The following is a 52,172-nucleotide window of genomic DNA, read 5'->3' as shown; positions in this document are numbered from 1 at the left end:
AGGGTATAACTAAGAATTGACGCACCGAAATACGCACTTTTTTGTTGCTAATTGGTGCATAAAATGGGGGTTTGGCACCAAAACAAAAGCCTGCAATCATTTGATTTGCAGGCTTTTAGCTGTTTTTAACATGGTTATTCGCGGAGAAGGAGAGATTCGAACTCTCGATACACTTTTGGCGTATACACACTTTCCAGGCGTGCTCTTTCGACCACTCAGACACTTCTCCGTGTTTTTGAGGACTGCAAAAATAGGATATTCTACCGTTATATCGCACCAAAAAGCAATTCATTTTTAGGCTTTAAACTATTGCGCGTTTTTTGACGTATTAAAAATGCAATATTGTGCCCTGCAGCTATAGGGTTATTGATTTTTAACTTATGTTTGCTACGTATTCCAGTTGGGATAACGTCCATTTTTTAAAGAACTGTTGCGTTTTTAAATGCTGAGCATCGACGAGATCAAGAGACCTATTGCCGCAGAGATTGATGTTTTTGAACAAAAATTCAAAAAATCAATGCATAGTACCGTTCCCCTGCTTGATCGTATCACCCATTATATTGTAAAGCGTAAGGGGAAGCAAATACGGCCCATGTTCGTTTTTTTGTCGGCAAGTTTATGTGGTGGTATTAATGAGTCTACCCATCGTGGGGCCGCATTGGTTGAGTTATTGCATACTGCTACTTTGGTACACGATGACGTGGTTGATAACTCATATCAACGCCGCGGTTTTTTCTCTATCAATGCTTTATGGAAAAATAAGATTGCCGTTTTAGTCGGCGATTTTCTGTTGAGTAAAGGTTTATTGCTTTCTATCGAAAACAATGATTTTAATTTATTAAAGATCGTATCCGAAGCCGTGAGGCAAATGAGCGAGGGCGAGCTGTTACAGATAGAAAAGGTACGCCGGATGGATATTGACGAGCCGATTTATTATGATGTGATCCGCCAGAAAACGGCTTCGTTAATTGCATCGTGTTGCGCCTGTGGTGCGGCATCGTCGGGCGCAGATGATGTTACTGTAGAGAAAATGAGGTTGTTTGGTGAGAAAATAGGCATCGCTTTCCAGATAAAGGATGACATGTTTGATTTTGGCACGGATGATGTTGGTAAACCATTAGGTATCGACATTAAAGAGAAAAAGATAACGCTGCCTTTAATTTATGCTTTGGCTAATACCACGTCTGCAGAAAAAAAGCGCATCATTAATCTGGTAAAAAATCATAATGACGATGCCATTAAAATTGCCGAGATCATCCGGTTTGTAAAAGATGCTGGTGGTTTACAATATGCAGAAAGTCAGATGAAAGTTTATCAGGACGAGGCGTTCGAAATACTATATACTTTCCCGGATGGGGAGTCGCGACGGTCATTAGAACAATTGGTTCGTTATACCACTGAGAGAAATAAATAGTAATGACCCACGAAGTTGAATTTATTATAGGCTTTATTGTATTTGTGATAGCGATGCTGGCTATCGACCTGGGCTTATTCTCAAAAAAGGACGAGGCTGTATCCGTAAAGCGCGCTGCAATCATGAGCTTGATCTGGATCAGCTTTGCATTAATATTTTACGGCATACTGTTAAAGTTTGGTGATACCTTGCATGCCATAAAAACCTTTGATGATTTAAAAGCGGTTAACATTGCCCATTTCCATCATCTCAATTTAAACCCTGCCGATTTTGCCGGGGGCCTTGATCTGTATCGTAGCAACATCGCGTTGGAGTTTATTACCGGGTATGTGGTAGAGTATGCTCTTTCGGTAGATAATATATTTGTTATTGTATTGGTATTTACCGCTTTTAAGGTTAGCCCAAAACATTATCACAAAGTTTTATTTTGGGGAATCATCGGCGCTGTTTTGATGCGCTTTGCGTTCATTTTTGTGGGAGCCGCGCTTATTACCAGGTTTGAATGGATACTTTATATATTTGGCGCGTTCCTGGTTTATACAGGGATCATGATGTTTGTTAACCGCAATAAGGAAGATGAGATCGATACCGAAAACCACCCTGTAGTTAAATTAGCCTCAAAATATTTTGCCGTTCACCCTAAATTTGAGGGCGATAAATTTTTCGTAAAAAAGGGCAAAAAAAGCTTGATAACACCTTTGTTTTTAGTGCTGTTGATCATCGAATTTACCGATCTGATATTTGCTGTAGATTCAATCCCGGCCGTATTCTCGATTACTAAAGATCCTTATTTGGTGTTTTTCTCAAACATATTCGCCATACTGGGTTTACGTTCCATGTTCTTTTTGCTGATCAATATTTTAGATAGATTCCATTATCTGAAGATTGGATTGGCTGCGCTGCTGGCATTTATTGGCGCCAAAATGCTGGCCAGCCATTATGCAGAAGAGATTGGTTTAACCACAACAAAATCGTTGATCTTATATTATTGATATTGGGAGTGAGTGTGGTGGCATCGCTGATATTCCCTAAAGAAGAGACAAAACCAGCACATTAAGGATTTTATTAGGTTGGCTGTTACCAAATACCGCTAAACTTATTAACTTCGTTCAATGCAATTGCACGATCTCAGCTCATTTAATTTTACTTTTTTTGATGTGCTTGATATAGTGATAGTGGCTATCATTATATACCAGCTTTATAATCTGATCAGGGGTACTATAGCGGCTAATATTTTTATTGGTTTGGCTATTATATACTTGATGTATTTCACAGTGCAAAAGCTGCACATGTCTTTGCTCACTAAAATACTGGAGAATTTTATGAATGTGGGCCTATTGGCACTCATTGTAGTTTTTCAGCAAGAGATACGTCGTTTTTTATTGCTGGTTGGAAAAAACGCGTCGCTGCAACGAAATAAGGCATGGTGGCGGTATTTTTTTGGTAAAAACGAAGTTGAAAAGAATAACCTTGCCCGTATAAAACCTATTATTGATGCATGTAAAAGCTTAAAGCAAACCCATACGGGCGCTCTTATTGTTTTTGCAAAATATTACGATGAACAGTTTTTTCAGAACAGTTGCGAGGTTGTTGATGCCAAAATATCCAAACGATTGCTCGAAAGTATCTTCCAAAAAACAAGCCCCTTGCATGATGGCGCCGTTGTTATTGCCGAAAATAAAATTAAAGCCGCCAGTTGTATTTTGCCCCTTACAGATAATACAGATTTACCGCCCCAATTTGGCTTGCGTCATAGAGCTGGTATAGGCGTATCAGAGGCTAATGATGCAACAGCGATCATCATCTCGGAAGAAACCGGTGAACTCTCGTACGCCAAACATGGCCGGGTAAAAATGAACATCGGCTTTGCAGAATTGGAAAAATTGCTGAATAAAGATTTTTAGTCGGATAGCCATCATTTAATTTCTGTTCACCATGCGAAAACGAACGTTCGCGTAATAGTTGCCTGTGTAAGCTGATAGTTGTACAATTATAGGCTACTAATAGCTATTTTGCATCACCTAAACCTTAATTCAGTCAAAATGCAGGTCAGCATGAAATATAGCCAATGTTTCTGTTGATCTGCTTTGTTTAGTTCGTTTTTAGTATTGTGTATTAACAAAAAAGCTCCCGTAAAATACGAGAGCTTTTTTTTGAAAGGGTATGGGATAATTAAGCCTTTTTTAACTCATCAATTACAGCTGCTACATATTGGGCTTGTTCTGTTTGCTTTGTAGCTTCTTTTTGAGTTTTAAGCTCTTCCAGTTGTTTAGTGATAATGGAAATACCAAATTGTTTAAAGCGTTTACCAACTGCTTTAATATCATCTACTGAAGCTTTAAACGCGTTGATATTGTTAACACGGCTCAGTATTTTTATATAGTCAGCCAGCATACCAAATTTAGCTTGTGCCGTAGCATTTTTAAAAGCATTGCTAATAAATGCCAATTCGGCATCACCACCGTTTGTACCATAAACTTTAATTATAGCATCCGTTAACGGGCCTGATGTATCGTGCTCCAGGTTCTTAGCTATTTTTAGCGCATCAGCAGGGGCAAGGCCAGCTATACCGTTTAATGATGCAGCCTGCATTGCGTATGATTGGCTGTTAATGTTCTGTTTAAATAAAGACAAATTACCGGCATCGTTCAATTTAGCTAGCGAATTCAAAGCAGCCGCTCTGGCTAAAGTTTTTTCATCGTTTTTGGCAATATTTAACAATATGGGAACTGAGGTGGCTCTTATATCGGCATTACTTAAGTCAAGTGTTTTAATGGCCTTGATACGCAGGTTAAAGTATTTATCTTTTAAAGCGGCAAGTAATAGTTTTTGAGCTGCCTTATTATCTTGTTGTTTGGCAGCAGCGTCAATAGCTTCAAACCTGTCTAAGTATAAGGGCGCGTTAAAATATTGAAATACCAATTGATCAAATGTTTTGTTATCGGTTTTACGCGCCAGTAATATTTTATCGCCATCCACATTTACCAGATCTGGGGCCGATGCTACTTTAAAGGTCAAGGTATCGGCCATGCTCCTCATCCAAACTTTATGGCGTTCTTTTTTCCCGCCGGCATAAATATCTATCGCCATAGGTAAAATGAAATTATCGCCTTTTTGAGTTTGGGTTAAGTAAACTGTTTCGGTTTTATTGGCTTCATCCCATTTATAATCTATTTTTAATTCGGGGTGACCGGGCGAGTAATACCATTGGTTAAAATACCAGTTCAGGTCTTGTCCGCTTGCTTCTTCAAATGCTAAACGTAGTTGCTGAGCCTCGCCGTTTTTGAAAGCGTTTTGAGTTAGGTAAATATGTAAACCTTTAAAAAAGGAGTCCTCGCCTAAATAGTTACGGAGCATGTTCAATACGCGGCCACCTTTTTGGTAGCTTACATCATCAAACATATCTTCTTTATCGGCATAGTGAAACCTTACCAGTGTTTTGGCGGCATTCCTTGGCCTGTTTAAATATCTTAACATGGCCTGGTAATTCTGCTCGTCGCCGGCATCTTTACCGTGTTTATGTTCAAACCACAGGGTTTCGCTAAAATCGGCGAAGGATTCGTTTACGGTTAAATTACTCCAGCTTTCGGCGGTAACGTAATCGCCAAACCATTGGTGAAATAGTTCGTGAACAATATCAATTTCGCTTTCTGGTTTACCATCAACCAGTTCGCGGCGGGTAGCTTGTACTTGAGAACCGTGTAAAGTTGCAGTAGTATTCTCCATTGCACCACTTACATAATCGCGAACTACAATTTGTGAATACTTATTCCAGGGATAATCAACGCCCAATTTTTTAGAATAGAACTCCATTACCTCGGGTGTAAAACCGAAGATATCTTTAGCGTATGGTGCATATTTGGGTTCAAGGTAATAGCTTACCTCTTTGTTGCGCCACTTATCTTTATAGATCTTAAAATTGCCAACAGCCATCATAAACAAATAAGGGGAGTGTGGTAATTCCATTTTCCAGGTATCGGTACGGGTGCCATCGGTATTTACCTTTTGGGATGCCAGGCGACCGTTACTTAACGTGACATATTTAGCCGGAACAGTCATGGCTATTTCTTCGGTAGTTTTTTGGTTGGTACGGTCGATGGTAGGGAACCAGGCCGATGAACTTTCGGTTTCGCCCTGTGTCCATATCTGGGTAGGTTTATCTTTAACTGCACCATCAGCATTGATAAAATATAAACCTTTGGCTCCGGTGATGGCCGCGCTACCTTTCAATTTTAATTCATCGGGTTTTGATGTGTAATTGATGAACACGGTATAGCTTTCGGTATTAAGGTATTTTTTATCCAGGGTAATAGCCAGCGTCAAACTATCATAAGTGAATTTTAATGGAACCAGTTTGCCGGCTTTAACCATAGCTATGGTTTTGATATCCATACCCTTGGCATCTAACCTTAACGAATCGGTAGGGTACATGTGTGGTTTAATGGTAACCCATTCTTTACCATATAGGTAATGCTTTTTATAATCAAAGCGTACATCGAGCTTGGTGTGGATCAGATCATTGATCTTGGTGGCGCTTGCGCGATATATTTTTAAAGCAGGATCATCAGGTTGAGGTTGTTGCCGTTGGGCTAAGAGTGTAGCTGTTGCGCATAGGGCAATAGCCGGAGTAAAAAGCAGGGTGAGTAGCCTGGTTTTGTTCATTGAGGTCAGTTTAAATAAAATATAGGCTGCGAAGGTAAAGTTAACCTGCATAAAAACAAATGCATAAAAAAAGTATGGCACATATGTACCATACTTTTTACAAAACTTGTTAAGCTTTTAGCAATATTGTTCAAACGCGCCGATCAGGTTATCAGCTATCATTTGTGCAGGGCGGCCCTCAATTTGGTGACGCTCAATAATATGAACCAATTTACCATCTTTAAACAAAGCCATTGATGGTGATGACGGAGGGTAAGGCAACATATAGTTACGTGCCGCGTCAACAGCATCTTTTTCCATGCCGGCAAATACGGTAACAAATTTATCGGGGTGCTTTTCGCTTTGGGTGGCCATTTTAGCCGCCGGGCGGGCATTAGCTGCCGCGCAACCGCAAACAGAGTTTACCATTACAAATACAGTACCTTCTGATTCAATAGCTTGCTTTACTGCATCAGCATCTTTTAATTCCTGGAAACCAACTTTGGTTAAATCTTCCCGCATAGGGGCTACTAAATATTCCGGAGACATAATTTCTTTTTTCTAACTATACAAAAGTAACAATGATTACGGTTAAAAATGTTATCATTTTGAATAATAACATTTTGCTGACTATCTCCGTATAAGCCTTCCGAACGAAAACTACAAGTCAACACAATTTGGATAAATAGTTGTCGTTTAGTATTTTTACCATTCGCCTAAATTTATTTTGGCGTGTGTACCCTTAATTTTTGAACTAAAATATGAATTTGAAAGCAGCAGATTTTAGCCCAAGCGCTATTGAACACACCAGTAAACAACTACTCCACCTATTAGAAAAACGAACCAAACGTTTAAAAAGAGTTAAACACTACGCCGCCACAACAACTTGTATCATTATATTTTTAGGATTTTCGGTTTATCAGCTCCGTATCCAAAATAAAAGCAGTGAAATGGAAAAGCAGCAACTGCAAAACCAGATAGCTCAACTAAAAGATCAAATACCCCCGCCACCTAAAACCGCCGAACTGAGCAAAGCTCAAACTTATGTACAGGCCATACAAACCAAACTTCAAAAAATTAATGATTATTTGGGCAAGCGCGGCTTGAAAACCTATTCGATGAAAAGTATTTTGGGTGATAAAAAAACAGCCGCGCCTAAACTATCTGATACCGAAGTTTACTCGTTATATGATGATTTTTTAACGCATTTGGTTGCTAATATGGCCATTATGCCAATGGGCTATCCGCGTGTTGATGTACAAACTTCGAGCTTTGGAGGTCGTAGTAATCCGTTTGATCAATCGGCAGGTGGTGAATTTCATCCCGGTATTGATTTTCGCGGCAAGCAAGGCGATCCGGTAAAGTGTACCGCTCAGGGTGAGATAGTTTTTGCAGGCCGGGCAGGTGGTTATGGCAATTGTATCCGCATTAAGCATGTTAATGGTTTAGAAACCGTATTTGGGCACCTATCCCGTATATTGGTTAGGGTTGGGCAAAAAGTAAGCGTTGGCGATAAGATAGGTTTGGTAGGTTCAACGGGCCGCTCAACCGGTACGCATTTGCATTACGAGATCCGTAAAAATGGTAAGGCCATCAATCCGGTTAAGTATCTTACTTTAAACTCTTAATAGAATCAAGAGGCAAGAATCAGGAATCAAGACTTTTTAAGAATAAATTAAAGCTCCCTTGGGAGCTTTTTATCTTCTGTCTTGATTCTTGCCTCTTGTCTCTTGATTCTATAATGTCTATTTTTGCACCATAAATTAAAAAAACACTATGTCATCAGTAGAGACCGAATTTGTTAAATTCAAAGTAAAAGATATCGCGTTAGCCGAATGGGGACGTAAAGAAATTGGACTTGCAGAAGCCGAAATGCCTGGCCTTATGGCATTACGTGCCGAGTTTGGTGCAGCAAAACCTTTAGCAGGCGCGCGCATTGCAGGTTGCTTGCACATGACCATCCAAACCGCAGTTTTGATTGAAACGTTGATAGAATTGGGTGCCGAAGTTACCTGGTCGTCATGTAATATCTTCTCAACACAAGATCATGCGGCTGCCGCTATTGCTGCCGCTGGTATTTCTGTTTATGCCTGGAAAGGTATGAACGCCGAAGAATTTGACTGGTGTATTGAGCAAACTTTGCATTTTGGCGAAGACCGCAAACCACTGAACATGATATTGGATGATGGTGGTGATTTAACCAACATGGTGTTAGATCAATTCCCGGAATTGGTTGCTGCTATTAAAGGTTTATCAGAAGAAACTACTACTGGTGTACACCGTTTATACGAGCGTGTTAAAAATGGCACTTTATTAATGCCTGCTATTAACATTAACGACTCGGTTACTAAATCGAAATTTGATAATAAATACGGTTGTCGTGAATCTTTAGTTGACGCTATCCGTCGTGCTACTGATGTGATGATGGCCGGTAAAGTAGGTGTTGTTTGTGGTTATGGTGATGTGGGTAAAGGTTCTGCCGATAGTTTACGTAACGCGGGCGTTCGTGTTATCGTTACCGAGATAGATCCTATTTGTGCGCTGCAAGCTGCAATGGAAGGTTTTGAAGTTAAGAAATTAGATACCGCCATTAAGGAAGCTGATATTTTGGTAACAGCTACTGGTAACTGCAATATTGTTAAAGAAAAACATTTCCGCGCGTTAAAGGATAAGGCTATCGTTTGTAACATTGGTCACTTTGATAATGAGATTGATATGGCCTGGTTGAACGGCGCTTACGGTAACACCAAAATTGAAATTAAACCACAGGTTGATAAATATACAATTGATGGTAAGGATGTAATTGTATTGGCCGAAGGTCGTTTGGTAAATTTGGGTTGTGCAACAGGCCACCCATCGTTTGTGATGAGCAACTCATTCACCAACCAAACCTTAGCACAATTGGAGCTTTGGACAAACAATGGCGCTTACGAAAACAAGGTTTACGTTTTACCTAAACACCTCGACGAGAAAGTAGCCCGTTTACACTTAGCCAAAATTGGCGTTGAGTTAGAGGTATTAGACCAGGAACAAGCTGATTACATTGGTGTACCTGTGGCTGGTCCGTTTAAATCGGATGCTTACAGGTATTAAGATAGATTTGAGATATTAGAGGATGTAGTTTTAGGACTACATCCCTTTTTTTGTTGGAGTGTATTCTGAAGTGCTTATTTATATAATGGTGCGAATTTCGCCAACAAATGTTTCTGTCCGTAATTAGAAAAATTTATAAATAATTGTAATTTATCGGTGTTAGCATATTCAGTATTCACGATGACACCTTCACCGAATATTTTATGAATGACAACATCGCCAATCTTTAATTTGTTTAATTCATCTAAAGCAATAATTTTTAAGCCATCTAAATTTACTGGTTCAAAATGTGATCGCCTTGTTTTTTCACGAGTGTCGTTTAAGGATGTCTTAGTCAATTCTAATTTGGCTATTCTGCTGTCAATCAGTTGTAATGTTGATAAAATTAATTCCGTTTCATAAGTTATTTTGGTCGTGGATATTTTTGCTGGTTCAATGCCTAATAAACCGATTAAGGAATTAATCTCATGTTTGTTTTGAAATGTATTTTGCATTGTTTCAGACAATTCAATTATCTCTTGTTCAACAGTATCGATTCGAAGTGTTTCATCATAAGCCACATCTCGAAAGCCTTGGATATCAAATATGCGCTCAGTTCTATAATCCTTTATAAATGTAACAGGTAGATTAAAAGCCTGCCTAATACCAACTTCATATAAAACATTTGGATTTCTTGAACTTAAATCACAGATAGCCATATCGCATTCGATTATTTGCTTCACTATATCTAAAGCAATTAGATTAGTGCTTTTTACATCGTCGGCCCTAATAGGTTCAAAACCAGACAATTCGCAGGCTGGTTTGATGATGTGTTCATAAACTCTTAAGAAATGACCTACGGGATAATCTTTGTGGTCACTAATTGGCATAATAATGAAACATTTTCTATTATAGGTGCCTTTCTCAGTGTGATTCTGTTGTTGATCTTTTTTATTTATTTTGCTCATGTTTTTAGGTTCATAAAAATACTTAAATATAGTTGATATCAATAAAGTTTATATATGCACATTTCAGGTTTCTATTTCAGGAAAATTTATTTCGATAAATCCGTTATTGCTTAAATATCCACCCCAAAGTCATATCTTAAAACAACATATCCAAGCAAAGCTCCTTTTTTGTTGCTTTGTGTTTGATATGTGTAAAAGACTATTTTTGTTGTGTTTATTATTGCAAGCTACTGTAAGCTTTGCGCAGGATGGTTGGAAACTGAGTACAACCAAAAACGATATCCGGGTTTATACCCGCCCGGTTGCTAATTCTAAGATCAAAGCTATTAAGGTTGAATGTAGTTTACCTGTTCGGCCATCGCAGCTGGTATATGTAATTATGGATATTGACCACGGTAGCGAGTGGGTTTATCATGGTAAGGATGCCCGCATTTTAAAAAGAGTATCACCATCTGAGCTATATTATTATTCGGAAGTTATTGTGCCCTGGCCTTGCGAGAACCGTGAATATGTGGCCCATATTATGGTAAACCAAAATCCTAAAACCAAAGTTGTAACTGTTGATGCGCCTTGTATTTTGGGTATGGTGCCTGCGAGGAAGAATATTGTGCGGATCACACATTCCGTTGGTAAATGGATAATTAATCCGACGGAGAATGGAGCTATTAAAGTAAGCTATGAACTGGAGGTTGATCCGGCAGGCTCGGTGCCGGCATGGTTGGTTAACCTATTTGCCACACAAGGGCCAATGGAAACCTTTGAAGGCCTTAAAGTGCAATTGAAGAAGAAGGATTATAAGGATGTGAAGTTGCCTTTTATTGTTGATTAATTGGTTCCGGTTTTATTGATAGCAGGCTCATTTAACTTATAGTTTATCCCCTTAGCGTTTTTCAAACTATCCTGTACTATTGTGGGCGCATAGCGCAATTGCTTTAGCGCTATGCTGGCTTTCTTCCAATCCGAAGGATATTTTTTGGCGAGGGCGAGGGTATCCGCTTTAGCGTAAAAATTGAGGATGTTATTTTGCAGGTTATCGGTAAGGTTGTTAAATTTCACTTTTTGCAGGTTGATCAATAAATCGCAGTAGGTTTTATCGGCAAGGCCGTATTCACCAGAGGTGGTTGGTTGCCCGGTGTCGTAATCTACATCTTGTAGTTCAACACGTTCGTAATGCAGCCTATCTAATGCGGCATCATAATGTACCAGTACGGTATCAAAACTGCGGATAAATATTTTTTCGCCTTCGGGGCCAATGGTTTTAAAGGATAAGGCTTTAAGCGGGCCAACTTTAGGTAGTATTTGAATTAAAAATGCTACCATGCGTGCGCTAAAGCCCGGTTTTTGGCGTTTGGTGCCAAACTCTTTATAATAGGATTTCCGGCTCAGTTTATAATGGAACTTACGGCTGGTAATGCTTGGGTTCATTTTTTTGATATCGTCTTTTTTTAAGATCCAGGCGGCCCTGGTTACGGTTGGCATCAAACTTTTAACCGTCCACCTGAAGGTTGACACCGCTAAACCCATATCGCCGAATATATCGCTAATATCGTTACCGTAGGTTCTTAAAAAGGCACGCTCTAAAACTGGCTGTGCAATTTCAAACCCTATAAAACTATGATATTCTTCGGTGGCGTAGTTGCCGCGGGCCAGTTGTAAAACATCAAAAGATATTTCGACCTTGCTATGGCTGGCGTGGTTCTCTTCGTAAGTAACTACGTTGCCATATTTTTTTTTCATTTCGGGATATACCAGGGGTACAATTTGGTTTGTACCGAGCGAGTGCCCGTATTTATCGGCCATATAGTGGCATAGGCTTCCCAGGGCAAAAGCATATTCGTTCAAATTTTGGGCTTCGGCTATCATGTTCTCAACAAAATCGCCACTACGTACGTAATGGGCCAAATCGGTAAAATATGTGCTGCCGAAAGGGGCATAACCAATGTCGGGCATCAGGCATCCGCCATAGGCATAAGCTTGTGCTTTGCGTAAATCGTCGGCTGTTGCTTTAGGGTATTTGGCTTGTAGTAAAGGTTTTAGATGCTTATCCCAACTGGCATCAACAAGGGCCTCATGGCTTAAAATGGAATAAGCCTTTGTTGAATAAGGAAGTATCAGCAAAAAAAGGAATAGTATAGTTCGCTTATAAGCTATTATGAGCTTCATTTAAATCGGGTTGAAAGTACTTAATAAAAGTAATTAAAGATATAATTGTTTTGCCTGCTTAATTATGTTACAAAGAAATATTGGTGAGAGCATGTTTCCATGCGTTTAATTTAGTTTGGTAGGCCATGGTATGGGCCGGACTGGTTGATGGCATCATCAGGTATGGGATTTTGCCTAAAATATGGATCTGCTTTTTTAATGATGAATGGCTGGTTGCGCCGTTGAACAATATCAGTTTAATATTGGGGTGAGTTTTAAACAGCTCTTCAAAATTGTTTAAAACCCCATTTTTTATATTAGAATCTAAACTGCCCTCGCGCTCGCAACTTTCAAACACATCCCAAAGTCCAATTTTATTTTGTTGGAGCAGGGCGATCTTATCGGAATAGTTAATTAAGGATTCCCCGGAATTGAATACATCGAATATGATTTTCCAGAAAGCGTTCTGGGCATTGGCATAGTATTGCTGATGGGTTAGGGATAACTCGCCGGGCATTGAGCCCAAGATCAGGATCTCGGTTTGTTTATCGATAATTGGTTTGAAGGCTGTTTTTGGCATTAAGATAAAAGTATGAATTGTATAGCTTAAAACCATTGCCATGATAATTATGTTTAGCAATGGTAAATATTTTATCTTTACCGCCATGACTCACTTATCTGTCAATATCAATAAAATTGCCACTTTGCGTAATTCGCGCGGGGGTAATAATCCCGACCTGATCAAAGTTGCTTTGGATTGCGAACGCTTTGGTGCCGAAGGTATCACGGTGCACCCGCGCCCCGATGAAAGGCATATCCGTTATCAGGATGTTGATGATTTGAAAAAGGTGATCAAAACGGAATTTAACATTGAGGGCAACCCGGTTGAGGATTCGTTTATGAAACTGGTATTGAATAACCGCCCGGCACAGGTTACTTTGGTACCCGATGCTTTAGGGCAGCTCACATCAAACCATGGCTGGGATACCATTGCCAATCAATCGTATTTAAAAGAAGTGATATCCGAGTTTCAGCTGGCCGGTATCCGGGTTTCCATATTTGTTGACCCCGTAGCCGAAATGGTTGAAGCCGCCGCTACAACCGGGACTAACCGCATTGAGTTATATACAGAAGCATATGCCAGCGGTTACCATGCCGATAAAGAAAGCGCTATTGCACCTTATGTGGAAGCAGCTAAAATTGCGCAGCAATTAGGGTTGGGGCTGAATGCCGGGCACGATCTGGATCTGCACAATTTGAAATATTTTGCTCAAAACATTCCCGGTTTGCTTGAGGTAAGCATTGGACACGCTTTGGTTAGTGATGCCTTATATTACGGATTGGAAAATACTATTCAAATGTATTTGAGGCAATTAGCTAAATAGGTATATCAAGGCAGAACATCTATAGAAAAAGTAGTGTTTTAGCTTCATTCTGAATTACTTAATAAAGGGTAAAAGCATTGTCAGTATTTGGTTAAGGGTTGGTATAGAATAGGGAATTTTATACCTTTGCGGTGAAAATACTCTCACCTCATTTCATGAAATTAAATATCGATTACCAGGAAAAATTTCAGCAACGCCACATCGCTCCGAACGAGGCCGACACAACCGAGATGCTGCAAACTGTTGGTGTAAAAACGGTTGACGAATTAATAAGCCAGACCGTTCCGGAAAAGATACGTTTAAAGGCTCCTTTAAACTTGCCGGTTGCCAAAAGTGAGTTTGATTATCTGAATGATCTGAAACAAACGGCATCAAAAAATAAGGTGTTTAAAAGTTACATTGGTCAGGGTTATTATGATGTGATCGTCCCCGGAGTAATTCAGCGGAATATTTTAGAGAACCCCGGATGGTATACTCAATATACTCCATACCAGGCAGAGATAGCACAAGGCCGTTTACAGGCGTTGTTGAACTTCCAGACGATGGTTTTGGATTTGACGGGGATGGAGATTGCCAATGCATCGTTATTAGATGAAGGCACCGCCGCTGCCGAAGCGATGTTTATGCAATATAGCTTGCGTAAAAATACCGGAGCTAAAATCTTCTTTGTTTCCGAAGAGGTTTTCCCTCAAACCATTGATATTTTAAAAACACGCTCTGAGCCTTATGGCATTGAATTGCTAATTGGAGATCACCGCAATGTTGAACTAAGCGAGCAAATGTTTGGCGCTATTATACAATACCCTGCCGGTAGCGGAGCGGTTTATAACTATACAGATTTCGCCGCTAAGGCTCACGAAAAAAACATCAAATTAACCGTAGTGGCCGATTTGATGAGCCTGGTATTGCTAACGCCACCGGGTGAATGGGGTGCCGATATTGTGGTGGGTACATCACAACGTTTTGGTGTGCCGATGGGTTTTGGTGGTCCGCATGCGGCTTTCTTCGCGACCAAGGATGAATATAAACGCTCGATGCCGGGCCGTATCATTGGTGTGACTATTGACAGCGCCGGTAACTATGCTTTGCGTATGGCTTTGCAAACCAGGGAGCAGCATATTCGCAGGGATAAGGCTACTTCTAATATATGTACCGCGCAAGCCTTGCTGGCTATTATGGCCGGGATGTATGCCGCATACCATGGCCCGCAAGGGTTAAAGCTGATTGCCGAAAGGATACATGGATTATCTGTTTTATTGGCTAAAGGCTTAGGGGCTTTGGGTTACGAGCAATTGAACAGCGCATACTTTGATACGCTGAAATTTGAATTGGGTGGGCAGGCTTCGCCGATACAGGGGCAGGCTATTAATAATGAAATGAACCTGCATTATACAGGTACAGCGGTTACGATTAGTCTGGACGAAACAACATCGGTTGAGGATGTGAAAACTATCATCAAGTTCTTCGCGAAAGTAAAAGGACTTAACTTCAGTGATGTTGGTTTTGATGATCTGAAAGCGAATGTTGAAACCGTTATCCCTACAGAATTACAACGTACATCGGCTTATTTAACGCATTCGGTATTTAACTCGCACCACTCAGAGCACGAGATGCTGCGTTATATTAAATCGTTAGAGGCTAAAGATCTTTCGCTTTGCCACTCGATGATCGCTTTGGGATCATGTACGATGAAACTGAACGCTACTACAGAAATGATTCCGGTTACATGGGCCGAGTTTAGCAAGATGCATCCATTTGCACCAGCTGACCAGATTGGTGGTTATATGGAAATATTTGATGAATTGAACAAATGGTTAAGCGAGATAACAGGTTTCGCGGCTATGAGCTTGCAGCCTAATGCTGGCGCACAGGGCGAGTATGCCGGTTTGATGGTTATTCGTGCTTATCATCAGGATAGGGGAGATCATCACCGTAATATCGCTTTGATACCTTCGTCTGCACATGGTACTAACCCGGCATCTGCGGCTATGGCTGGTATGAAAATAGTGGTTGTGAAGTGTGATGATAACGGTAATATTGATGTTGCCGATATGCGAGCTAAAGCCGAACAATATAAAAATGAGTTATCGTGTTTGATGGTTACTTATCCATCTACACATGGTGTATTTGAGGAATCGATCATCGAGATATGCCAGATCATCCATGACAATGGTGGTCAGGTTTATATGGATGGCGCTAATATGAACGCCCAGGTTGGGCTGACCAGTCCGGCTAATATTGGTGCCGATGTTTGCCATTTGAACTTGCATAAAACCTTTTGTATACCACACGGTGGTGGCGGCCCGGGTATGGGGCCTATTGGTGTGGCAAAACACTTGGTGCCTTATCTTCCGGGACACGCGGTTGTTGATATTGAGCAGGGAAAATCTATCCCGGCGGTTTCGGCAGCGCCTTGGGGATCGGCTTCTATTTTGTTGATATCACATGCTTACATCGCGATGATGGGGCCGGATGGATTGACCAATGCTACCAAATATGCCATTCTGAACGCTAACTATATCAAAGCACGTTTAGAGAAACATTACCCGGTGTTGTACTCTGGTGCTAATGGCCGTTGCGCTCATGAGATGATTTTGGATTGCCGCTCGTTTAAAACAGCAGGTATTGAGGTTACGGATATTGCCAAACGTTTGATGGATTATGGTTTCCACGCGCCAACGGTATCTTTCCCGGTGGCGGGAACGGTTATGGTTGAGCCTACGGAATCGGAACCTAAACATGAGCTGGATAGGTTCTGCAATGCGATGATAGCTATCCGCCACGAGATACAGGATGTGGCCGATGGTAAGATTGATAAGATTGATAACCCTTTGAAGAATGCCCCGCATACTGCTGCTGTAATTACAGCGAATGAGTGGGAGCACCCTTACACACGCCAAAAAGCGGCATTCCCGCTGGCTTATGTGGCGGCTCATAAATTCTGGCCGTCTGTTGGCCGGGTGAATGATACTTATGGTGATAGAACGCTGATTTGTACCTGCCCGCCGATTGAGGAGTATGAGTTTGAGGAAAGCGCTATTGAGTAAGGCTCAAGAAAAAAGAATCAAGAAATAAATAGAACGCCATTGCTCAATTATGAAGCAATGGCGTTTTATTATTATAAGCTATTGCTATTAAACATTCACTTCGCTCATCAGCTTTAAAACCGAATCCACATATTCGCGGTTGTTGGCCAGTCTTGGCACTTTATGCTGTCCGCCTAATTTCCCCCGGTCTTTCATCCACATAAAAAAAGTACCGCTTGGTGCTGCATGTACAAGAGGTCTTCTCAACGCAATATCCCTGAATCGTTTGGCATCGTAATCAGAATTAATTTGCCTCAAAGTTTCATCCAGCAGATCAATAAAGCGTTCAAACTCGGCAGGTTTTTTTTCAAACTCTATGATCCATTCGTGTCCGCCACCGTTATCATCCGAAAAGTAAATAGGCGCGGCCGTATATTCTTTAATAATAGCCCCCGTTTGCCGGCAGGCTTCGCTTAAAGCGCGTTCCGCGTTATCAATAATAACTTCTTCGCCAAAAGCATTCATAAAATGTTTAGTGCGGCCAGTTATCTGTATGCGGTAAGGCGAAAGGCAGGTAAATTTAATTGTATCTCCAATTTGGTAACGCCATAACCCGGCATTGGTACTGATGATGAGCGCGTAGTTTTTATCCAGTTCAACTTCGTCTAAACTTAAAGTATTGGGTTGCTCATCAAACAAGTTTTCCATTGGCAAAAACTCGTAGTAGATGCCATAATCGAGCATCAGTAACATATCGCCGGGTTCTTCTGTGTCCTGTATGCCAAAAAAGCCCTCACTTGCGTTGTAGGTTTCAAGGTAATACATGTCATCCTTTGGTATCAGTTTTTTAAACTGTTCCCGGTAAGGGGTAAAATTTACCGCGCCATGAAAGTAGAGTTCGAGGTTAGGCCAAACTTCCAACAGGTTTTTCTTTCCTGTTATTTCTAAGATGCGTTTACACAAAATAATGTTCCAGGTTGGCACTCCACTCAAACAGGTTACGTTTTCGTTAATGGTAGCCAGGGCTATCTTTTCTATCTTCTCCTCAAAATCTTCCATTAAGGCAATGGATATTTCGGGAGTGCGATGAAATTGCGCCCACATGGGCAAATTATTGATAATTACTGCGGATAAGTCGCCAAAAGATGTAGCAGCATTTAGCGGACTGATTTGACTGCTCCCACCCAAAGTAAGCGCTTTCCCATTAAATATCTGCCCATCGGGCCGGTTTTGGTAAAACAAGGTGAGCATATCCTTGCCGCCCTTAAAGTGGCATTCTTCCAGCGATTCCTCGCTTACCGGGATAAATTTGCTTCTGTCGTTAGTAGTACCCGACGATTTGGCGAACCATTTAATTTCTGATGGCCAAAGCACATTGGCTTCGCCCTGTATCATCCGCTCAATATAAGGGCGTAGCGTATCATAGGTTTGTATAGGAACCTGATTTTTAAACTGCCTTAAATTCTCAATTTCGCGGTAATGGTGTTGCTTGCCCCATTCGGTGTTTTCGGCGCTGGCTATCAATTGCTCAAACCATTCCTCCTGCACCTCGTTCGGGAACTTCTGAAAAAGCTCTATCTGGTGGATACGCTTTTTCATAAACCAGGCTACTACGGAGTTAACGAGGGTCATAATTTATATTTAGAGTCAAGAATCAAGATGCAAGAATCAAGATAAAAGTCTAAAGCTGATATTTTCACTCTTGATTCTTGCATCTTGATTCTTGACTCTTCTTTATTGTGCGAATGTTTTACGTTTCAGAACAAAGTTAGGCCCCAAATAAACCTTACGTACCATTTCATTCTCGGCCAATACCTCCGGTACGCCCGATTCCAGTATCCGGCCTTCAAACAGTAAATAGGCCCTGTCGGTGATGGATAATGTTTCTTGTACGTTGTGATCGGTTATCAAAATACCAATATTACGGTGGCGCAGGCGGGCTACAATGGCTTGAATTTCTTCTACGGCTATTGGGTCAACCCCGGCAAAGGGTTCATCTAACAAAATAAATTTAGGGTCGGCGGCAAGTGCACGGGCAATTTCGGTACGGCGGCGTTCACCACCTGATAATAAGTCGCCGCGGTTTTTGCGCACTTTATGTAAGCTAAACTCATCAATTAACTCTTCAAGCTTATCTTTTTGGTCGGCTTTGGTGAGTTTGCTCATTTCTAAAATAGCCTTAATGTTATCTTCAACCGTCAGCTTCCTGAATACGGATGCTTCCTGAGCTAAATAACCTATGCCTTTTTGTGCCCTGCGGTACATGGCATCGCCGGTAATTTCTTCATCATCTAAAAAAATACGGCCCTCGTTAGGTTTGATCAAACCTACGATCATGTAAAAGGATGTAGTTTTACCTGCGCCATTTGGCCCCAGCAAACCCACGATCTCGCCCTGGGCAACATTAAACGAAACATCGTTAACAACGGTGCGTTTTTTATAGCGCTTTATTAAATTATCGGCACGTAAAATCATTAATTCTATTTCGGTTTATATTACTCAACAATCATGGCATCATATGTTTTGATGCCTTTTATATTTAATTGGATGCTGCGTTTTTCGCGCCAAACATTTTCTTCAATGGTATAACAAATATCAAACGGGATGCCTTTAGCCATCTTAGCTAAATGCTCGCCCATGTTAAAAGCAATGCAATCAAAACTTGCGGAGCCTTCTTGTATCACGGTCATTTTGATGTGGTTAGCGCCAACTAAACTGGCGCTACCGCTAACATACACATTTTTTGTGATGAATACCGGCGACATATTCTCGGGCCCGAACGGCGCAAATTGGTTTAATATCCTGAAAAATTTGGCGTCGATCTGCTTGAGCTTCAACTCGGCATCAATGCGGATCTCCTGCACCAGCATTTCATCGGTAATGGTAGCATTTACCACCTCCTCAAACCGGGCGCTAAAAGCCTCTACATTCTCAGGCGGCATGGTTAAGCCCGCGGCATATTTATGCCCGCCAAATTGGGTTAACAGGTCGCTGCACCCACATAAAGCCTCATACAAATCAAAACCATAAACAGAGCGTGCCGAACCTGCCACGTGCCCATTACTGCGCGTTAACACGATAGTTGGCCTGTAATATTTTTCCGTTAAACGGGATGCCACAATGCCGATCACCCCTTTATGCCAATCGGCGTTAAAAACTACGGTTGATTTACGGGCTATCATTGCCGGGTCGCGGTCTATCATATCCAGGGCTGCATCGGTAATATTCAGATCGTGCTCCTTGCGTTCAATATTTTTGAGGTTGATGATAGAGCCTTTCTCGTTAGCCGCTTCTTCGGTACAGGCTATCAAAAGCTGTACCGCGTGTTTGGCATCATCAATCCTGCCAGCCGCGTTTATGCGCGGGCCAATACTAAACACAATATCACTAATACTGTAGTGTTCTGTACGGCCCGCCGCCAGCATTAAGGTTTTCACACCAATACATGGGTCGCTGTTTATTTTGAGTAAGCCAAAGTAGGCCATTACCCGGTTCTCGCCTGTAATGTGTACAATATCGCAGGCAATGCTAATGGCTACCAGTTCAAGATAGCTTAATATACTTTCGAACGGAATGTCATTTTTTTGCGCGTAAGCCTGTATCAGTTTAAAACCAATGCCACAGCCCGAAAGCTCTTTGTATGGATACTCGCAATCTTTCTGTTTAGGATCTAAAACAGCAACAGCATCGGGTACTTCGTCGCCCGGCATATGGTGATCGCAGATGATGAAATCGACACCTAAAGTATTGGCGTATTCAATTTTATCGACGGATTTAATACCACAATCCAGCGCGATAATTAAAGTAAAACCATGTTCTTTTGCGAAGTCAATTCCTTGTGTGGATATGCCGTAGCCTTCTTTATAGCGGTCGGGTATGTAATAGTCTAAGTCGGGATAATATCTTTTGAAGAAACTGTAAACCAGCGCTACCGATGTAGTTCCATCCACATCGTAATCACCATATATCATGATCTTTTCACCAGCTTCAAAAGCCGCTTCTATCCGAAGAATGGCTTTTTCCATGCCCTTCATCAAAAATGGATCGTGCAGGTGATTAATGTCTGGCCGAAAGAAATATTTGGCCTCATCCAGCGTAGTAATGCCCCTGTGTAGCAGTAAACTGCTTAAAATATCATCAATATTTAATTCAGTCGATAGTTTTTTGACATCCTCATCACCGGGCTTCCCCTTTATCGACCACCTTTTTTGCATATCTTAGCTGTTGAAACAGTAAATATAGTTATTGAGTTATTAATTGGATAGTATAGTTCGTTTAATTACTCACAATCCGTTGTTATACAATGCATATTTTTCCACTCGAAGAAGGCTCGTACTCGGTTGATGCCACCAAAAAGTTCATTCCTTTCGATCCGCTTATCAATAAAACATCCGAAAGGCCGGGTTCATTATTTATCCACGTTAATCCATTCCTCATTCAAACGGATAAAGACCTCATTTTATTTGATGCCGGCTTAGGTTTTAAAAATAACCAGGACGAATTGGTATTGCATCAGAATATCCGTAATGCCGGTTTTGATCCCGAGGATGTAACTTTGGTATTGATGTCGCACCTGCATTATGATCATAGTGGTGGTTTGGTTGTAGAGCGTGGTGGTAAATGGGAACCCGCTTTTCCGGGTGCAGAGCATGTGGTTCAGCGTGGTGAATGGGAGTTTGCGTTCCAAGGGAAATCATCATCATACCATACCGATATATTCAACATATTACAACGCTCGGCCAATTTCACTTTCGTGGAAGGGGATGGCGAGTTTAAACCCGGCATAAGTTACCAGCTATCCGGCGGGCACTGCCCATATCACCATGTTTGGTTATTGGAAGAAAACGGCGAAAAGATATTCTTCGGTGGTGACGAACTTCCAGAACCAGAACAACTGCTCCGCAAATTTATGGCTAAGTATGATTATGATGCCCGTAAGGCGATGGAACTGCGTGAGATATATGGTAAAAAGGCAGCAGAAGAAAACTGGGCTTGCCTGTTTTATCACGCAAAGAAAAACCCGGTTGGCCGGGTTGAGTATCAAAACGAAAGCTTTAAGGTGATACCGGTTTAACCTGCATTAACCTGCATTAACCAGGTTAAGCACTTCTTTTATTTTATCAACGCTTAGTGGTTTTGAGATAAAATCTTTAACCAGTGTGTATGATTTTGCTTTGTTAATATCGTTATTAAAAACTGATGATGAGATAATGAAGATCTTAGTTTTGCCATTAGGATCAATACCCAGCCGTTTATATTCTTCTAAAAACTCCCAGCCGTTCATTATCGGCATGTTGATATCCAGTAAAATATAGTCGGGTAGTTTATCAGGATTGGTATCTTGTATGGCAACCAATTGTTCAATGGCATATTTCCCATTCAGACAAGTGCTGATCTCGGTATTGAGCAATGTTTTCTTAATTAGTTTAACCGAGATGAAGTTGTTTATCTCGTCATCGTCAACCAAAAGAATGCTTACGGCTTTGGCATTTATTGTCATATCAGCAGTATACGGAATCCGTATTTAAAAGGTTATAATCTAAGTTACTATTATTTACGCAATAATTTAGTGTTGAGGTGTGTTTTTAAAATCAATTGTGAGCCTTAAAAACACCGGTTCAAACACCGTGTTCATTTTCTTTAAAAAGTGGCTAAATGTAATCAAATTAAACTATGGTAAGTTATTAGTGCAAAAATTGTATGGCCAAGTTTTAAAAGTATTGCTTATTGCGCTATTCATCGCATACAGTATTCACTGCAATATCAGTAGCCGCGCCAGTTAATCAGGGACTGTTTGAGCAGGGCCAAATATCACAAATATTTACATAAGGCAAAACTTTTGTTGATGCCATACATGCAATAGGCAATTAGTGAGTTTTTTGAGTAAAAGCACAAAAATAATCTTACTTTATCCCCCCTTAAGTTATTGTGGTTATCGAGATCGTTATCCCTGATCTATTGCTGGCACATTTGCCAGATCTTTACTGCTTCAACCGCTTCTTTTACATCGTGAACGCGTAGGATGTTGGCTCCTTTGGTTAGGGCTATGGTATTGAGTACTGTTGTGCCGTTGAGGGCATCGGTGGCTGTGCCACCGGTTAAGTGGTAAACCATGCGTTTACGGGATATTCCGGCTAATATGGGTAGGCCAAGGCGGTTGAACTCTTGTAAGCGCGACATGAGGGTGTAGCTGTGTTCGTTGGTTTTGGCGAAACCGAAGCCGGGATCGATAACAACATCATGAATACCGAGGGTTTTGAGTTGGTGGTATTTGTTGACAAAGTAGTTGAATACTTCGCTGAATACATCCTGATAATTGGCTTGTTGTACCATATTTTGTGGCGAGCCTTTCATGTGCATAAGGATGTATGGGACCTGCAGTTTGGCTACTGTGGAAAACATATCATGATCTAAACTTCCGCCGGAGATATCGTTGATGATGTGCGCACCCGTTTTGATAGCGGCTTCGGCAACTTGTGAACGGAAGGTGTCGATAGATAGGATGGCTTCCGGATGGTTGGTTACAATGGCCTGGATGATGGGGAGCAGGCGGTCGGTTTCTTCCTGTGCGGAGATATCGGTTGCGCCGGGGCGTGACGAGTAAGCGCCTATGTCGAGGATATCGGCACCGTCGGCCAGCATTGTTGAGGCCCGGCTTAAGGCGCTTTCTACGGTTGTTTTACGGCTATCGGCAAAAAAGGAATCGGGGGTGATGTTGATGATGCCCATTACTTTTGGCTGTTGCAGATCGACCAATTTGCCGCCTATATTAAGGGTTGTCTTTTTATGGAAAAATGTATCTTTAGCCATTAAGAGGAAGTTGAGGGGTTGAAATGTTTTAAGGTTGTAATGTTGTTTTTACGCAAGAAAGATTGAGGTTGTAATGTTTGTTTTATGCAATACTTCAAAGATAAAACAGTTTAACTCCAAAAGTAACCTAAATTAGCTTTAACATTTTAACTTTGAAACTTTACAACTTTCAACATAATAGAATAATATAGTTTTGGCAAATACAGCAGAAGAATACGAAGCGGTTATTAAAGTTTGCAGGGAGCTTTTTTTGAAGAAGACCCGTGATTATGGTACGGCATGGCGCGTGCTACGCCCCGAATCGGTTACCGACCAGATATTTATCAAGGCCCAACGCATCCGCACGCTTGAAGAGAAGAAGGTGGCTATGGTTGATGATGATGTGCTTGGCGAATATATAGGCATTATCAATTATTGCATCATAGCGATGATGCAGATAGAGTTGAGGCCTGATGCACCAATGGAACTTTCTGTTGAAGAGGTTAGCCAGTTGTATGATTTGAAAGCCACTGAAACGGAGGAGCTGATGTTTGCCAAAAACCATGATTATGGCGAGGCCTGGAGAGATATGCGTATCAGTTCGCTAACAGACCTGATACTAATGAAATTGCTTCGCGTTAAGCAAATAGAAGATAATAAAGGTTTAACCGTAGCATCAGAAGGTGTGAAGGCCAACTATCAGGATATGCTGAATTACGCGGTTTTCGCATTGATCAAAGCCCCCCAGTCCCCTAAAGGGGGAGTTTAAAATTTCCAAATGAAAGATTATAATAAAGATTCCGTTAAAAGGCTTCCCCTTCAAGGGGCGGGTGGGGCTCTCTGGGTATGCCGCATACTGGTTGGCCTTTTGTTCATTTTTTCGGGATTGATCAAGGCGAATGATCCGTTGGGGTTTTCGTATAAGCTGGAAGAATACTTTGAGGTTTTTCATATTAGCTTCCTGGGTAATTTCGCGGTAAGCATAGCTATATTTTTATGCGCGCTCGAGATGTTTTTTGGCTTTGCTTTGCTGATAGGCGCTTATGGTAAGCGGATAGCCTGGGGATTGCTGCTGCTGATCATCTTTTTTACGTTTTTGACCTTTTATTCGGCCGCGTTCCATGTGGTACAAACTTGCGGTTGTTTTGGCGATGCCATTGTATTAACGCCGTGGCAATCTTTCAGTAAGGATGTGGCTTTGTTTGTGCTCATCATCTGGATATTTATTAACCGGGATAAAATACAGCCGTTGTTTAAGAGTGAATCTGTTGAGCGGGGCATAGTATTGGTAGCTGTTGTGCTTTCCTTTGGTATCGGTATTTATACTTATAACTTTTTACCGGTGATTGATTTCCTGGCTTATAAAGTTGGAGCCAATATCCCGGAAGAAATGAAAACGCCGCCGGGTGCGATACCTGATGAGTACCAGTTAACCTATCATCTTAAAAATAAAAAGACTGGCGAAGCTAAGGTAATGAGCAGTACTGATTATTTGAAGAACAACATTTGGAAGGATGTTAACTGGCAAATAGTTGGTGAGCCAGAAAGTAAGCTGATCAAAAAAGGCTTTTCGCCAAAGATAATTGACCTGCGGATCAACGATGCACAGGGAAGTGATTATACCAATGAGTTGTTATCAAACCCGTTTTATAATGTGATCATTGTGGCCTATAATCTGGATAAAACCAATGCGGATGCTATTGGGAAGTTGAATGCGATGGCACTTGATCTGGCTAAGAATTTTAATATCCGCACGGTGTTGTTAACCTCTAACTCGGCTAAGGATGCTGAGGCTTTTAGTAAGGCCAATCATTTGTTTAGCGAGGTGTTTTATGCTGATGAGGTACCATTGAAGAGTATGGTAAGGGCTAACCCCGGTGTGCTTTTGATGAAGAATGGTACCATCATCAACAAATGGCATTTTCATTCGGTGCCAAGTTATGATCAATTGGTTAATCAATACATAGCCCCACGTTAATTATGATAAGCTACGCACTGCGCAAATTAGGTTATGGATTGGCAGTAATGCTGGGCGTGGTTGGCGTGGTGTTCTTTTTGTTCAATGTGCTGCCGGTAGATCCCGCAAGGATGACACAGGGGCAACGTGCCGATGTTCAATCGTTACAGGCGGTGCGGAAAGAGTTTGGTTTGGATAAATCCATCCCGGTTCAATTCGCTTATTATTTGAATGATCTTTCGCCGATAGGTTTGCATGCTGATAATGTGGAGGAGCAAACCCGGTATCATTATGTAAAACTATTTGGGGTTTCGGTTGAAAAGGTTATCGCATTGAAATGGCCATATTTAAGACGATCATACCAAACCCGTAAAGATGTTTCGGCCACATTAATGGACGTGATACCCAATACCTTGATACTGGCTACTACGGCTATGATATTTGCTACCATTATCGGGATATTTTTGGGGGTGGTTTGCGCGGTGAACAAGAATACCTGGATAGATAAACTATCGGTGGGGTTTTCTATTATCGGGGTTTCGGCACCATCGTTTTTCGCTGGCATATTGATAGCCTGGGTATTTGGTTTTGTACTAAGTAAGTTTACGGGGTTAAACATGTCGGGCAGTTTATACAGTTATGACCCCTTTAAAGGCGAGGTATTGACTTTGAAAAATTTGATACTACCGATGATCACTTTAGGGTTACGTCCGCTGGCTATTATTGTACAGCTAACCCGTAGTGCTATGCTGGATGTTTTAGGTCAGGATTATATCCGTACCGCCAAAGCGAAAGGTTTGGATGACCGGACGATTGTTTACAAACACGCCTTGAAGAATGCCTTGAATCCCGTAGTAACAGCCATAGCATCGTGGTTTGCATCATTGCTGGCAGGTTCGTTTTTTGTGGAGTACATTTTTGGGTATAATGGTTTAGGCAAGGCTACGGTTAATGCTTTGGATACTTCGGATTTCCCTGTGGTGATGGGGTCAATATTGTTCATTGCTTTGATATTTGTAGTGATCAATATTTTGGTTGATTTGCTTTATGCGGTGATAGACCCGAGGGTGAAACTGGCTTGATTTTATAAACGCGAATTATATTCTATTTTTGGCGAATGTTACCTGATACTTCTTCAACCGCTCAAACAGAACAAAATATTGGCCTGATATTTTTAGTTGGCTTTATGGGGTGTGGTAAAACCACGCTTGGCAAAAAGCTGGCTAACCGTTTAGGATACCCATTTATTGATCTGGATCATGTTTTTGAAGCACAAGAGGGAATGACCATTGCCGAGTACTTTACTCAAAACGGTGAAGCTAAATTTCGTGAAGAAGAGTCTGATCTTTTAAAGCGAACCGATTATCCGGCCAACGCTATCATATCAACAGGCGGAGGTTTACCATGCTTTTTCGACAATATGGATTGGATGAATACTCATGGCAAAACATTTTATGTAAAGCTATCTCCCAAAACATTGGCCGATAGATTGGATAATGGTAAAACTACCAGGCCTGTTTTGCAAGGTAAACATGGCGATGAGTTAGTTGCTTTTATTGAAGAACGTTTAGCCCAACGCGAACCTTTTTATGGTAAGGCTACTTTTGTTGTGGAAGGCTTGAATCTGAATTCAGAAAAGGCGGAGCAAATTATAGTGGATTATCTTAAATAAACCGCGTCTTCTTCGCCGGTTTCATTCAATACTACATCTACATGTTCTTTTAATACGGTTGACAGGGCTATGCCTGTAAAATCGGTTGCTATGGGGAAGCTTTTGTGGTTGCGATCAACTAATACCAAAGTCCGCATTTTTTTTAGTGGTACGTCTAAGAAGACGCCTAAACCGTAGGCTAATGTTTTGCCGCTGGCTAATACATCATCAATCAAAATGATCACTTTGTTGGCGCATTCATTCACATCTACGTTAAGTGAAGCATGCAGGGCAGAGCTGTTTTTATCCAGATCGATAATGATCAATTTAGTTTTAAATGGGGCTATGCCATCTAAAACCGCCTTTAACCTTTGGGCCACCAAGTTGCCTCGGGGTAGGATGCCGGCTATGATGATCTCGGTTTCGGCCAGGTTATCTTCTAAAACCTGGTAAGCCATACGGTCAATCTTTTGCTGTATTTGCTGGGCGTTTAAAACGATGATCTTCTTGTCGGACATGGTGCTGTAGCTCTTGCGTACTAAGGTAGTAAAGGTGTGTTAATTTATAAAGATAAATTTAGCGCCTGTTGTAAGGGTAATACACAAAATTGGCACCCTCGGGCACTACCACAAATACACACATTACGTCTTCTGGTTTTTTGTAAGTACGCAAAAAGCGGTCTTTAAGTTCGGCTTTAATTACACCTGCCTCGATGAATTCTTCGAGGGTTGACGCGTTGATGGTCCAGTCGGTATTTAATTCATTTCTATCAAGGATCACCTCACCCAATTTCACCTCGTGCTGATGGGCGACGAAGATGGGGTATGACGACATACCTTCCATCATAATGGTGATAGCCACATCTTTGATTGATTCGTTATAGATCTTCAAATCGCGCTCCAGGCTTTTAAGCGGACTTTCTTTTTGCGGCTCGCTGCCTTCTTTTTCGTTTAATAGTTCTTCGGGATCCATGTTATTTTCTCAAAGTCAATAAAACAACGTTCTCAACATGTTGTGTATGCGGGAACATATCTACCGGTTGTATTTTAGTTACTTCGTATTTTTCTTTTAATACCAGTAAGTCGCGGGCTTGTGTAGCGGCATTGCAGCTTACGTAAACTATTTTTTCGGCTTCAATGTCCATCAGGCAGTTCACTACATCGGCGTGCATACCGGCGCGTGGCGGGTCGGTAATGATCACATCCGGTTTACCATGTTCGGCAACAAAACCGGCAACCAAAACATCTTTCATATCACCGGCGTAGAATTTGGTGTTGGTAATGTTATTGATCTGCGAATTGATCTTAGCATCTTCAATGGCCTGTGGCACGTATTCCACACCAACAACCTCTCTCACTTGTGATGCGATGAAGTTGGCAATGGTACCCGCCCCGGTGTATAAGTCGTACACCAGTTCATCGCCTTTAAAACCGGCAAAATCACGGGTTATTTCGTACAAACGAATAGCTTGTAGCGAGTTGGTTTGATAGAATGATTTGGCCCCGATACGGAAGCGGATCATTTTACCGTTAGACGGCATCTCTTCGTGAATATATTCCGGTCCGCGGTAGGCTATAACATCCTGATCAAAAATAGTATCGTTCAGTTTATGGTTGATGATATAAAGTAGCGAAGTGATTTGCGGAAACTCAGTATCAATAAAAGCCATCAGTCCATCAATTTCTTCCTGCGCCGCATAAGCGAATACTACGATCACCATCAGCTCACCGGTTGTTGCCGAGGTGCGGATGATGAGGTTACGCAATGCACCTTCGTGCGAGCGCAGATCGTAAAAACTCAGAAAGTTTTCGCGGGCATAATCGCCAACGCGATTTCGGATCTGGTTAGAGGGATCAGCTTGCAGATAGCAATGGTTGATCTCCAATATCTTATCAAAACGGCCGGGAACATGGAAGCCTAAAGCGTTCATATCCAGTTGCTCATCTTCCCGGCTTTCTCCATCGTACAACCAACGTTTGTTGCTGAAGGTGTATTCCAGTTTGTTACGATAGTAAACGCTTTGGTTTGATGGCAAGATAGGGATCATACCATGCAGTTCAACCTTGGCTAAGCGCTGCAAGGCATCGGTGACAGATTTTTGTTTGTAGAGCAGTTGTGCATCGTACTCCATGTGCTGCCATTTACAGCCGCCGCATACGCCAAAGTGCTCACAAAAGGCATCGGTACGGTATTCGGATGGGGTAATTAGTTTCTCGATCCTGCCTTCGGCGAAGTTCTTTTTCTTTTTGTAGATGTTTACATCCACAATATCACCAGGGATGGCTTTCTCGACAAATAATACCAACTCCTCGGATTTGCCTATTCCTTTACCTTCATCGGCAATATCAATGATGGTAACGTTTTCTATAACTTGTTTTGTAAATGCAGTTCTTTTGCCCATTGGACGGCAAAGTTAAGCCGAAAAATTGAATATGCTAAGTTAAGGCGCAAAAATGCTCAGGCCCGGCTGTGGGGCTTATGCATAGATGAGATGAACTGCATCAGATAAAAAGAACAAGGATTTGGTCTAAAAGACTTTCTTCCTGCTCAATTTGCTCTGCCGGTTCAAAAAATGCATCAATCATTACAGAAAAATCTTGCAATTCGCGGCTCATTGTAAACTTGTTTTATTATGCTAACATAGCAATTTTTATACTAAAAACCAAATTGGTTTTAATAATTAATACTAAATTGATTTATGTCATTTGCATTATTAACGAACTGGTTATAGTATGCAGCGTTTTTTTATATTTTAAATCCATCCTACGCATATATAAACTGAAGCTGTTGCCACCGGCTTTAACAAGCGGCGGTGGGCTAACCATACCAGGCACGATGTTGCATAGAAGAAAGCTGTGCCAGGCTTGTAATGAGGGTAAAATGTTGGCCAGTTCGTGGGCTGTGAGTTTAGGTTCAGTATTCCAGTTGATCCTTAGTTTTTTGGCATTTTCTTTGAAATGGCCAATCCAGTAACTACTTGTGTGCATGGGTTTATGTTTTAAGGTTTTTAAATGAGGTATAAAAAAGCGATAATGCATGAAATGAGTGCGACAATGGCAAAGCCGTATCCTATTAAGAACAGCCTTTCCCTAAAGGATTGGCTCTTCTTGTTGTTAAAAATCAGGTCGATCACACAGCCTGCGGTAAAGGCTATATTGGCTAATATTAAAAAGGCAATGAGCGCTGCTCCGGCCACCCGCATCTCGGGCATTAATCCGTTGCTTATTTGCCGCGCATTTTGGTTGAAAGATTGTTGTACCGCCTGGGCAACAAACCCCATCAGTCCGGTAAAAAATAGCGCCCTGTTATATTGAATACGCTTTTTGAACCACCATTTTAATATGAGTGAAGTAATGCCAGTCATATTAGTGTTTTTCCCAGTTTATTTTGCGGGAGAAGTACATCAATAAGGCGATAATGATGAATAACAGTATGCTGCCTATCATTAATGACAACTGTTCCAACTGTATCAATATGTAAGTAAACCCGTAGAAGGTGCTCAAGACAAAGGCAAACAGCAGGGCCATTTGCTTGTTTTTGAGTAAAGAGGCAATGAAAATGGATATGAGTGTAATAGTGGCGAGCGAGGCGATAAGATAAGCGATATTAAAGCCCAATTGCTCGGAGAAGGATAGGAGCAGGGTATAATAAACTATCATGGCCACACCAATTAAAATATAATTAAAAACATGTACATACTGCTTGCGTATCAATTCGGTAAAAAAAAGAGATACGAAGGTGAGCAGGATAACAAGTGTGGAATATTTAGTGGTGCGCATGGTTTTTTGATACTGATCTACCGGTAATCGCAGTTTAACTCCAAATGTTGCGCCTTCGCTGGCTTTTTTGGTAAGCATGGTATCATCATTTATCCACTGTTGTGGGAAAGGACGGTTGTAATAAAGCATACGCCATTTGGCATTAAAGCCGTTTTGATCAATGTTGCGGGTATCGGGCAAGTAACGGCCGCTGAAGCTTGGTGTGGTCCAATTGCTGGTAACTTCTATATCTGTGGTTTTACCGGTGTGGAGGAAGCTCAATTCATCGCTGCCTTTTAAATCTAAGCTGAAACTGAAAGGTAGTTCTTCGTCTTTAGGTAACGTAAAGTTAATTTGTAACCCTTTATCAAACGGACCTTTATCAAATGCAGGTTCAACGTTTAACTTTTGATCTTTAAGCTGTACTACTGGATTACTTTTTAAGCCTTTCAGATCAGATACGCTGAAAACCATCCGTACCTTATCGTACTGAATAGATGCCAGATCGATGCCTAATTTGCTTAGGTCCAACTTACTAAAATTGCCTTTTACTACCACTTTAGAGTTATATACCACGCCTTTAAATAAGCCGCGGTGCAATGTATCGGTTGTGATATTGGCTTTGATCTGGAGATCTTGCGGAAGCACGTATAGGGTTTGGTTTTCTAATTTAACCACCTCTTTTTTATTGCTATCTAATATTCTAACTTCTTTTTTGTAAGGAATAACCAATACCGGACCTTGTATGAGTTGACTTCCAGACCACTTATCCGATACATCGTTCATCACTTCTTCCTGCGTGCCCTCACGTTCATTGATAATGCTTTGCACCCATGATGATGGGATAAGCAACAGTAGTATCAATACCGCGATAACTGATAGTTTTACAATTACTGAGTCTTTAAGCCAGTTTTTGGGTTGTTCGGGATTTTCTGATTCTTGTATCATTGTTTTTTAGTTTGATTTATATATTTAAAAGTACTTTGTATTTCAGAGTAATTAGGCAAAAAAATTATTTGAGCTTTTGCTGTTTAATTAATTTTTCGAGCGCATCCAGGTGATCCATAAAAGCTTTGCGGCCTTTTTCGGTTGCCTGGTAGGTGGTGTTAGGTTTGCGGCCCAAGAAAGATTTATTGACTAAGATGTATTCTTCCTTCTCCAAACCTTTAAGGTGCGAGGCAAGGTTACCGTCGGTAATATCAAGCAAATCTTTAAGCGAATTAAAGTCGTAACGTTCGTTGGCAACTAATACGCTCATAATTTGCAGGCGGAGCCTGTTTTCGAAGGCTTTATCTAATTTATCAAATGGTATCTTCACCGGTCGTATTTAAAGTACATAATGCTGCCATATATAATGTGCAGAACGCCAAAACCCAATGCCCAAAATATTAAACCGTAACCCGGATAAAGCGCGGCAATTAAACCCAGAATGATCTGGAGGATGCCCAGGTATTTAACATCCGTAAAGGTATAATGACTTCCGGATATTACAGCAAGGCCGTAAAAAATTAATGAGGCGGGTGCTACAACGCCATAATAACCACGGCTCAGCATAATGAGCATAAATAAACCTCCTGTGGCTAAGGGTATTGCGGAATTAAATAAAAGAGAGCGCGTAGTACTACTCCAGATAGATTGGCTTTTGCGTTTCGCTTTTTTCACACTTAAAAATATGCCGGTTGCCATTGCCGCAATTAAAACGGCTATTGCTACCAAAAGCAGATGAACAATGGTTTCCATATGCGCGGTAATATTATCCACAACCACATCACGGCTTGTAAACCAGCCTGTGCTACTATAAACAATATGATACGCTATTGCTGCGCCAATCAAAGCGTAAACACCCGCCATAATACCGCTTAACCCGCTAAGCGAGATAAATTTTGAAGAGCGCTCCATGAGGCTACGTATGGATACTAATTCATCTTCGATGTTTTGATCTTTCATTGATAAAAGTACTTTGATATACAAAGTAACTTTTAATTATTTGAATTTGCAATAGGAGAGAGATAATATTTTTTCAAGGTATAAATGAAAAGAACTAACTTTAATTAATGAAGAAATCAGTAATAGCTTTTATGTGTTTTGTATTGTTTTCTGGATGTAAGCAGACCCGGCAAAGGATAACTGATTTTGAGGAGTTGAAAAAGGATATCTATAAGCGTTTCCCTAACATTGAAGCTTCCGAACCCGATTCTTATATTAGAGAGTGCACAAAAGAAAATCGTAAGGGCACAACTTTCCCTATGGTTAAAGCATCTTACGCGTTGTTGTATAAAAATAACATTCTTACCGATCCTGTACGGTTCAGTAATAAGCAAATGGATAATTTGCTGGTTATGTTAAATGATAGCGCGAGTTACAAATGGGGTGAAATTGGAACGCCAGCGTTTGACAGACATGTTGTTTTTTACGATAAGACCGATAAATGTATTGGTTTGGCCCATGTAAGTTTTGATGGTATGGTTTATATGGACCCTTATCTTAAAAAGATGAAATGGGGTATGGTTAAAGAACCGGTTTTGGATCTGATCAAAAATATTGGCAAGTAATTTTTTAGGCCTGTTTTACCGGGTATCGTATCTCGCTTGTTTTTTGCAGTATTTCGATAACGATACGGTCTAACGATTCGACACTGGTTTTCAGCATGCCCAAAATTTCCGCGTTAATAGGAGCGGCAGGATTATCAAACTCAAACAGATCAAACAAACCTAATATATGTGCAACAGGCACTCTAACCTGGTGCGATTGCAGGAAGGCGATCTCAAGTAGTTTTTCGTGTTGCTTTTTTAATTCATCGTCGGCAGTTTTTTTCTTTTTTCGCTCTCCGGCCTCTTTTAGCGCACGGTTGATTTTTGGTGTTAGCGAGAATAATTTGTCTTTCAATACATAATCGGTAATGCCATATTTGATCAAATCAACAGCGCGCTCATCGCCCAACGTCCCCGAAACAATAATAAATGGAACATCTGGCGAAATACCTTGTGTGATATTGAAAGCCGTAAATCCATCAAAAGATGGTAAAGAATAATCGGATAATATGATATCGGGTTTAAAGCTTTTAAGTTGATCTTCAAATGTTTCGCGTGTTTGAACAAGGCTTGAGATAAAGTTCAAACCGTTCTTTTTTAGCTCACGCAGTAGCAGGTCGGCATCGCTTTGATTATCTTCTATAATCAGTATTTTTAATTCAGGTTTCATAATAGGGGTTTCGGCTATTTAATGATATTGTATTATTCGGGCAATTGGCTCAGTACCATCCAGTACATGCCAATATCTTTTATCACCTGGAAAAAATTTTCGCTTTCTACTGGTTTAACAATATAGCTGTTAGCGCCAAGAGCGTAGCATTGTTGTATATCCGGATCTTCTTTAGAGGACGTGAGTATTACGATAGGTATAGATTTAAATTCCGGATCGGATTTAATTCTCTCCAATACTTCCATGCCCGACATTTTTGGCATCTTCAGATCCAGTAATATCAGTTTAGGATGATTGTTTATGTTTCGGGTAACGTATTGTTCGCGGGCATAAATAAAGTCGAGCGCTTCGGCTCCGTCTTTAACGTGGTGAACTGTGTTTACAAACCCACTTTTTTTAAAGGCACGTAAGGTTAGCATAGCATCATCCAGGCTGTCTTCAACAAATAAAATTTCAATGTTCTCGTGACTCATTTATGGGGATTTAAGAATTGATATTGGGTAAACTGAAATAAAAGGTGGTTTCTTTATTTAGTTTTGATTCAGCCCAAACGGTGCCGTTATGGCGATTTACAATTTTTTGTACTATGGCCAGGCCTATGCCTGTGCCTTCAAATTCTTCTTGCGAATGGAGACGTTGGAAAACGCCGAACAGTTTATCATAATACTGCATATCAAAGCCGGCACCATTGTCTTTTACATAATAAACTACCTGTGCACCTTCCTGATACGCCCCTATTGCAATGGGAGAGTTTGATTTGTTTTTTGAATACTTGATAGCGTTAGAGATCAAATTTATCCAAACCTGCTTTATCAGCGATTGATCGCCTTTGGCCGGGGGTAAAACTTCGATATTAAACTCTATTTTTTGCTCTTTATCTTCTACCAGAAAATCTTCTTTTAAAGTATTTACCAGCATGTTCATGTTGATATCGGCGAGGGTAACCTGTTTCCGGCCCAATTTTGAAAATGCCAGCAAATCGTCAATGAGTTGCCCCATTTTTTTTGAGTTTTTGCGAATGGAGTGTAAAACGGCCACACCATCGCTATCTAATTTGTCGGAATAATCTTCTTCCAAAATCTGGGCATAGCCATTGATACCCCTAATGGGAGCCCGTAAATCGTGCGAAACCGAATAGGAAAAAGCTTCTAATTCTTTGTTCACCGCTTCTAACTGGGCAGTACGTTCAATTACTTTTTGCTCCAGTTCTTCGTTAAATTTGCGGATATCATCTTCGGCCTTTTTTAGTTCTGTGTTGGCAGTTAATAATTCGATGGCCCGCTTTTCTTTTTCTTCATTTTGAAAGGCAAGTTCTTTATTCGCTATAATTAGTTCGGCTGCACGTTTCTCTTTTTCATCGTTTTGGAAAGCAAGCTCTTTGTTGGCAATGATTAACTCAGCAGCCCGTTTTTCTTTTTCGTCGTTCTGAAAGGCTAATTCTTTATTGGCTATAATTAACTCAGCAGCCCGTTTTTCTTTTTCATCGTTTTGAAAGGCTAATTCTTTGTTGGCTATAATTAATTCGGCCGCGCGGTGTTCTTTTTCATCATTTTGGAAAGCCAATTCTTTGTTGGCAATAATTAATTCGGCCGCACGTTTTTCCTTTTCGTCATTTTGAAAAGCGAGTTCCTTATTGGCTATTAATAATTCGGCCGCACGGTGTTCTTTTTCATTGTTTTGGAAAGCCAGTTCTTTATTTGCAATAATGAGTTCGGCAGCGCGGTCTTCCTTTTCATCATTCTGAAAAGCCAGTTCTTTATTAGCTATGAGCAATTCGGCCGCACGGTTTTTCTTCTCCTGGTTTTGAAAAGCCAGTTCTTTGTTAGCGATATTTAGTTCGGCTGCACGGTTCTCTTTTTCAATATTTTGAAAGGCGAGTTCCCTGTTCGCGATCAGCAGCTCATTAGAGCTTTCTTTTTCACTCATATCATATGATGAATCAGTGTTGTATTTAAATGCTAGTAATAAATTGAAGGCCTCCTGGTCATAAAAACGATCAAAACGTGGTATTGAAGATGTTAAACCTGGATCAGGGACTGAGATGCAGAAGCAGCCATTTGTCTAAAAAAGGTTAGTAAAGGTAGCGAATAAGAATGTAAACAATATAAACTTAATGAGTTATAATATCCGGAAGTGGTAAGGTTATAAAAATAACATTACCCTGGTATCATCCATCTGAATTATGAAAGTAATATATGAAGTTTCGACTTTAATACAAAGGAGCAGAAGGAGAAATAAGAAAAATTACTCTTTTATTGCCGCCTTAACCAAATAGGGCAAGATTTCTTTCTGGAAAGAAACAAAGTTTTTGCGCACATCCGAATCGCTTACCGAAGTAAATGCAAAGCTGAAAACAATGCTTTTGCTTGATTTGATCAAAAAGCGGAGGCGTTGCGGATAAGTTTCATCCTTACGGAAATCGCTTACTTTGGTGAATGAGCTTATTAATAGTTCTTCGAGCTCGTTGGAGAGGCTCTTTAAAAAATCCTGTGAGTTGGTGCTTTCGCGGATAAAATCCCAGCCGATAAACTCGTTGCAAACAGTGTAGGATAGGCGCGATGTTTTCATGATGAGGTTAGTTAAATGGGTTTCCTCATCCATGTCGTTATTATAGTTGTGTATGATCTCGTCAACACTAACTTTAAGATAATCCATCAGCAAGGCATGCAAAACATCTTCCTTGCTTTCAAAATATTTGTAAATAGTGGCCTTGGCAATTTTGGCGCGTTTGGCAATTTCGTTCACGCTGGTTTTGTGGTACCCGAATTTACGGAACAGATCTTGCGCGGCACGTTTTATGCTCTCTTTTATTTTATCAACTTCCATTTTTAACTGGATACAAATATCTCATTATTACTCACATTTACCACATCTGATTTTAACGACCTTGTTGCGGGCTTATTTACCAGCAAATATTAGTTGCTAATGTACAATTGATTAAATTGTACGCTGGCAGAATATTGCTTTAACGAACGTGTAGCCGGCGCTTTTACCGGTGAGCCATCAGCCAGCGAAAATTTTGAGCCGCTGCATGGGTCGGTTACGGTTAATGTTGGATCGTCCAGCGTTACGGCGCACCGTTTTTCGGGTTCGTAGGCGCTACATCTATCATAAGCCAGGTATCCTCCGGTTGGGCTCCGGTAAATAATAATGCCCAAAACGCCGCCGCTTATTACCACCGCGCCGCCAAACGCGGTTAGCTTGCTTAAGCGCGGGTCTGTTAGCGGCGCGTTAAAGTTTACCGATACATTTGGTATATAGCTCGAATCGGTTTTACCGCAACTTAAGCACATTAAAGTTAGTATTATCGCACCAAATCGTTTCATCACCTGTCCCACTTACGTTTAATTTATGCCTTCCAGATTTATTTTAGATCACCTCGGTTTGAAACTGGTTTAAAAAGCGAACATCGTTCTCTGAGAATAAGCGCAGATCGCGGATCACATATTTTAAGTTGGTGATACGCTCAATACCCATCCCGAAAGCGAAACCACTATATTTTTTAGAATCGATACCGCAGTTTTCTAAAACGTTAGGATCAACCATACCGCAGCCTAAAATTTCTACCCAACCACTGTATTTGCACATGTTACAGCCCGCGCCTTTGCATATGGTGCATGATACATCCATTTCGGCAGATGGCTCGGTGAAGGGGAAGTATGACGGGCGGAAGCGCACCTGTGTGCCTTCGCCGTAAAGTTCTTGAACGAAGTGATATAGGGTTTGTTTCAGATCGGAGAAGGATACATTCTCGTCGATATACAAACCTTCAACCTGATGAAAAAAGCAGTGCGCACGGGCCGATATAGCCTCGTTACGATAAACACGACCGGGCATAATAGCGCGGAAGGGTGGTTTACCCATCTCCATCATGCGTACTTGTACCGATGAGGTATGGGTGCGCAATGCGATATCATCTTTACCCGCGTTCTTTTTGATGAAGAAGGTATCCTGCATATCCCGGGCCGGGTGCTCTTCGGGAAAATTCAATGCCGAGAAGTTATGCCAATCGTCTTCTATCTCCGGTCCTTCGGCAACTACGAAGCCTAAACGTTTGAAGATGTCGATAATCTCGTTACGGATCAGTGACAGCGGATGGCGTGAGCCCACAGCAAAGCCTTCTCCCGGAAGGGTAAGATCAGATTTTAAGTCCTGAGTCTTGGGTCCTGAGTCCTGAGTCTCTTTAAGCTCATTGTATCTGGCTTCGGCTAATTGCTTGAACTCGTTCAATACCTTACCGAAGGTGCGTTTTTCTTCGGGACTAACATTTTTGAAATCTTCGAACAGATCTTTAACCAAACCTTTGGTCCCTAAATATTTTATACGGAATGCTTCCAGCTCTTCGGCTTTTGCGGTAGCGAAGGCTTTGATCTCGGCAGTGTATTGGTTTATTTTATCTTGCATTATTTGGTGTTGTTGTATCGTAAAACGATGTCGTCAATGTTATAGTAATTCAGTTTTTCCTGTTCTATGTCCAAAACTAACTGTGGGTTATCTTTTAAATATTGTGCGGCAAATTTTTTGAATGGCTTTTTGCGTTGCGGTACCAGAGTATATTGGTTTTCGTTTTTTCGTTTTAAATAGAAACTATTTTTTAAGTAGGGTTTGTCTTGAATTATTAGGTCATGCATTACATTCCCGTTTACCACATTGCCCTTCATCATTGCATAATTCACCATTGTGCCATCTATTCTATGGCCACCGGTTGTGTATTTTTCAGTGATTTTATAGAGGCAGACATTTGAACCATAAATTTCTTGCCTGATAAATTTATGGTTGTGAACTAATCTATCGCTAGGAGCCGCATGTCCGCCCGCATATTTTACCATAAAACTATCGGCCAAAACTTTAAAGGTATCAACCCTGATTTGCAAACCATTTATGCTATTTTCAAGCATAGGCTTTCTATTACTGATGCGAGTAAATCCAGTTAATAGGCTATTCTTGATATGCGGTTTCAGATTTTTATCTGATGTGTCTGCCTGTGCAGTAAAACCGTTTAACTCCTGGGCATCATAGCGTTTATTTTTTTTAGTAAGGGTATCCTTAAAAACTACAACGTTACCGTTAAATTTTATCAACCCGTATTGAATAATGTTTGTTGGAAGGATGATATAGCCTTTTACAAAATTATCAATATCAAACTCTGTATCGTTAATAAAAAAATATTTATTGTTATCTACTTTTTGCTCGTTGGTATTATATACATCATCGCCAGTATCCTTTTTTTGCGAAAACGAGGTTTCGGTTAAAGAGAATAATAGGATGAAAACCAGGAAAGCGCTTAAGTGTAGCTTCAACTATGTAACGACTAAAAATATAACATCAAAAATACACCAATTATTTTATTACCCCTAACTCTTTACCCACCTTAGTAAAAGCTGCAATAGCCTTATCTAAATGATGCTGATCGTGCCCGGCAGATATTTGTACACGGATACGGGCCTTGCCTTGCGGTACTACCGGGTAATAGAAACCGATAACGTAGATGCCTTCTTCGAGCATTTTGGAGGCAAAATCCTGGGATAGTTTGGCGTCGTAGAGCATTACGGGTACTATGGGATGCACACCAGGCTTGATATCAAAGCCGGCTTCCGTCATGGCTTTGCGGAAATATTGGGTGTTGTTTTCCAGCTTATCACGGAGGCCTGTGCTTTCGCTTAACATATCAATTACGGTTATTGATGCGCCGGTGATTGATGGGGCCAACGTGTTAGAGAATAAGTATGGGCGTGATCGCTGGCGCAGCATATCAATAATTTCTTTTTTGCCGGATGTGAAACCGCCGGACGCGCCACCTAACGCTTTACCCAATGTGCCAGTGATGATATCTATTTTATCCATTACACCGCAATGTTCGTGTGTGCCACGGCCCGTTTTACCCATGAAGCCGGAGCAATGGCTTTCGTCTATCATCACTAAAGCATTGTATTTTTCGGCTAAAGCGCAGATCAGATCTAAGCGGGCAACGGTGCCGTCCATTGAGAACGCGCCGTCGGTAACGATAATGCGGTGACGGAGATCTTTGCTGGCTTGCAGTTTTTCTTCCAGATCGGCCATGTCGTCATGTTTGTAACGGTAGCGTTGGGCCTTACATAGGCGAACCCCATCGATGATGGATGCGTGGTTCAATTCGTCGGATATGATGGCATCCTGCTCGTTAAATAATGGTTCAAATACACCGCCGTTGGCATCAAATGCGGCGGCATACAGAATGGTATCTTCGGTGCCCAAAAAATCGGAGAGCTTTTTTTCGAGTTGTTTGTGGATATCCTGCGTTCCGCAAATGAAACGTACAGACGACATACCATAACCATGCGAATCGATAGCGGCTTTGGCTGCTGCTATAACTTTGGGGTGCGATGATAGGCCAAGATAGTTGTTAGCGCAAAAATTGATCACTTCCTGTCCGCCGGCAACGGTAATATCGGCGCCTTGCGGCGATGTGATAACGCGTTCCTTTTTGTATAGACCTGCTTTTTCTATCTCCGCGAGTTCTTGCTGTAATACCGGTTGCAAAGTTTTGTACATTGGTATGGTGATTATATCAGAGGGCAAATTTACAGAATAGCTGTGATTTAGTTTAATGGTTTGTTAGCCTGAGGTAATTTATCATATTTAAAACAAACTTTTTTTGCCCAAACTGCTTTATGGTTTAACAAATAGCTTATGATCAGAAGTCTAATTATATTTTTTGCGCTGTTGATATCTGTTCCGGTGTTAGGGCAGCAAAGCATTTTATCCGGTAAAATAACGGATAGTCAGGGTGCTCCTATCCCGTTCACATCGGTTTATATAAACGGTACCGCACAAGGTACAAGCGCAAACCAAAGCGGCTATTATCAGCTTAGGCTAAAACCAGGCAGGTATGTTGTTAATTACCGCTTGGTTGGCTTTAAACAAGTAACAGATGAAGTTGAGATCAGCGGAAGCACCAGCCATAATGTACAACTGACTTATGAAGATTACCAGTTAAAGCAAAGCGGTACCAACGATGAAGATCCGGCAAACGCGATCATCCGTAATGCTATTGCTAAACGTGAGTTTTATTTGAATGAGGTAAAGGCCTATTCAAATAATGTTTATATACGTGGCGTACAACGATTGATAAGTGCGCCCAAGGGGATGTTATCAAGAGGGGTAGCGCGCGAGCTGCAATTAAACTTGCAAAGCAACAGTATACTCTACATGGCCGAATTTCAGTCGCAATTAAATTATGAACAGCCAGACAAGTATAAAGAGGTAATGATATCATCAAAAGCAACGGGTAATTACAATGCTTTTAATTTTAACAGGGCTGCTGATCTCCGGATCAATTTTTACGAAAATATATTTAACATTGAAGGGCTTAGTCCGCGCGGTTTTGTATCGCCAATTGCCGATCATGCTTTTAAGTTTTACAATTACAAACTGCTTGGAACAAGCACCGAGAATGGCAGGACTATAGATAAGATCCAGGTTATTCCGATTAAAGAACGTGGGCCGGTTTTTAGAGGTAACATTTATATTATAGAAAACGAATGGCGTATTTATGGCGCTCACTTATATGTAACTAAACAACAAAACCTCAATTTTGTAGATACCTTAAACATTAACCAGCAATACATCCCTGTTAAGGATAATGTTTGGCAGCCATCTTCGGTTTCACTTACTTATAGTGGTGATGTATTAGGGTTTAGGTACAACGGTTACATATTGGGTACGTTTAGCGATTATAACCTTGACCCTAAATTTCCGCCGCATTTTTTTAACGGTGAAATAGTACGGGTAACCGGCGAAAGCGCAGAAAGGGATTCGGTTTACTGGAGGCAAAACCGGCCTGTGCCATTAATGCCGGATGAGCAGCGTAATTACAACATTAAAGATAGTATTGCTACCAAGCATGATACTCCACAGTTTAGAGATTCGTTAGAAAAAGCGAACAATCACTTTAATCCTGTAAGCTATATATTCTTTGGCGATACCATCAGGCATAGCGAAAAAAGAGAAACCATATCTGTTAACCCACTTTATGATATGGTGCAATACAATACGGTTGAAGGCTGGGTAGTTGATTTTAAACCCACTTATAGCAAAGGGCTTGCTGATGGAAAAAATTATACGATATCGCCAGAGTTGAGATATGGATTTGAGAATAACATAGCAAGCATTAATACCGGGTTTACTTATAATTACGACCCGAATAATCAGGGTGCTATTTATGGCAAGGTGGGTACCGGAATTTACAACCTGAATAATGTTGGATCGGTAAGTACGTTTTTAAATAGTATTAACAGTTTGTATTTTAAGGATAATGATTTAAAGCTATACCGTTCGAAAAATATAATGGCGGGTACCAGGCGAGAAGTTACAAGAGGCTTATTATTGGACGGGAACCTGGAATATGCGATAAGGAACGCCTTACAAAACACATCGAACAGAACAGTACGCAGTTTTCCTGATAAGGAGTTTACATCGAATAACCCTTATGTACCCGCTCCGCCATTGAGTGCTCCGCTTTTGTTTGACCAAAGCGATGCGTTAACCTTGAAGTTATCGGCAACGTATACTTTTGATGAGGATTATGTAACAACACCTACAGGACGTATCTATAATGAATCGAAGTATCCTAAGATCAAAGTTAATTACCGTAAAGGTATCAAGAGCTTATTTGGCTCGGATGTAGATTATGACTACGCTGATCTGCAAGTATTTCACGATCATATTAACTTAGGTATTTATGGTTTTTCGTCGTTTTTAATTACAGCGGGTAATTTTTTCAATACAAATGCTTTGAGCTATCCTGATTATAAATGGTTTCAGGGTAACCAGGGCATCACTTTTACACCGGGTATAAACCAGTTTCATTTTTTGCCATATTATTATTACAGCAATAGCTCATTTGTGGAAGCGCATTATGAGCATAACTTTTCGGGCTTTTTATTTAATAAGATACCCGCCATTGGTAAGTTAAAGCTTGAAGAAATTGTTGGAGGTAACTTTTTAGCGCAAAAGGGCCAACCTAATTATGGTGAAATTTATATAGGTGTACAACGTTTCTTCTTTAGGGTTGATTATGGTTTTGTTTACCGTGGCGAGGGGCATTTTGATCAGGGGATCAAGCTGTATTTTGGGCTTTAGAGCGTAAAGTTAAAAGCGAAGGGCTTCCTTTTATTAACGCTAATGCAACGGCTTACAGCTTTAGGCTTTTGGCTTTAAGCTAAAATGGTTATCTTTGCAACTCATTAAACGCTGTTTGAAGCAGTATCAATGCTATTATGACAAAGTATCAAACACTACTCTATTATTGCTATTCGGCAATTGCGGATGGGGAGCAATACGCTACCGATCATTTAAAATTTTGTAAATCGTTAAACCTGGTTGGGCGCATTATTGTAGCCGATGAGGGCTTGAACGGAACTGTATCAGGTTCGGCGGAATCATGTAAAATTTACATAGATACGCTGCATGCTGATCCGCGTTTCGCGGGGATCGATTTTAAGGTGGATGATGTGGAAGAACCATCGTTTGTTAAAATGCATGTGCGTTATAAATCGGAGATAGTGCATTCTGGTTTACGCGATCCTCATATTATTAATCCGGAAGAGAAGACGGGCATCCATTTAGGAGCCCAGGATTTTTTGGCGATGAAAGACCGTGACGATGTTGTGGTTTTGGATGTGCGTTCAAACTACGAGCATTCGGTAGGTAAGTTTAAGAACGCGGTTACTTTGGATATTGATAATTTCCGCGATTTTCCGTCGAAGATAAACGAGCTTGCTCAATACAAGGATAAAAAGATAATTACTTATTGCACCGGCGGTATCAAGTGCGAAAAGGCTTCGGCTTTGTTGCTGCACGAAGGTTTTACCGATGTTTACCAGTTGCATGGCGGTATTATTAAATATGGCAAAGATGCCGGTGGCGAAGATTTTGACGGCAAGTGCTATGTGTTTGATAACCGTTTAACAGTGGATGTGAATGCGGTGAATCCGAAAGTGATATCAACCTGCTACAATTGCGGAACTACTACGGCTAAGATGATCAACTGTGCTAACCCGGAGTGTAATGAGCACTTTACCCAATGCGATGCCTGCGGCGAGGCTTTGGATGGCTGCTGCTCTGATGCCTGTAAGCAACATCCGCGCAAGCGTGTGTATGATGGTACGGGGTATTATGTGAAGGTACCGCAGCAAGCCTCTCCTAAATCCTCTCCAAAGGAGAGGACTTTGAATATCTTATGATACTGGTCAGCCAGGATACGTTAAACAAATGCCCTCTCCTTTGGAGAGGGCAGGGTGAGGCATGAAAGCCATTATTATTGGCGCCGGTATTGCCGGGATAGCTACGGCTATCCGGTTGGCAGTTAAAGGCTATGATGTGGAGGTTTTTGAGGCGAACAGCTATGCTGGTGGCAAATTATCCGAAATACATTTAGGTGAATACCGCTTTGATGCCGGGCCGAGTTTGTTTACCATGCCACAATATGTGGATGAGTTGTTTGAACTGGCCGGTAAAGCACAACAATTTAAATACCACAAGCTTGATATTAATTGCCAATATTTTTATGAGGATGGTACAACACTTACCGCTTATGCCGATGAGGTTAAGTTTATGAAGGAAGTTGCCGAATTTACCGATGAAGATCCGGCTAACGTAATGCGCTATTTTAAAAATAGCCGGAACATCTACCACATTACCAATCATGTTTTTTTGGAGCGCTCGCTGCGCAGGCTGAAAACCTATTTGCGATGGGATACTGTGAAATCTATTTTTAGGTTCGGACAGATAGATGCTTTCAGGAGCATGCACCAGGCTAATGTGGATTTTTTTAAGGATAAGCGGATGGTTCAGTTTTTTGACCGTTATGCTACTTATAATGGATCGAACCCTTATCAAGCACCAGCTACCTTGAATGTGATACCACATTTGGAGCAGCACTTTGGCGCTTATTTCCCGGAAGGTGGTATGTATAGCATTACTACAAGTCTGGTTGAACTGGCTAAATCTGTTGGTGTTAGGTTCAATTATAATTCGCCGGTTGATGAGATCGTTTTGAATGGGTTAAAGGTTAAGGGTGTAAAGGTTAGAGGTGAGTTACACGTGGCGAATGTTGTAGTGTCAAACATGGATGTTTGGTTTACGTATAACAAGCTGCTTAAATCGTACCCTAAACTACAGCCTAAAAAGATATTGAAGCAGGAGCGGAGTAGTTCGGCATTGATATTTTATTGGGGGATTGGGAAGGGATTTGCGGAACTTGATTTGCATAATATATTTTTTAGCGCAGATTACCAGGCTGAGTTTAATGCGATATGGAAAGAGCGGGGAATTTATCATGACCCGACGGTATATGTGAATATCAGTTCAAAGTTTAAACCGGACGATGCGCCTGCTGGTTGTGAAAACTGGTTTGTGATGATCAATGTTCCGGCAAATATGGGGCAGGATTGGGATGCGCTAATCGCGGAAGCGCGAAAGAATATATTGAATAAACTGTCGCAGAGATTGGGTGAGGATATTGGTAGTTTGATACGATGTGAGTCGGTTTTGGACCCACGGGCTATTGAGCGCATAACATCATCGTACCAGGGCTCTATTTACGGGACGAGTTCGAACGGGCAATTCGCGGCATTTTTGCGGCATGCTAACCGGTCGCCGAAAGTTAAGGACCTATATTTTTGCGGGGGGAGTGTTCACCCGGGCGGTGGGATTCCGCTGGCCTTACTTTCGGGTAAAATTGTGAGTGACTGGGTGGATATGTGACCGATTTTTCGTATATTTATATGTGCGATGAGTGTTGGTGAGAACATCAACATGGCGGCGAATTAAGTGTTAGGGAGATAGAATTAATTCTTACTATTTCCCCCTTTAGAATCTAAAAATAGTTAGGTTTTAAGGTCGATTTAATTCTTACAATACCATCTAAAGGGAAGAGTATATTTTAAATGCTGAATAGTTCTTACAATATCCCCCTTCTTTTTGTATTTCAAAACCTACTTTGATGGAACAAGTGGCGCGGTAACAGGGGAGGCCAGTGCTTCGTCGATAGTTTTAGAGATCCAGTATGGGTTTGATGGTTGGTTTGATACGCTGGAGTAGGCTACTTTACCATCGCGGTTTACTACCACGTTTGTTGGGTAAAGGTGAACGCCATATTTTTCGGCTATGTAACGGCCTCCATCAATGATGTGATAATTGAAGGGGTTAATTTTCATGTAACGTTCAACGGCATCAGCATCATCAAGGCAAATAGCTACAAATACTACGTCCTTATTGTCTTTGTATTTATCGGCAATAGCGTTCAGATCGGGTATTTCTGCACGGCAGGGTGGACAGCCAATAAACCAGAAGTTCACCACGTAAACTTTACCCGCATTCTTTTTAAGATCTATCTTTTCGCCGTCGAAGGCTTTTTCTTTAAAGGGTTTAAATACATCGCCCGCGTGGAATTGATCGCTCTCTTTGGGTTTTTGAGGTGTTCTGGTTTGAGCGTAAACCCTTTGCTTGTTTGTGGCGCTAATTGGATAGATAAGATATTCAGGCTTGCCTTCAGCAGTTTTTACACCACTCCGTTTCAGGCTGAATTTTCCGCTGGTTAACAGTGCTGTCCAAATATCATAACTGTATTGGTGGCCCGTAGAGTCTTTTACAATTGTGCTGGCATCAAGCACCGTTTTTGGAGGGCTTGCAGGTGGTGGTGATGTTTGAGCACGACCAAGACTGCCTAAGCCGATTGTTAAACAAAATACAAGGATTAGTTTTTTCATTTGAATAGATAATAGGTTCAATAAACATACAAATAATTGTTAAGTTCATATCCATAAATAAAACTATGAAAGCGATATTTATTGGCCTGATATTATTGATTCCGTTTGCCGCGCATAGCCAGTTGAAACCGGGCTATGACAAACAGGAATACTTAGAACTGTTGCGGATATCGCGCAAGCAGTTTGAGAAGAAGGCTATTAAGGATAGTATCCCCGAGCCAAGGGAATATCAAATGGTTTACCGGTCGGCGGTTGGTCCGTTGAAGAACAGGTGGGACCTGTGGGTGAATGGGCGTGGTACGGCGATAATCAGCATTATGGGCAGCACCAATGCGCAGGAAAGCTGGCTGGAGAACTTTTACGCGGCCATGGTTCCGGCTAAAGGGGTGCTGCAGTTGAATGATTCTACAAAATTTGATTATCATTTAGCGCAAAGCCCAAAAGCTACGGTGCACATTGGCTGGTTACTGGGTATGGCCAACCTTTCGGGAAGTATTGTTGAGCAGATCAATAAGGCTTATAAAGGGAAAGGTATCAAAGACTTTATTATTATGGGGCATAGCCAGGGCGCGGCTATCGCTTATTTGCTAAGATCGTATCTGGCTGATATGCAAACTAAAGGCATTATCCCGAAAAGTATAACATTTAAAACTTATTGCAGCGCACCACCAAAAGCAGGTAATGTATATTATGCTTACGATTATGAGTTTTTAACAGCAGGCGGTTGGGGCATATCGGTTACAAACGCGAGCGACTGGGTGCCGCAAACACCTTTTACCATACAAACCATGGCCGATTTTAATATGCCTAACCCGTTCACCAATGCTAAAGCTGTAATTAAGCAGCAACCGTTTTTTGTGCGTTTGTATGTGAACCATGTTTATAACCGCATTAAAAAGACTCCCGAAAAGGCACAAAAAACCTATGAAGATTATCTGGGGCACCTGGTTTATAAGTTTGTTAAGAAGAGTATGCCTCAATTTAAAGAGCCCGTATATTCGCCAAATGGATTGTTTACCCGTATTGGTTCCCCGGTTATTTTGATGCCTGATGATAGTTATAACCGAAAGTTTACAGACTCCAAAAACATATTTTTGAATCATGATTTTGGAGCCTATTACTACCTTGCACAAAACCAGTAATAATTAGGCTAATGGTTGTAACAAATGATACCGTAGTGCTGTCTTAATAATGTAATTAGCTAATTTTTTGCCCATGTCTGTACAGATGAATTATAAGGAGAATATCGCGGTGGCGCTGCAATCTATCGGTGGTAACCGGTTGCGTACTTCGTTAACATCATTGATCATCGCGATAGGGATTATGGCTCTGGTTGGTATTTTAACAGCCATTGAGGGCATTAAGCAATACACGAACGATGCTTTTTCGAGCATGGGCGCTAACTCATTCACCATACGTAACAGGGGCGGGGGAATCCGTTTTGGCGGAGGGCGTGGTAAGGTTTACCCGGCTATCCGTTATGAAGATGCAGTGCGTTTTAAAAAGATATTTACAGTACCATCTATCATTTCAATTAACACCTATGCATCTTACGCTGGTACAGCAAAGTATCTGGATAAAAAGACCAACCCTAATATTTCTGTTTTAGGTGCCGATGAAAATTACCTGCAAACGGGTGGTTATAAACTGGCAGCAGGCCGCAATTTCTCTTCCGCCGAATTGGAGCATGGCGCTAATGTTGTTATTGTTGGGGATGAGATCAAAAGCAAGCTCTTTAAAAATGAAGACCCTATCAATAAAATGATGACCATTGGTTCCAATAAATTCCGCATTATTGGTTTGCTGGCCTCAAAGGGCTCAAGCGCTGGTTTTGGTGGCGATAAAACCTGTATCATCCCGGTTTTTAAGGCTAAACAGATCACTACTAATCCTAATCCATCGTTCACTATCGGGGTTATGGTAGGTAATGCCACAGCTTTGGAAACCACAACAGGGGAGGCAACATCGGCATTTAGGGCCATACGCCGTTTGCCTATAAGCCGCGAAGCTAATTTTGAGATAACCCGTAGTGATTCTGTTCAGCAGCAATTATCAGGGCAACTCGCTGGTATTACCATTGCTGGTATGGCCGTTGGCTTAATTACACTAATTGGCGCATCTATTGGTTTGATGAATATTATGCTGGTATCGGTTACTGAACGTACACGTGAGATAGGTATCCGTAAGGCTATTGGTGCTACACCATCGGTAATACGCAAACAGTTTTTGATAGAAGCGGTGGTAATTTGCCTGATAGGCGGGGCCGGCGGAATAGTTTTAGGTATGGCGGTTGGTAACCTGATAGCTGTACAAATAAGCGGGAGCTTTGTTATACCCTGGTTATGGCTGTTATTGGCAATTGTTTTATGTACCGGTATTGGTTTAATGTCGGGATTTTATCCTGCTAAAAAAGCCTCTAAACTTGACCCGGTTGAGGCCTTGCGTTACGAATAAGTTAACGCCTAAAGCAATTGCTTGTTTTTAAGGGATTGGCTGTTCAATAATCGTTGCACATAAGGCATACGTAGCGAGTGTAAAAATGCTTCGGCATGGCGCAGGTGGTGCATATCGCTTGATATAAAATCGACTAGGCCACGGTCAACTAGTTCTTCGGCCATCTTTTTAGTTTCCTTGCCGTAATATCCGGTTAACGATATGGTGTTGATCTGGAATTGAAAACCCCAGTCTTTCAAATTTTTTAGCTCGTCGATTTTGTAATACAAATACCTTTCGGGATGGGCCAATATTGGTTGAATACCATTTGCTTTAAGCTTTTGGATAGTCATAATAAAAGCGGGCGGAGCAGTTATAAAGCCAAATTCAACCAATACGTATTTACCGTTACCCATTGTTAAAAGGGTGTTATTGTTTACCAGTTCAATAAAATGCTCATCAAAAAAGTATTCGGCGGCAGCTTCTATCGGGATGTTGATGCCTTGTTTTGTCAGTTCGGCCTTTAGTGTGTTTAGAGCTTCGTTAACTGTTTCGGGCGTATTGCGATAATAGTCCCACATTACATGCGGGGTCGCGATGATCTTTTGGATTCCGCCATCTATCATCTCTTTGATCAGGATAATGGAGTCTTCAACCGTGCCGGCGCCATCGTCAATGCCCGGGAGGATATGCGAGTGCATATCTACCCCAATGGCATTAAAGTTTAATGGCAGATTTTTTGCCTTGCGTTTAAAGAATCCAAACATTTTATCTGTCGGAGTATTGCTCCTGGTAGTATTGTTTGTAATGGCCAGATGTTACATCTTCGAGCCATTTTTCGTTAGCCAGGTACCAATCAACAGTTTTTTCTAAACCTTGTTCAAAGGTAATGCTTGGTACCCAACCTAATTCGTCTTTTAGTTTGGTAGCATCAATGGCATAACGCAGATCGTGGCCTGCTCTATCGGTAACGTAAGTGATCAGTTTAGCCGATTCACCTTCCGGGCGACCAAGCTTTTGATCCATTACTTTGCATAACTGGTGAATCAGATCAATATTGGTCCATTCGTTATGGCCGCCAATGTTGTAAGTTTTGCCGCTTTTAGCTTTATGGAATATCACATCAATAGCGCGTGCATGATCTTCAACCCAAAGCCAATCACGAATGTTTTCGCCCTTACCGTAGATAGGAATAGCTTTATTTTGTTTGATGTTATGGATAGATAATGGTATCAACTTCTCGGGAAAGTGGAAAGATCCATAATTATTTGAACAGTTTGATATTACGGCATTCATACCATAAGTATCCTGGTAGGCGCGTACAAAATGATCTGAGCTTGCTTTAGAGGCCGAATATGGAGAGTGTGGATCGTAAGCGGTTTCTTCGGTAAACATACCGGTTTCGCCTAATGTACCGTAAACCTCATCGGTAGATACATGGTAAAAACGGGTTTCATCATAACGGCCTTTCCATAATTCTTTTGCGGCGTTTAACAGGTTTACCGTACCAATCACATTGGTCATCACAAACTCCAATGGGTTGGTGATAGAGCGGTCAACATGCGACTCTGCAGCTAAATGGATAACGGCATCGGGCTGCTCGCTTTTGAATAGCTCGTTTATAAAGGTAGCATCAACAATATCGCCTTTTACAAACTTGTAGTTTGGTGAATTCTCGATATCGTGTAAGTTGGCCAGGTTACCGGCGTAAGTCAGTTTATCTAAATTGATAATTTGATATTGCGGATATTGTGTAACAAACCGCCTTACAACGTGCGAACCGATAAAGCCGGCTCCGCCTGTGATAATGATCTTTTTCATCTGTATAATATTAAAAGGGATCTGAAGCTAAATATTTTTCCCAGTTCCATGCCGAAGACATCATGCTTTCAACGCCCAGTTCGGCGGTCCAATTTAGCACATTTTTTGATTTGGTTACATCGCCCCAAACTTGCTCCACATCACCCGGGCGGCGTGGGCCTATCTGGTAATCCAGCTTTTCGCCGGTTGATGTTTCAAAAGCTTTGATGATATCTAAAACCGAGCTGCCATTACCGGTACCCAGGTTAAACATATCATAACCTTTATCGTAACCTTCGCTTTCCATTAATTTAAGGGCGGCAACATGTGCCTTGCCTAAATCAACAACGTGAATATAATCGCGAATGCAAGAGCCATCAGGTGTATTATAATCATCACCATACACGGTTATTTTGCCACGCTTGCCAATGGCAGATTGTGTGATAAATGGTACCAGGTTTTGAGGTACACCTATTGGTAATTCGCCAATTAACGCGGTATCATGTGCACCAACAGGGTTAAAATAGCGTAGTGATATGATCTTGTATTTACTGCCTGATGCAATAACATCCTGCAAAATCTCTTCGGCTATTTGTTTGGTATTGCCGTATGGCGATTGCGCTGGTTTTACAGAGGCGTTCTCGGTAACAGGCAATTCATCTGGCTGACCGTAAACGGTACAGCTTGATGAAAATACAAGGTTGACCGCTTTGCCGGTATAAGCTTGTAAAATATTGATCAACGAATAGAAGTTGTTTTGATAGTACTTTAATGGTAGGGCAACTGATTCGCCAACAGCTTTATATGCTGCAAAATGAATGATACCAGTAACGTCTGGTTCGGCAGCAGCAAGGCTGATCACAGATTTTTCGTCGCTCAGGTCAAGCTCATGGAACTTTGGCTTAAAGCCGATGATCTTAGCTATCTGATCTAAGATTTTGATGTTCGAGTTGGATAAGTTATCCACAATAACAGGCTCGTAACCGGCATTTACCAATTCAACTACCGTATGCGAACCGATATATCCTAAACCACCTGTAACCAGTATTTTAGACATGTTTATTTATTAAAGTAAGTAAAGTCTTTATGTTGAATTTCCTTATCGGGAAGGGATTTGAAGTATTCGTAAGTGATCTTCAAACCTTCGGCGCGGCCAACTTTGGGCTCCCAGCCTAAGATGGCTCTG

50 protein-coding genes, 1 tRNA gene and 1 pseudogene are annotated in these 52,172 nt (G+C 41.2%); 19 read left to right on the top strand and 33 right to left on the bottom strand.

Annotated features, from left to right (window positions below):
* Window positions 1-141 precede the first annotated feature (141 nt).
* Both ABIN91_RS01965 and ABIN91_RS01960 read right to left on the bottom strand, forming a co-directional pair.
* A tRNA-Ser gene (locus ABIN91_RS01965) sits at window positions 142-229 on the bottom strand.
* A 37-nt stretch (window positions 230-266) separates the two neighbouring features.
* On the bottom strand, window positions 267-416 hold the full coding sequence (locus tag ABIN91_RS01960; RefSeq protein ID WP_348047887.1) for a hypothetical protein: 150 nt from the start codon (window positions 414-416) through the stop codon (window positions 267-269).
* A 26-nt stretch (window positions 417-442) separates the two neighbouring features.
* On the opposite strand from ABIN91_RS01960, the gene ABIN91_RS01955 reads away from it, so the two are divergent.
* The 3 genes from ABIN91_RS01955 to cdaA all read left to right on the top strand — a co-directional run bounded on the left by ABIN91_RS01955 (window position 443) and on the right by cdaA (window position 3,318).
* Complete coding sequence (locus ABIN91_RS01955; protein WP_348047885.1) at window positions 443-1,414, top strand: polyprenyl synthetase family protein; 972 nt, start codon at window positions 443-445, stop codon at window positions 1,412-1,414.
* 2 nt (window positions 1,415-1,416) lie between these two features.
* Window positions 1,417-2,406: a TerC/Alx family metal homeostasis membrane protein gene (locus tag ABIN91_RS01950; RefSeq protein ID WP_348047883.1), complete on the top strand. Its 990-nt coding sequence runs from the start codon at window positions 1,417-1,419 to the stop codon at window positions 2,404-2,406.
* Between the two features lie 120 nt (window positions 2,407-2,526).
* Window positions 2,527-3,318, top strand: a complete 792-nt coding sequence (gene cdaA, locus ABIN91_RS01945) for a diadenylate cyclase CdaA (protein WP_348047881.1) — start codon at window positions 2,527-2,529, stop codon at window positions 3,316-3,318.
* 268 nt (window positions 3,319-3,586) lie between these two features.
* Here cdaA and ABIN91_RS01940 read toward each other — a convergent pair whose 3' ends face one another.
* A complete protein-coding gene (locus ABIN91_RS01940) occupies window positions 3,587-6,076 on the bottom strand; it encodes a M1 family metallopeptidase (RefSeq protein WP_348047879.1) in 2,490 nt (829 codons plus the stop codon).
* 117 nt (window positions 6,077-6,193) lie between these two features.
* The gene (locus ABIN91_RS01935; protein WP_348047877.1) at window positions 6,194-6,604 is read right to left on the bottom strand and encodes a BrxA/BrxB family bacilliredoxin; all 411 of its coding nucleotides are present in this window, start codon (window positions 6,602-6,604) and stop codon (window positions 6,194-6,196) included.
* Between the two features lie 212 nt (window positions 6,605-6,816).
* Between ABIN91_RS01935 and ABIN91_RS01930 the strand changes: the two genes are divergently transcribed.
* A complete protein-coding gene (locus ABIN91_RS01930) occupies window positions 6,817-7,683 on the top strand; it encodes a M23 family metallopeptidase (RefSeq protein WP_348047875.1) in 867 nt (288 codons plus the stop codon).
* 148 nt (window positions 7,684-7,831) lie between these two features.
* A complete protein-coding gene (gene ahcY, locus ABIN91_RS01925) occupies window positions 7,832-9,148 on the top strand; it encodes an adenosylhomocysteinase (protein WP_348047873.1) in 1,317 nt (438 codons plus the stop codon).
* Window positions 9,149-9,222: 74 nt separating this feature from the next.
* Here the strand turns inward: ahcY and ABIN91_RS01920 are convergent, their stop codons facing one another.
* Window positions 9,223-10,095 carry a hypothetical protein gene (locus tag ABIN91_RS01920; RefSeq protein WP_348047871.1) on the bottom strand — a complete coding sequence of 291 codons (873 nt, stop codon included), beginning with the start codon at window positions 10,093-10,095 and terminating at the stop codon, window positions 9,223-9,225.
* Window positions 10,096-10,315: 220 nt separating this feature from the next.
* Between ABIN91_RS01920 and ABIN91_RS01915 the strand changes: the two genes are divergently transcribed.
* Window positions 10,316-10,924, top strand: coding sequence for an START domain-containing protein (locus ABIN91_RS01915; RefSeq protein ID WP_348047869.1), 609 nt, complete (start codon window positions 10,316-10,318; stop codon window positions 10,922-10,924).
* On the opposite strand, the gene ABIN91_RS01910 is transcribed toward ABIN91_RS01915, so the two are convergent.
* Window positions 10,921-12,258, bottom strand: coding sequence for a zinc dependent phospholipase C family protein (locus tag ABIN91_RS01910; protein WP_348047867.1), 1,338 nt, complete (start codon window positions 12,256-12,258; stop codon window positions 10,921-10,923). The two genes, ABIN91_RS01915 and ABIN91_RS01910, sit on opposite strands and share 4 nt — an antisense overlap.
* A 67-nt stretch (window positions 12,259-12,325) precedes the next feature.
* Complete coding sequence (locus ABIN91_RS01905; RefSeq protein ID WP_348047865.1) at window positions 12,326-12,817, bottom strand: DNA-deoxyinosine glycosylase; 492 nt, start codon at window positions 12,815-12,817, stop codon at window positions 12,326-12,328.
* An 85-nt stretch (window positions 12,818-12,902) separates the two neighbouring features.
* Between ABIN91_RS01905 and ABIN91_RS01900 the strand changes: the two genes are divergently transcribed.
* Together ABIN91_RS01900 and gcvP are read left to right on the top strand one after the other, a co-directional pair.
* Entirely contained in the window at window positions 12,903-13,622 is a 720-nt protein-coding gene (locus ABIN91_RS01900) for a pyridoxine 5'-phosphate synthase (protein WP_348047889.1), read from the top strand.
* Between the two features lie 155 nt (window positions 13,623-13,777).
* Entirely contained in the window at window positions 13,778-16,669 is a 2,892-nt protein-coding gene (gene gcvP, locus ABIN91_RS01895; RefSeq protein WP_348047863.1) for an aminomethyl-transferring glycine dehydrogenase, read from the top strand.
* 87 nt (window positions 16,670-16,756) lie between these two features.
* Here the strand turns inward: gcvP and ABIN91_RS01890 are convergent, their stop codons facing one another.
* The 3 genes from ABIN91_RS01890 to recJ form a co-directional block, all read right to left on the bottom strand.
* Window positions 16,757-18,280, bottom strand: coding sequence for a GH3 auxin-responsive promoter family protein (locus tag ABIN91_RS01890; RefSeq protein WP_348047862.1), 1,524 nt, complete (start codon window positions 18,278-18,280; stop codon window positions 16,757-16,759).
* Between the two features lie 102 nt (window positions 18,281-18,382).
* Complete coding sequence (lptB, locus tag ABIN91_RS01885) at window positions 18,383-19,123, bottom strand: LPS export ABC transporter ATP-binding protein (RefSeq protein ID WP_348047860.1); 741 nt, start codon at window positions 19,121-19,123, stop codon at window positions 18,383-18,385.
* 20 nt (window positions 19,124-19,143) lie between these two features.
* Window positions 19,144-20,862, bottom strand: a complete 1,719-nt coding sequence (recJ, locus tag ABIN91_RS01880; RefSeq protein ID WP_348047858.1) for a single-stranded-DNA-specific exonuclease RecJ — start codon at window positions 20,860-20,862, stop codon at window positions 19,144-19,146.
* An 89-nt stretch (window positions 20,863-20,951) separates the two neighbouring features.
* Here recJ and ABIN91_RS01875 point away from each other — a divergent pair, with 89 nt between their 5' ends.
* Complete coding sequence (locus ABIN91_RS01875; RefSeq protein WP_348047856.1) at window positions 20,952-21,722, top strand: MBL fold metallo-hydrolase; 771 nt, start codon at window positions 20,952-20,954, stop codon at window positions 21,720-21,722.
* 6 nt (window positions 21,723-21,728) lie between these two features.
* Here ABIN91_RS01875 and ABIN91_RS01870 read toward each other — a convergent pair whose 3' ends face one another.
* Together ABIN91_RS01870 and folP are read right to left on the bottom strand one after the other, a co-directional pair.
* Window positions 21,729-22,148: a response regulator gene (locus ABIN91_RS01870; protein WP_348047854.1), complete on the bottom strand. Its 420-nt coding sequence runs from the start codon at window positions 22,146-22,148 to the stop codon at window positions 21,729-21,731.
* A gap of 455 nt (window positions 22,149-22,603) precedes the next feature.
* Window positions 22,604-23,458 carry a dihydropteroate synthase gene (gene folP / locus ABIN91_RS01865; RefSeq protein ID WP_348047852.1) on the bottom strand — a complete coding sequence of 285 codons (855 nt, stop codon included), beginning with the start codon at window positions 23,456-23,458 and terminating at the stop codon, window positions 22,604-22,606.
* A 193-nt stretch (window positions 23,459-23,651) separates the two neighbouring features.
* On the opposite strand from folP, the gene ABIN91_RS01860 reads away from it, so the two are divergent.
* From ABIN91_RS01860 to ABIN91_RS01845, 4 genes are read left to right on the top strand one after another with little or no spacing between them, the layout of a single operon-like run.
* A complete protein-coding gene (locus ABIN91_RS01860) occupies window positions 23,652-24,206 on the top strand; it encodes a DUF1599 domain-containing protein (protein WP_348047850.1) in 555 nt (184 codons plus the stop codon).
* 9 nt (window positions 24,207-24,215) lie between these two features.
* On the top strand, window positions 24,216-25,415 hold the full coding sequence (locus tag ABIN91_RS01855; protein WP_348047848.1) for a BT_3928 family protein: 1,200 nt from the start codon (window positions 24,216-24,218) through the stop codon (window positions 25,413-25,415).
* Between the two features lie 2 nt (window positions 25,416-25,417).
* Window positions 25,418-26,476 (top strand): ABC transporter permease, encoded by a 1,059-nt coding sequence (locus tag ABIN91_RS01850; RefSeq protein WP_348047846.1) that lies wholly within the window; start codon window positions 25,418-25,420, stop codon window positions 26,474-26,476.
* 35 nt (window positions 26,477-26,511) lie between these two features.
* Window positions 26,512-27,066 carry a shikimate kinase gene (locus tag ABIN91_RS01845; protein WP_348047844.1) on the top strand — a complete coding sequence of 185 codons (555 nt, stop codon included), beginning with the start codon at window positions 26,512-26,514 and terminating at the stop codon, window positions 27,064-27,066.
* Here the strand turns inward: ABIN91_RS01845 and ABIN91_RS01840 are convergent.
* The 8 genes from ABIN91_RS01840 to ABIN91_RS01805 all read right to left on the bottom strand — a co-directional run bounded on the left by ABIN91_RS01840 (window position 27,054) and on the right by ABIN91_RS01805 (window position 32,750).
* A complete protein-coding gene (locus tag ABIN91_RS01840) occupies window positions 27,054-27,563 on the bottom strand; it encodes a phosphoribosyltransferase family protein (RefSeq protein ID WP_348047842.1) in 510 nt (169 codons plus the stop codon). The two genes, ABIN91_RS01845 and ABIN91_RS01840, sit on opposite strands and share 13 nt — an antisense overlap.
* Before the next feature lie 58 nt (window positions 27,564-27,621).
* Complete coding sequence (locus ABIN91_RS01835) at window positions 27,622-28,017, bottom strand: hypothetical protein (protein ID WP_348047840.1); 396 nt, start codon at window positions 28,015-28,017, stop codon at window positions 27,622-27,624.
* Window position 28,018: 1 nt separating this feature from the next.
* The gene (gene rlmD / locus ABIN91_RS01830; RefSeq protein ID WP_348047838.1) at window positions 28,019-29,446 is read right to left on the bottom strand and encodes a 23S rRNA (uracil(1939)-C(5))-methyltransferase RlmD; all 1,428 of its coding nucleotides are present in this window, start codon (window positions 29,444-29,446) and stop codon (window positions 28,019-28,021) included.
* A 295-nt stretch (window positions 29,447-29,741) separates the two neighbouring features.
* Entirely contained in the window at window positions 29,742-30,032 is a 291-nt protein-coding gene (locus tag ABIN91_RS01825; protein ID WP_348047836.1) for a hypothetical protein, read from the bottom strand.
* A gap of 20 nt (window positions 30,033-30,052) precedes the next feature.
* Entirely contained in the window at window positions 30,053-30,409 is a 357-nt protein-coding gene (locus tag ABIN91_RS01820; protein ID WP_348047834.1) for a hypothetical protein, read from the bottom strand.
* A gap of 1 nt (window position 30,410) precedes the next feature.
* Window positions 30,411-31,751: a cell envelope integrity protein CreD gene (gene creD, locus ABIN91_RS01815; protein ID WP_348047832.1), complete on the bottom strand. Its 1,341-nt coding sequence runs from the start codon at window positions 31,749-31,751 to the stop codon at window positions 30,411-30,413.
* Between the two features lie 64 nt (window positions 31,752-31,815).
* Complete coding sequence (locus ABIN91_RS01810; RefSeq protein WP_348047831.1) at window positions 31,816-32,121, bottom strand: transcriptional regulator; 306 nt, start codon at window positions 32,119-32,121, stop codon at window positions 31,816-31,818.
* Entirely contained in the window at window positions 32,118-32,750 is a 633-nt protein-coding gene (locus ABIN91_RS01805; RefSeq protein WP_348047829.1) for a hypothetical protein, read from the bottom strand. Before ABIN91_RS01805 ends, ABIN91_RS01810 begins: the two co-directional genes overlap by 4 nt.
* A gap of 107 nt (window positions 32,751-32,857) precedes the next feature.
* On the opposite strand from ABIN91_RS01805, the gene ABIN91_RS01800 reads away from it, so the two are divergent.
* Complete coding sequence (locus tag ABIN91_RS01800; protein ID WP_348047827.1) at window positions 32,858-33,355, top strand: hypothetical protein; 498 nt, start codon at window positions 32,858-32,860, stop codon at window positions 33,353-33,355.
* A gap of 4 nt (window positions 33,356-33,359) precedes the next feature.
* Here ABIN91_RS01800 and ABIN91_RS01795 read toward each other — a convergent pair whose 3' ends face one another.
* From ABIN91_RS01795 to kbl, 8 genes are all read right to left on the bottom strand, one after another.
* Window positions 33,360-34,004: a response regulator gene (locus ABIN91_RS01795; RefSeq protein WP_348047825.1), complete on the bottom strand. Its 645-nt coding sequence runs from the start codon at window positions 34,002-34,004 to the stop codon at window positions 33,360-33,362.
* A gap of 32 nt (window positions 34,005-34,036) precedes the next feature.
* A complete protein-coding gene (locus ABIN91_RS01790) occupies window positions 34,037-34,477 on the bottom strand; it encodes a response regulator (RefSeq protein WP_348047823.1) in 441 nt (146 codons plus the stop codon).
* Window positions 34,478-34,487: 10 nt separating this feature from the next.
* Window positions 34,488-35,930, bottom strand: coding sequence for an ATP-binding protein (locus tag ABIN91_RS01785; protein WP_348047821.1), 1,443 nt, complete (start codon window positions 35,928-35,930; stop codon window positions 34,488-34,490).
* A 318-nt stretch (window positions 35,931-36,248) separates the two neighbouring features.
* The gene (locus tag ABIN91_RS01780; RefSeq protein ID WP_348047819.1) at window positions 36,249-36,830 is read right to left on the bottom strand and encodes a TetR/AcrR family transcriptional regulator; all 582 of its coding nucleotides are present in this window, start codon (window positions 36,828-36,830) and stop codon (window positions 36,249-36,251) included.
* An 89-nt stretch (window positions 36,831-36,919) separates the two neighbouring features.
* Window positions 36,920-37,297, bottom strand: coding sequence for a hypothetical protein (locus ABIN91_RS01775; protein WP_348047817.1), 378 nt, complete (start codon window positions 37,295-37,297; stop codon window positions 36,920-36,922).
* A gap of 76 nt (window positions 37,298-37,373) precedes the next feature.
* Window positions 37,374-38,408, bottom strand: coding sequence for a phenylalanine--tRNA ligase subunit alpha (pheS, locus tag ABIN91_RS01770; protein ID WP_348047815.1), 1,035 nt, complete (start codon window positions 38,406-38,408; stop codon window positions 37,374-37,376).
* Window positions 38,408-39,085: a hypothetical protein gene (locus ABIN91_RS01765; protein ID WP_348047813.1), complete on the bottom strand. Its 678-nt coding sequence runs from the start codon at window positions 39,083-39,085 to the stop codon at window positions 38,408-38,410. The genes pheS and ABIN91_RS01765 overlap by 1 nt, the downstream gene beginning before the upstream one ends.
* A gap of 259 nt (window positions 39,086-39,344) precedes the next feature.
* Window positions 39,345-40,535: a glycine C-acetyltransferase gene (kbl, locus tag ABIN91_RS01760; protein ID WP_348047811.1), complete on the bottom strand. Its 1,191-nt coding sequence runs from the start codon at window positions 40,533-40,535 to the stop codon at window positions 39,345-39,347.
* A gap of 138 nt (window positions 40,536-40,673) precedes the next feature.
* Here kbl and ABIN91_RS01755 point away from each other — a divergent pair, with 138 nt between their 5' ends.
* The 3 genes from ABIN91_RS01755 (at window position 40,674) to crtD (ending at window position 45,749) form a co-directional block, all read left to right on the top strand.
* On the top strand, window positions 40,674-43,124 hold the full coding sequence (locus tag ABIN91_RS01755) for a DUF5686 family protein (RefSeq protein ID WP_348047809.1): 2,451 nt from the start codon (window positions 40,674-40,676) through the stop codon (window positions 43,122-43,124).
* A 137-nt stretch (window positions 43,125-43,261) separates the two neighbouring features.
* On the top strand, window positions 43,262-44,227 hold the full coding sequence (locus ABIN91_RS01750; RefSeq protein ID WP_348047807.1) for a rhodanese-related sulfurtransferase: 966 nt from the start codon (window positions 43,262-43,264) through the stop codon (window positions 44,225-44,227).
* Window positions 44,228-44,288: 61 nt separating this feature from the next.
* Window positions 44,289-45,749 (top strand): 1-hydroxycarotenoid 3,4-desaturase CrtD, encoded by a 1,461-nt coding sequence (gene crtD / locus ABIN91_RS01745; protein ID WP_348047805.1) that lies wholly within the window; start codon window positions 44,289-44,291, stop codon window positions 45,747-45,749.
* Window positions 45,750-45,979: 230 nt separating this feature from the next.
* Here the strand turns inward: crtD and ABIN91_RS01740 are convergent, their stop codons facing one another.
* On the bottom strand, window positions 45,980-46,753 hold the full coding sequence (locus tag ABIN91_RS01740) for a TlpA disulfide reductase family protein (protein ID WP_348047803.1): 774 nt from the start codon (window positions 46,751-46,753) through the stop codon (window positions 45,980-45,982).
* A gap of 65 nt (window positions 46,754-46,818) precedes the next feature.
* On the opposite strand from ABIN91_RS01740, the gene ABIN91_RS01735 reads away from it, so the two are divergent.
* Both ABIN91_RS01735 and ABIN91_RS01730 read left to right on the top strand, forming a co-directional pair.
* Entirely contained in the window at window positions 46,819-47,895 is a 1,077-nt protein-coding gene (locus ABIN91_RS01735; protein ID WP_348047801.1) for a lipase family protein, read from the top strand.
* Between the two features lie 73 nt (window positions 47,896-47,968).
* Window positions 47,969-49,207 carry an ABC transporter permease gene (locus ABIN91_RS01730; RefSeq protein ID WP_348047799.1) on the top strand — a complete coding sequence of 413 codons (1,239 nt, stop codon included), beginning with the start codon at window positions 47,969-47,971 and terminating at the stop codon, window positions 49,205-49,207.
* A gap of 8 nt (window positions 49,208-49,215) precedes the next feature.
* Here ABIN91_RS01730 and ABIN91_RS01725 read toward each other — a convergent pair whose 3' ends face one another.
* The 4 genes and pseudogenes from ABIN91_RS01725 to ABIN91_RS01710 form a co-directional block, all read right to left on the bottom strand.
* A complete protein-coding gene (locus ABIN91_RS01725) occupies window positions 49,216-49,953 on the bottom strand; it encodes a CpsB/CapC family capsule biosynthesis tyrosine phosphatase (RefSeq protein WP_348047797.1) in 738 nt (245 codons plus the stop codon).
* Between the two features lies 1 nt (window position 49,954).
* Window positions 49,955-51,007 carry a dTDP-glucose 4,6-dehydratase gene (gene rfbB, locus ABIN91_RS01720; protein ID WP_348047795.1) on the bottom strand — a complete coding sequence of 351 codons (1,053 nt, stop codon included), beginning with the start codon at window positions 51,005-51,007 and terminating at the stop codon, window positions 49,955-49,957.
* A gap of 10 nt (window positions 51,008-51,017) precedes the next feature.
* A complete protein-coding gene (galE, locus tag ABIN91_RS01715) occupies window positions 51,018-52,043 on the bottom strand; it encodes a UDP-glucose 4-epimerase GalE (RefSeq protein WP_348047793.1) in 1,026 nt (341 codons plus the stop codon).
* Window positions 52,044-52,045: 2 nt separating this feature from the next.
* Window positions 52,046-52,172 (bottom strand): annotated as a pseudogene (locus ABIN91_RS01710) (SDR family NAD-dependent epimerase/dehydratase); the annotation flags it as partial.

This window comes from Mucilaginibacter sp. (assembly GCF_039921305.1).
Lineage (GTDB): Bacteria > Bacteroidota > Bacteroidia > Sphingobacteriales > Sphingobacteriaceae > Mucilaginibacter.
This window is presented reverse-complemented; position numbering and strand designations above follow the sequence as displayed.

Coding starts and splice junctions, on each gene's coding strand:
- kbl (WP_348047811.1), bottom strand. CDS start 40,535: ATGTACAAAACTTTGCAACCGGTATTACAGCAAGAACTCGCGGAGATA.
- ABIN91_RS01935 (WP_348047877.1), bottom strand. CDS start 6,604: ATGTCTCCGGAATATTTAGTAGCCCCTATGCGGGAAGATTTAACCAAA.
- lptB (WP_348047860.1), bottom strand. CDS start 19,123: ATGATTTTACGTGCCGATAATTTAATAAAGCGCTATAAAAAACGCACC.
- rfbB (WP_348047795.1), bottom strand. CDS start 51,007: ATGAAAAAGATCATTATCACAGGCGGAGCCGGCTTTATCGGTTCGCAC.
- folP (WP_348047852.1), bottom strand. CDS start 23,458: ATGGCTAAAGATACATTTTTCCATAAAAAGACAACCCTTAATATAGGC.
- ABIN91_RS01930 (WP_348047875.1), top strand. CDS start 6,817: ATGAATTTGAAAGCAGCAGATTTTAGCCCAAGCGCTATTGAACACACC.
- ABIN91_RS01955 (WP_348047885.1), top strand. CDS start 443: ATGCTGAGCATCGACGAGATCAAGAGACCTATTGCCGCAGAGATTGAT.
- ABIN91_RS01795 (WP_348047825.1), bottom strand. CDS start 34,004: ATGAAACCTGAATTAAAAATACTGATTATAGAAGATAATCAAAGCGAT.
- ABIN91_RS01905 (WP_348047865.1), bottom strand. CDS start 12,817: ATGCCAAAAACAGCCTTCAAACCAATTATCGATAAACAAACCGAGATC.
- ABIN91_RS01960 (WP_348047887.1), bottom strand. CDS start 416: ATGGACGTTATCCCAACTGGAATACGTAGCAAACATAAGTTAAAAATC.
- ABIN91_RS01735 (WP_348047801.1), top strand. CDS start 46,819: ATGAAAGCGATATTTATTGGCCTGATATTATTGATTCCGTTTGCCGCG.
- pheS (WP_348047815.1), bottom strand. CDS start 38,408: ATGCAAGATAAAATAAACCAATACACTGCCGAGATCAAAGCCTTCGCT.
- ABIN91_RS01940 (WP_348047879.1), bottom strand. CDS start 6,076: ATGAACAAAACCAGGCTACTCACCCTGCTTTTTACTCCGGCTATTGCC.
- ABIN91_RS01800 (WP_348047827.1), top strand. CDS start 32,858: ATGAAGAAATCAGTAATAGCTTTTATGTGTTTTGTATTGTTTTCTGGA.
- crtD (WP_348047805.1), top strand. CDS start 44,289: ATGAAAGCCATTATTATTGGCGCCGGTATTGCCGGGATAGCTACGGCT.
- cdaA (WP_348047881.1), top strand. CDS start 2,527: ATGCAATTGCACGATCTCAGCTCATTTAATTTTACTTTTTTTGATGTG.
- ABIN91_RS01790 (WP_348047823.1), bottom strand. CDS start 34,477: ATGAGTCACGAGAACATTGAAATTTTATTTGTTGAAGACAGCCTGGAT.
- ABIN91_RS01900 (WP_348047889.1), top strand. CDS start 12,903: ATGACTCACTTATCTGTCAATATCAATAAAATTGCCACTTTGCGTAAT.
- ABIN91_RS01740 (WP_348047803.1), bottom strand. CDS start 46,753: ATGAAAAAACTAATCCTTGTATTTTGTTTAACAATCGGCTTAGGCAGT.
- ABIN91_RS01855 (WP_348047848.1), top strand. CDS start 24,216: ATGAAAGATTATAATAAAGATTCCGTTAAAAGGCTTCCCCTTCAAGGG.
- ABIN91_RS01890 (WP_348047862.1), bottom strand. CDS start 18,280: ATGACCCTCGTTAACTCCGTAGTAGCCTGGTTTATGAAAAAGCGTATC.
- ABIN91_RS01730 (WP_348047799.1), top strand. CDS start 47,969: ATGTCTGTACAGATGAATTATAAGGAGAATATCGCGGTGGCGCTGCAA.
- rlmD (WP_348047838.1), bottom strand. CDS start 29,446: ATGGGCAAAAGAACTGCATTTACAAAACAAGTTATAGAAAACGTTACC.
- ahcY (WP_348047873.1), top strand. CDS start 7,832: ATGTCATCAGTAGAGACCGAATTTGTTAAATTCAAAGTAAAAGATATC.
- ABIN91_RS01910 (WP_348047867.1), bottom strand. CDS start 12,258: ATGAAGCTCATAATAGCTTATAAGCGAACTATACTATTCCTTTTTTTG.
- ABIN91_RS01755 (WP_348047809.1), top strand. CDS start 40,674: ATGATCAGAAGTCTAATTATATTTTTTGCGCTGTTGATATCTGTTCCG.
- galE (WP_348047793.1), bottom strand. CDS start 52,043: ATGTCTAAAATACTGGTTACAGGTGGTTTAGGATATATCGGTTCGCAT.
- ABIN91_RS01805 (WP_348047829.1), bottom strand. CDS start 32,750: ATGAAAGATCAAAACATCGAAGATGAATTAGTATCCATACGTAGCCTC.
- gcvP (WP_348047863.1), top strand. CDS start 13,778: ATGAAATTAAATATCGATTACCAGGAAAAATTTCAGCAACGCCACATC.
- ABIN91_RS01845 (WP_348047844.1), top strand. CDS start 26,512: ATGTTACCTGATACTTCTTCAACCGCTCAAACAGAACAAAATATTGGC.
- ABIN91_RS01870 (WP_348047854.1), bottom strand. CDS start 22,148: ATGACAATAAATGCCAAAGCCGTAAGCATTCTTTTGGTTGACGATGAC.
- ABIN91_RS01835 (WP_348047840.1), bottom strand. CDS start 28,017: ATGGATCCCGAAGAACTATTAAACGAAAAAGAAGGCAGCGAGCCGCAA.
- creD (WP_348047832.1), bottom strand. CDS start 31,751: ATGATACAAGAATCAGAAAATCCCGAACAACCCAAAAACTGGCTTAAA.
- ABIN91_RS01920 (WP_348047871.1), bottom strand. CDS start 10,095: ATGAGCAAAATAAATAAAAAAGATCAACAACAGAATCACACTGAGAAA.
- ABIN91_RS01875 (WP_348047856.1), top strand. CDS start 20,952: ATGCATATTTTTCCACTCGAAGAAGGCTCGTACTCGGTTGATGCCACC.
- recJ (WP_348047858.1), bottom strand. CDS start 20,862: ATGCAAAAAAGGTGGTCGATAAAGGGGAAGCCCGGTGATGAGGATGTC.
- ABIN91_RS01950 (WP_348047883.1), top strand. CDS start 1,417: ATGACCCACGAAGTTGAATTTATTATAGGCTTTATTGTATTTGTGATA.
- ABIN91_RS01825 (WP_348047836.1), bottom strand. CDS start 30,032: ATGCACACAAGTAGTTACTGGATTGGCCATTTCAAAGAAAATGCCAAA.
- ABIN91_RS01785 (WP_348047821.1), bottom strand. CDS start 35,930: ATGAGTGAAAAAGAAAGCTCTAATGAGCTGCTGATCGCGAACAGGGAA.
- ABIN91_RS01725 (WP_348047797.1), bottom strand. CDS start 49,953: ATGTTTGGATTCTTTAAACGCAAGGCAAAAAATCTGCCATTAAACTTT.
- ABIN91_RS01750 (WP_348047807.1), top strand. CDS start 43,262: ATGACAAAGTATCAAACACTACTCTATTATTGCTATTCGGCAATTGCG.
- ABIN91_RS01775 (WP_348047817.1), bottom strand. CDS start 37,297: ATGTGCTTAAGTTGCGGTAAAACCGATTCGAGCTATATACCAAATGTA.
- ABIN91_RS01780 (WP_348047819.1), bottom strand. CDS start 36,830: ATGGAAGTTGATAAAATAAAAGAGAGCATAAAACGTGCCGCGCAAGAT.
- ABIN91_RS01820 (WP_348047834.1), bottom strand. CDS start 30,409: ATGACTGGCATTACTTCACTCATATTAAAATGGTGGTTCAAAAAGCGT.
- ABIN91_RS01840 (WP_348047842.1), bottom strand. CDS start 27,563: ATGTCCGACAAGAAGATCATCGTTTTAAACGCCCAGCAAATACAGCAA.
- ABIN91_RS01850 (WP_348047846.1), top strand. CDS start 25,418: ATGATAAGCTACGCACTGCGCAAATTAGGTTATGGATTGGCAGTAATG.